The sequence below is a fragment of the Candidatus Acetothermia bacterium genome (assembly GCA_024653305.1).
In the GTDB taxonomy this organism is placed as follows: Bacteria; Bipolaricaulota; Bipolaricaulia; order Bipolaricaulales; family Bipolaricaulaceae; genus JACIWI01.
The window spans coordinates 8,011-63,503 of sequence record JANLFW010000005.1 but is presented as its reverse complement, the minus strand read 5'-3'; the positions used below and the strand labels follow the sequence as shown (position 1 = coordinate 63,503).

At 67.0% G+C, this 55,493-nt stretch carries 58 protein-coding genes and 1 tRNA gene (1 of these 59 running past the window's edge); 26 read left to right on the top strand and 33 right to left on the bottom strand.

The features are described 5' to 3' along the window. Positions 1–443: the 5' portion of a Fe-S cluster assembly ATPase SufC gene (sufC, locus tag NUV94_03135; protein ID MCR4391782.1), read on the bottom strand. 280 nt of this gene lie to the left of the window's left edge; only the first 443 of its 723 coding nucleotides appear in the window; the start codon lies at positions 441–443; the stop codon falls past the left edge of the window. 110 nt (positions 444–553) lie between these two features. On the opposite strand from sufC, the gene gatB reads away from it, so the two are divergent. Next, positions 554–1,957, top strand: a complete 1,404-nt coding sequence (gatB, locus tag NUV94_03130) for an Asp-tRNA(Asn)/Glu-tRNA(Gln) amidotransferase subunit GatB (protein ID MCR4391781.1) — start codon at positions 554–556, stop codon at positions 1,955–1,957. Here the strand turns inward: gatB and NUV94_03125 are convergent. From NUV94_03125 to NUV94_03110, 4 genes are read right to left on the bottom strand one after another with little or no spacing between them, the layout of a single operon-like run. Next, on the bottom strand, positions 1,954–2,892 hold the full coding sequence (locus NUV94_03125) for an ABC transporter substrate-binding protein (GenBank protein ID MCR4391780.1): 939 nt from the start codon (positions 2,890–2,892) through the stop codon (positions 1,954–1,956). The genes gatB and NUV94_03125 overlap by 4 nt on opposite strands. Before the next feature lie 2 nt (positions 2,893–2,894). Continuing rightward, positions 2,895–3,677 (bottom strand): ABC transporter permease, encoded by a 783-nt coding sequence (locus tag NUV94_03120; GenBank protein MCR4391779.1) that lies wholly within the window; start codon positions 3,675–3,677, stop codon positions 2,895–2,897. Then, positions 3,670–4,428, bottom strand: a complete 759-nt coding sequence (locus NUV94_03115; GenBank protein ID MCR4391778.1) for an ABC transporter ATP-binding protein — start codon at positions 4,426–4,428, stop codon at positions 3,670–3,672. The genes NUV94_03120 and NUV94_03115 overlap by 8 nt, the downstream gene beginning before the upstream one ends. A gap of 4 nt (positions 4,429–4,432) precedes the next feature. Next, positions 4,433–5,014, bottom strand: coding sequence for a thymidine kinase (locus NUV94_03110; protein MCR4391777.1), 582 nt, complete (start codon positions 5,012–5,014; stop codon positions 4,433–4,435). 195 nt (positions 5,015–5,209) lie between these two features. Here NUV94_03110 and NUV94_03105 point away from each other — a divergent pair, with 195 nt between their 5' ends. From NUV94_03105 to NUV94_03090, 4 genes are all read left to right on the top strand, one after another. Continuing rightward, the gene (locus tag NUV94_03105) at positions 5,210–5,968 is read left to right on the top strand and encodes a carbohydrate ABC transporter permease (protein MCR4391776.1); all 759 of its coding nucleotides are present in this window, start codon (positions 5,210–5,212) and stop codon (positions 5,966–5,968) included. 59 nt (positions 5,969–6,027) lie between these two features. After that, positions 6,028–7,251 carry an ABC transporter substrate-binding protein gene (locus tag NUV94_03100; protein MCR4391775.1) on the top strand — a complete coding sequence of 408 codons (1,224 nt, stop codon included), beginning with the start codon at positions 6,028–6,030 and terminating at the stop codon, positions 7,249–7,251. A gap of 72 nt (positions 7,252–7,323) precedes the next feature. Beyond that, positions 7,324–8,274: a sugar ABC transporter permease gene (locus tag NUV94_03095; protein ID MCR4391774.1), complete on the top strand. Its 951-nt coding sequence runs from the start codon at positions 7,324–7,326 to the stop codon at positions 8,272–8,274. A gap of 88 nt (positions 8,275–8,362) precedes the next feature. Continuing rightward, positions 8,363–9,106, top strand: coding sequence for a thermonuclease family protein (locus NUV94_03090; GenBank protein ID MCR4391773.1), 744 nt, complete (start codon positions 8,363–8,365; stop codon positions 9,104–9,106). Between the two features lie 31 nt (positions 9,107–9,137). Here NUV94_03090 and NUV94_03085 read toward each other — a convergent pair. Further along, positions 9,138–9,214 (bottom strand) — tRNA-Pro (locus tag NUV94_03085). A gap of 177 nt (positions 9,215–9,391) precedes the next feature. Here NUV94_03085 and NUV94_03080 point away from each other — a divergent pair. From NUV94_03080 to NUV94_03065, 4 genes are all read left to right on the top strand, one after another. Next, positions 9,392–10,177: a hypothetical protein gene (locus NUV94_03080; GenBank protein MCR4391772.1), complete on the top strand. Its 786-nt coding sequence runs from the start codon at positions 9,392–9,394 to the stop codon at positions 10,175–10,177. A gap of 29 nt (positions 10,178–10,206) precedes the next feature. Then, complete coding sequence (locus NUV94_03075) at positions 10,207–11,964, top strand: ABC transporter substrate-binding protein (protein MCR4391771.1); 1,758 nt, start codon at positions 10,207–10,209, stop codon at positions 11,962–11,964. Positions 11,965–12,035: 71 nt separating this feature from the next. After that, complete coding sequence (locus NUV94_03070; GenBank protein MCR4391770.1) at positions 12,036–13,025, top strand: ABC transporter permease; 990 nt, start codon at positions 12,036–12,038, stop codon at positions 13,023–13,025. After that, positions 13,018–14,133, top strand: a complete 1,116-nt coding sequence (locus NUV94_03065) for an ABC transporter permease (protein MCR4391769.1) — start codon at positions 13,018–13,020, stop codon at positions 14,131–14,133. Before NUV94_03070 ends, NUV94_03065 begins: the two co-directional genes overlap by 8 nt. On the opposite strand, the gene NUV94_03060 is transcribed toward NUV94_03065, so the two are convergent. Then, on the bottom strand, positions 14,120–15,817 hold the full coding sequence (locus NUV94_03060) for a DUF4912 domain-containing protein (GenBank protein ID MCR4391768.1): 1,698 nt from the start codon (positions 15,815–15,817) through the stop codon (positions 14,120–14,122). The two genes, NUV94_03065 and NUV94_03060, sit on opposite strands and share 14 nt — an antisense overlap. Positions 15,818–15,956: 139 nt before the next feature. Between NUV94_03060 and NUV94_03055 the strand changes: the two genes are divergently transcribed. Then, the gene (locus NUV94_03055; protein ID MCR4391767.1) at positions 15,957–16,955 is read left to right on the top strand and encodes a PIG-L family deacetylase; all 999 of its coding nucleotides are present in this window, start codon (positions 15,957–15,959) and stop codon (positions 16,953–16,955) included. On the opposite strand, the gene NUV94_03050 is transcribed toward NUV94_03055, so the two are convergent. Further along, the gene (locus tag NUV94_03050) at positions 16,924–18,615 is read right to left on the bottom strand and encodes a flippase-like domain-containing protein (GenBank protein ID MCR4391766.1); all 1,692 of its coding nucleotides are present in this window, start codon (positions 18,613–18,615) and stop codon (positions 16,924–16,926) included. The two genes, NUV94_03055 and NUV94_03050, sit on opposite strands and share 32 nt — an antisense overlap. A gap of 129 nt (positions 18,616–18,744) precedes the next feature. On the opposite strand from NUV94_03050, the gene gyrA reads away from it, so the two are divergent. The 10 genes from gyrA (at position 18,745) to NUV94_03000 (ending at position 30,096) form a co-directional block, all read left to right on the top strand. Beyond that, entirely contained in the window at positions 18,745–21,141 is a 2,397-nt protein-coding gene (gene gyrA / locus NUV94_03045; protein ID MCR4391765.1) for a DNA gyrase subunit A, read from the top strand. Positions 21,142–21,151: 10 nt separating this feature from the next. Further along, positions 21,152–22,354 (top strand): tyrosine--tRNA ligase, encoded by a 1,203-nt coding sequence (gene tyrS, locus NUV94_03040; GenBank protein MCR4391764.1) that lies wholly within the window; start codon positions 21,152–21,154, stop codon positions 22,352–22,354. 177 nt (positions 22,355–22,531) lie between these two features. Next, on the top strand, positions 22,532–23,074 hold the full coding sequence (locus NUV94_03035; GenBank protein ID MCR4391763.1) for a helix-turn-helix domain-containing protein: 543 nt from the start codon (positions 22,532–22,534) through the stop codon (positions 23,072–23,074). A 2-nt stretch (positions 23,075–23,076) separates the two neighbouring features. Then, complete coding sequence (locus tag NUV94_03030) at positions 23,077–23,724, top strand: aspartate/glutamate racemase family protein (protein MCR4391762.1); 648 nt, start codon at positions 23,077–23,079, stop codon at positions 23,722–23,724. A gap of 87 nt (positions 23,725–23,811) precedes the next feature. Beyond that, complete coding sequence (locus NUV94_03025) at positions 23,812–25,407, top strand: ABC transporter substrate-binding protein (GenBank protein ID MCR4391761.1); 1,596 nt, start codon at positions 23,812–23,814, stop codon at positions 25,405–25,407. 61 nt (positions 25,408–25,468) lie between these two features. Further along, positions 25,469–26,407: an ABC transporter permease gene (locus tag NUV94_03020; GenBank protein ID MCR4391760.1), complete on the top strand. Its 939-nt coding sequence runs from the start codon at positions 25,469–25,471 to the stop codon at positions 26,405–26,407. Between the two features lie 2 nt (positions 26,408–26,409). Next, positions 26,410–27,261, top strand: coding sequence for an ABC transporter permease (locus tag NUV94_03015; GenBank protein ID MCR4391759.1), 852 nt, complete (start codon positions 26,410–26,412; stop codon positions 27,259–27,261). Positions 27,262–27,270: 9 nt separating this feature from the next. Then, on the top strand, positions 27,271–28,533 hold the full coding sequence (locus NUV94_03010) for an ArgE/DapE family deacylase (GenBank protein MCR4391758.1): 1,263 nt from the start codon (positions 27,271–27,273) through the stop codon (positions 28,531–28,533). Beyond that, a complete protein-coding gene (locus NUV94_03005) occupies positions 28,523–29,437 on the top strand; it encodes a DUF1177 domain-containing protein (protein ID MCR4391757.1) in 915 nt (304 codons plus the stop codon). The genes NUV94_03010 and NUV94_03005 overlap by 11 nt, the downstream gene beginning before the upstream one ends. Then, a complete protein-coding gene (locus NUV94_03000; protein ID MCR4391756.1) occupies positions 29,434–30,096 on the top strand; it encodes an AroM family protein in 663 nt (220 codons plus the stop codon). Before NUV94_03005 ends, NUV94_03000 begins: the two co-directional genes overlap by 4 nt. Before the next feature lie 16 nt (positions 30,097–30,112). Here NUV94_03000 and NUV94_02995 read toward each other — a convergent pair whose 3' ends face one another. The 3 genes from NUV94_02995 to NUV94_02985 form a co-directional block, all read right to left on the bottom strand. Then, positions 30,113–31,177 (bottom strand): hypothetical protein, encoded by a 1,065-nt coding sequence (locus NUV94_02995; protein ID MCR4391755.1) that lies wholly within the window; start codon positions 31,175–31,177, stop codon positions 30,113–30,115. 11 nt (positions 31,178–31,188) lie between these two features. Then, entirely contained in the window at positions 31,189–32,241 is a 1,053-nt protein-coding gene (locus tag NUV94_02990; GenBank protein ID MCR4391754.1) for an aminopeptidase, read from the bottom strand. 159 nt (positions 32,242–32,400) lie between these two features. Next, positions 32,401–32,811: an aspartate/glutamate racemase family protein gene (locus NUV94_02985; GenBank protein MCR4391753.1), complete on the bottom strand. Its 411-nt coding sequence runs from the start codon at positions 32,809–32,811 to the stop codon at positions 32,401–32,403. 558 nt (positions 32,812–33,369) lie between these two features. Here NUV94_02985 and NUV94_02980 point away from each other — a divergent pair. Then, positions 33,370–34,083, top strand: coding sequence for a hypothetical protein (locus NUV94_02980; GenBank protein ID MCR4391752.1), 714 nt, complete (start codon positions 33,370–33,372; stop codon positions 34,081–34,083). A gap of 97 nt (positions 34,084–34,180) precedes the next feature. Here NUV94_02980 and NUV94_02975 read toward each other — a convergent pair whose 3' ends face one another. From NUV94_02975 to NUV94_02910, 14 genes are read right to left on the bottom strand one after another with little or no spacing between them, the layout of a single operon-like run. Further along, complete coding sequence (locus NUV94_02975; protein ID MCR4391751.1) at positions 34,181–34,573, bottom strand: 4Fe-4S binding protein; 393 nt, start codon at positions 34,571–34,573, stop codon at positions 34,181–34,183. Then, entirely contained in the window at positions 34,570–35,562 is a 993-nt protein-coding gene (locus NUV94_02970; GenBank protein ID MCR4391750.1) for an NADH-quinone oxidoreductase subunit H, read from the bottom strand. Before NUV94_02970 ends, NUV94_02975 begins: the two co-directional genes overlap by 4 nt. Positions 35,563–35,603: 41 nt before the next feature. Beyond that, positions 35,604–36,839 carry a nickel-dependent hydrogenase large subunit gene (locus NUV94_02965; GenBank protein ID MCR4391749.1) on the bottom strand — a complete coding sequence of 412 codons (1,236 nt, stop codon included), beginning with the start codon at positions 36,837–36,839 and terminating at the stop codon, positions 35,604–35,606. Then, on the bottom strand, positions 36,832–37,356 hold the full coding sequence (locus tag NUV94_02960) for an NADH-quinone oxidoreductase subunit C (GenBank protein ID MCR4391748.1): 525 nt from the start codon (positions 37,354–37,356) through the stop codon (positions 36,832–36,834). Before NUV94_02960 ends, NUV94_02965 begins: the two co-directional genes overlap by 8 nt. Continuing rightward, positions 37,353–37,787, bottom strand: a complete 435-nt coding sequence (locus tag NUV94_02955) for an NADH-quinone oxidoreductase subunit B family protein (GenBank protein MCR4391747.1) — start codon at positions 37,785–37,787, stop codon at positions 37,353–37,355. Before NUV94_02955 ends, NUV94_02960 begins: the two co-directional genes overlap by 4 nt. An 8-nt stretch (positions 37,788–37,795) precedes the next feature. After that, on the bottom strand, positions 37,796–38,119 hold the full coding sequence (locus NUV94_02950) for a hydrogenase (GenBank protein ID MCR4391746.1): 324 nt from the start codon (positions 38,117–38,119) through the stop codon (positions 37,796–37,798). A 1-nt stretch (position 38,120) separates the two neighbouring features. Continuing rightward, a complete protein-coding gene (locus tag NUV94_02945; protein MCR4391745.1) occupies positions 38,121–39,659 on the bottom strand; it encodes an NADH:ubiquinone oxidoreductase in 1,539 nt (512 codons plus the stop codon). Next, complete coding sequence (locus NUV94_02940; protein MCR4391744.1) at positions 39,656–40,003, bottom strand: cation:proton antiporter subunit C; 348 nt, start codon at positions 40,001–40,003, stop codon at positions 39,656–39,658. The genes NUV94_02945 and NUV94_02940 overlap by 4 nt, the downstream gene beginning before the upstream one ends. Next, positions 39,993–40,442 carry a sodium:proton antiporter gene (locus tag NUV94_02935; GenBank protein ID MCR4391743.1) on the bottom strand — a complete coding sequence of 150 codons (450 nt, stop codon included), beginning with the start codon at positions 40,440–40,442 and terminating at the stop codon, positions 39,993–39,995. Before NUV94_02935 ends, NUV94_02940 begins: the two co-directional genes overlap by 11 nt. Then, positions 40,439–40,705, bottom strand: a complete 267-nt coding sequence (locus tag NUV94_02930) for a hypothetical protein (GenBank protein MCR4391742.1) — start codon at positions 40,703–40,705, stop codon at positions 40,439–40,441. The genes NUV94_02935 and NUV94_02930 overlap by 4 nt, the downstream gene beginning before the upstream one ends. After that, a complete protein-coding gene (locus tag NUV94_02925; GenBank protein MCR4391741.1) occupies positions 40,702–40,953 on the bottom strand; it encodes a DUF4040 domain-containing protein in 252 nt (83 codons plus the stop codon). The genes NUV94_02930 and NUV94_02925 overlap by 4 nt, the downstream gene beginning before the upstream one ends. Continuing rightward, positions 40,950–41,285, bottom strand: a complete 336-nt coding sequence (gene mnhG / locus NUV94_02920) for a monovalent cation/H(+) antiporter subunit G (protein ID MCR4391740.1) — start codon at positions 41,283–41,285, stop codon at positions 40,950–40,952. The genes NUV94_02925 and mnhG overlap by 4 nt, the downstream gene beginning before the upstream one ends. Next, positions 41,282–41,548: a monovalent cation/H+ antiporter complex subunit F gene (locus NUV94_02915; GenBank protein ID MCR4391739.1), complete on the bottom strand. Its 267-nt coding sequence runs from the start codon at positions 41,546–41,548 to the stop codon at positions 41,282–41,284. Before NUV94_02915 ends, mnhG begins: the two co-directional genes overlap by 4 nt. Continuing rightward, positions 41,545–42,060: a Na+/H+ antiporter subunit E gene (locus tag NUV94_02910; protein MCR4391738.1), complete on the bottom strand. Its 516-nt coding sequence runs from the start codon at positions 42,058–42,060 to the stop codon at positions 41,545–41,547. The genes NUV94_02915 and NUV94_02910 overlap by 4 nt, the downstream gene beginning before the upstream one ends. 120 nt (positions 42,061–42,180) lie before the next feature. Here NUV94_02910 and hypB point away from each other — a divergent pair, with 120 nt between their 5' ends. Beyond that, on the top strand, positions 42,181–42,822 hold the full coding sequence (hypB, locus tag NUV94_02905; GenBank protein ID MCR4391737.1) for a hydrogenase nickel incorporation protein HypB: 642 nt from the start codon (positions 42,181–42,183) through the stop codon (positions 42,820–42,822). Beyond that, positions 42,823–43,227, top strand: a complete 405-nt coding sequence (locus NUV94_02900; GenBank protein MCR4391736.1) for a hydrogenase maturation nickel metallochaperone HypA — start codon at positions 42,823–42,825, stop codon at positions 43,225–43,227. A 31-nt stretch (positions 43,228–43,258) separates the two neighbouring features. Here the strand turns inward: NUV94_02900 and NUV94_02895 are convergent, their stop codons facing one another. The 7 genes from NUV94_02895 to alr form a co-directional block, all read right to left on the bottom strand. Further along, positions 43,259–43,588, bottom strand: a complete 330-nt coding sequence (locus tag NUV94_02895; protein ID MCR4391735.1) for a C40 family peptidase — start codon at positions 43,586–43,588, stop codon at positions 43,259–43,261. Positions 43,589–44,010: 422 nt separating this feature from the next. Next, entirely contained in the window at positions 44,011–45,273 is a 1,263-nt protein-coding gene (gene lysA, locus NUV94_02890; protein ID MCR4391734.1) for a diaminopimelate decarboxylase, read from the bottom strand. 9 nt (positions 45,274–45,282) lie between these two features. Further along, positions 45,283–46,125 (bottom strand): ABC transporter permease, encoded by an 843-nt coding sequence (locus tag NUV94_02885; GenBank protein MCR4391733.1) that lies wholly within the window; start codon positions 46,123–46,125, stop codon positions 45,283–45,285. Positions 46,126–46,131: 6 nt separating this feature from the next. Further along, positions 46,132–47,139 (bottom strand): ABC transporter permease, encoded by a 1,008-nt coding sequence (locus NUV94_02880; GenBank protein ID MCR4391732.1) that lies wholly within the window; start codon positions 47,137–47,139, stop codon positions 46,132–46,134. 66 nt (positions 47,140–47,205) lie between these two features. Continuing rightward, on the bottom strand, positions 47,206–48,789 hold the full coding sequence (locus NUV94_02875) for an ABC transporter substrate-binding protein (GenBank protein MCR4391731.1): 1,584 nt from the start codon (positions 48,787–48,789) through the stop codon (positions 47,206–47,208). Positions 48,790–48,842: 53 nt separating this feature from the next. Continuing rightward, a complete protein-coding gene (locus tag NUV94_02870; GenBank protein ID MCR4391730.1) occupies positions 48,843–49,982 on the bottom strand; it encodes a dipeptide epimerase in 1,140 nt (379 codons plus the stop codon). A gap of 171 nt (positions 49,983–50,153) precedes the next feature. Further along, positions 50,154–51,230, bottom strand: coding sequence for an alanine racemase (gene alr, locus NUV94_02865; protein ID MCR4391729.1), 1,077 nt, complete (start codon positions 51,228–51,230; stop codon positions 50,154–50,156). Between the two features lie 89 nt (positions 51,231–51,319). On the opposite strand from alr, the gene hypF reads away from it, so the two are divergent. From hypF to NUV94_02850, 3 genes are all read left to right on the top strand, one after another. After that, a complete protein-coding gene (gene hypF, locus NUV94_02860) occupies positions 51,320–53,554 on the top strand; it encodes a carbamoyltransferase HypF (GenBank protein ID MCR4391728.1) in 2,235 nt (744 codons plus the stop codon). A 10-nt stretch (positions 53,555–53,564) separates the two neighbouring features. Beyond that, positions 53,565–54,098 carry a TlpA family protein disulfide reductase gene (locus tag NUV94_02855; protein MCR4391727.1) on the top strand — a complete coding sequence of 178 codons (534 nt, stop codon included), beginning with the start codon at positions 53,565–53,567 and terminating at the stop codon, positions 54,096–54,098. 82 nt (positions 54,099–54,180) lie between these two features. Beyond that, a complete protein-coding gene (locus NUV94_02850) occupies positions 54,181–54,954 on the top strand; it encodes an MBL fold metallo-hydrolase (protein ID MCR4391726.1) in 774 nt (257 codons plus the stop codon). On the opposite strand, the gene NUV94_02845 is transcribed toward NUV94_02850, so the two are convergent. Further along, on the bottom strand, positions 54,951–55,493 hold a 543-nt coding region (locus NUV94_02845), incomplete at its 5' end, for a GGDEF domain-containing protein (GenBank protein ID MCR4391725.1). The two genes, NUV94_02850 and NUV94_02845, sit on opposite strands and share 4 nt — an antisense overlap.

The following is a 55,493-nucleotide window of genomic DNA, read 5'->3' as shown; positions in this document are numbered from 1 at the left end:
GCCCGCTTCTTCTCCCCGCCGGAAAAGCCCACGTTCAGCTCCCGATTGTCGAACCCGTCCATGCGCAGGCGGGCCAATGCTTGCGGGTACGCCTTCTGGAACTCGCAGAACCCGATGCACCGCTCCCCGCACGCCAGGCGCAGGAACTCCCGGAGCTTGACCCCATCCACCTCCGGCGGGTACTGGAACGCGAGGAGGAGCCCCTTCCGCGCCCGCTCGTGGGGAGGCAAGGCGAGGAGATCCTCCCCGTCGAGGAGGGCCCGCCCGCGGGTCACCCGGTAGGAGGGATGGCCGGCCAGCGCCATGGCCAGGGTGGACTTCCCCGACCCGTTGGGCCCCATCAGGGCGTGGACCTTGCCCGCCGAAAGCTCGAGGTCCACGCCGTGCAGGATGGGCTGGTCGGCCACGGACACGTGCAGATCTTCCACCGTCAGCACAGCCATACGGAGGAGGCTACCCCTGGGACCCCGTTTCCGCAAGAGGCGCAACCCTTCCCATCGCCGGTCGGGCCCGTTGGCCGGCCCCGGCCGGTCCGGTATACTCCCCACCGCCCGTGGAAACGGTCATCGGCCTTGAGATCCATGTCCAGCTCACCACCCGCACGAAGCTCTTCTGCGCGTGCCGGGCCGACTACTTCGCGGCCCCGCCCAACACCCTGACCTGTCCGGTGTGCCTGGGGCTGCCCGGGGCGCTTCCGGTGCTGAACCGCCGCGCGGTGGAGCTCGCGTTGCGGATTGCCCTCGCCCTGGACGCCGAGGTCCAGCCCCAGTCCCTGTTCGAGCGCAAGAACTACTTCTATCCCGACCTCCCCAAGGGCTACCAGATCACCCACCACGCGCACCCCCTGGCGTTGGGCGGGCGGTTCACGTTTGCCGTGGATGGGGAGCTCCACACCGTGCGGCTGCGCCAGGTGCACCTGGAGGAGGACGCGGGCAAGCTCATCCACATCCCGGACGGGGCACTGGTGGACCTCAACCGGTGCGGGGTGCCCCTGGTGGAGATCGTGACCGAACCCGACTTCCGGTCCCCGAAGGAGGCGCGGGCGTTCCTCATGGAGCTGCGGACCCTCCTCCGCCACCTCGGGGCGTCCACCGCGGACATGGAGAAGGGGGCCCTCCGCTGCGACACCAACCTGTCCCTGACCGAGAACGGGCGGACGGGCACCCGCAGCGAGATCAAGAACCTGAACTCTTTCCGGGCCGTGGAGCGGGCCCTCGCCGCCGCCGCGGCCCTCCACCGGGACCTCCTCGCCCGCGGGGAGGAGATCCACCAGGTGACGTTCGGCTGGGATGACCAGGAAGAAAAGCTGGTCCTCCAACGGACGAAGGAGGAGGCCCACGACTACCGGTACTTCCCCGACCCCGACCTCGTCCCCCTCGCGATCGGCCCGGAGTGGCTGGAGGCGGTGCGGGCGGGGATGCCCGAGCTCCCCCGGGCCCGGGCCGAACGATGGGCGCGGGCGTACGGGCTCCCCGCGCGGGATGCGGAGGTCCTCCTCGTCGAGCCGGCCCTCGCCGACTACTACGACGAGGTGGCCAAGTCCGTGCCCGACCCGCATGACGCGGCAGGGTGGGTCCTCTCGGAGCTCCGCCAGTTCTGGACCGGAGAGGAACCGCCGGTCCCTGCCCGTGACCTCGCCCTGCTCATCGGCCGGGTCCAGACGGGGGAGATCTCCCGGGCCAGCGCCAAGGCGGTCCTGGAGGAGGCGGCGACCTCCGGGAAACCGATTGCTGAGGTGCTCTCCGGCCGCGATCTTTCCCAGATGAAGGGCGAGCAGGACCTGCGCCGGCTGGCGGAGGAGGTCCTCGCCGCCCATCCCCAGGCCGTGGCCGACTTCCGCGCCGGGAAGGCTCAAGCCCTGGGGTTCCTGGTCGGGCAGGCGATGCGCAAGGCGGGCGGGCGGGCCGACGCCAAGAAGCTCACCGAGATCCTGCGCGCCCTCCTCGCCCCGGGCTAGGGCAGGAGTTCTCCGGTGTACAGCTCCTCGAGGGGGAATGCCCGCAGGATCAGACCGTTCGCGATCAGGTAATCCTGCATTGCCGCCCATCGTGGGGGGTCGCTGTGGCTGGCGCCGGTGGCATAGAGGGGAAGGGTGGTGGCGAACGAGCGGCGGGTGAGTTCCCCCTCGAGGTCGGGGAACGCGGCCACAAACGCGGCGAACGCCTCGTCCGGGTGTTCGCGGGCAAACGAGATCCCTTCTGCCAAAGCGGCGAGGAACGCCCGCACCGCCCCCGGCCGCTCCTGGAGGAGGGCGGGGTGGGCCACCACCACGAGCTCGTACGTGTCGGGAACCCCGTACTCCTCCTGAGGGAAGAACACGGGGGCGCGGCCGAGAAGCTCCACCGCGAGGAGCTCGTAGTTGCGGAACGCGCCGATGGCGTCCACACGGTGGGAAAGGAGGGCGAGCAGTGTGTTCATGCCCACATACACGAGCTCGTACTCACCAGGGCTTACCCCGACGGCGCCGAGCATCGTCCGCCACAGCACCGGCTCCAGGGGCTCGAGCGCGTACCCGATCCGACGGCCGCGCAGGTCGGAGAGCGCCTCCACGCCGTATTCCCTCAGGCTGAGGAGCCCTCCCAGGGCCCCGTCGATCAGGGCCCCGACGGCGACGAGCGGGAGCCCGGCCCCCTTGGCGATGAGGAAGTTGATCTGCGGGGTGAGGGCGAGGTCCACCGCCCGCGCCGCGGCGAGCTTGGCCGGATCGCTTGGATCGGCGGGGGGCACCAGGTCCACCTCCACCCCGGCCGCGGCGAACAACCCCAGCGCTTGGGCCGTGTACAGGGGGACATGGTTCGGGTTCGGGTAGAAGTCGAGCATCACCCGCACCGGGGCTCCGCCCGCGGCGACGGCGAACCACGCCACGGCCAACGTGCCCACAACCCCCCGCATCGTCATCGCCGAGGCCGAGTGTACGCCGCGCCGGCCCGGGCCCGCCACCTGAGGAGCCACCGCTCGGCCAGGGCCACCCCCGAGAACAGGCCCACTCCCAGCGACGTCAGGGCGAGGATCGCCGCGAACACCCGGTCCACCCGCAGGAGGGCGTTGGCCTGGATCATGAGATACCCCAGGCCGCGCCGGCCTCCGATCCACTCCCCGATGATCGCCCCGGCAAGGGCGAGCGTGGCCCCGACCTTGAGCCCGGACAGGAGGAACGGAAGGCTCGCCGGCAGCCGCACGAGGAGGAACACCTGGCGCTCCCGTGCTCCGAGGGACCGCAGGAGGTCCACCAGGTCCCCGCCCACCGCGCGGAGCCCGTCCATCACGTTGACGGCAATGGGAAAGAACGCGATCAGCGCGGCCACGATGACCTTGGGCCAGATCCCGTACCCAAACCACAGGACGAGCAAGGGGGCGATGGCGAACACCGGGACCACCTGGGACGCCACGATGAACGGGTACAAGGCCCGCCCCACCGGCGGCAGGTAGAAGCCGGCCAGGGCCACCCCCACTCCGGCCACCACCCCGAGAGCCAGCCCGAGCCCGACCTCGGCCATGGTCGCCGCCGCGTGGGAGAGGAGGAGCGGGAGGTCGGCGAAGAACGTGATGAGGATCCGGGTCGGCGGGGGCAGGATGTACGGGGGAACACCGGCCACCCGTACCCCGACCTCCCACAGGACGAGCACGAGGGCCAGGAGCACCGCGCTTCCAGCAAGTTCCGAAATCCGCTTACCCATCGCTCTCCAAGTGCGTCAAAACCTGGGCCTTGACCCCGGCCAACTCTCCTGAGGTGCGGTCGCGGGGGCGGGGAAGGTCCACGGGGAGCACCGCCACCACCCGCGCCGGCCGCGGCGAAAGCACGTAGATCCGGTCGGAGAGGAGGACCGCCTCCTCCACGTCGTGGGTCACGAACAGCACCGTCTTCCCCAGTGTCTCCCACACCTCGGCCAGCCATTCCTGCAGCGCGGCCCGGGTCAGGGCGTCCAGGGCCCCCAACGGCTCGTCGAGGAGGAGCACGTCGCGGTGGCTCATGAAGGTGCGGATCAGGGCGAGCCGTTGGCGCATCCCACCGGAGAGCTCGTGCGGGTAGGCCTCCTCGAACCCGGCCAGGCCGAACCGGTGGAACAGGTCCCGGGCCTCGGCGCGCGCCGCGGCCCGGGACCTCCCGTCCACCTCCGCGGCCAGGATCGCGTTCCCCAGGGCATCGCGCCACGGAAGCAACGTGTCGGCCTGCGGCATGTACGTCACCTTGCCCAATGGATCCACCGGCTGGCCGGCGAGGAGCACCTCCCCCTCGGCCGGCCGCAGGAGCCCGGCCGCCACCTTGAGGAGCGTGGTCTTCCCGCACCCGGACGGGCCGATGAGGGTGGCCCAGCCGCCCGGGGGCACGGCAAGGGAAACCCCGGCGAGGACCGGAAGCAGCCCCGCGAGGAGGGGATAGGCGAACGCTATGCCCCGGAGCTCCAGCGCCGGGACGTCCCGTTCCACTGCGCTAGCGGCGCGGAGGTACGAAGTGGTCCCGACACCGCGGCTCATAGGACTCCAGGCCTCCGATGAGGATCTCCGGGCCATCGGCGGCCGGGAGGCCTTCGACCAGCCGTTGGGAGCGGGTGGCCGGGGCGCCGCAGGCCGCGCACACCGCGGTGAGCTTCACCACCTCGTCCGCCAGGGCCAGGAGCTCCGGCATGGGCCCGAACGGCTCGCCGCGGAAGTTCAGGTCCAACCCCGCCACGATCACCCGCTTTCCCCGTGCCACCAGGAACTCGCACAGCGCGGGGAACTCGGGACCGAAGAAATGGGCCTCGTCGAACGCAAACACGTCCGTGATCCCAAAGTCCTGATCGGTGACCAGTTCCTGAAACCGCCTGGGGCAAACGGCTGTCGGGAGCCGGTGACAGGGAAGCGACCGGCCGTAGTGGGTGCCCACCTCCTCCGCCGCGTAGCGGGTGTCCAACTCCGGCTTGAGGACGAGCACCCGCTTCCGGGCGATCCGGGCCCGTTCCACCCGCCGGAGGAGCTCTTCCGTCTTCCCCGAGAACATACACCCCGTGATCACTTCCAACCTGCCTGGCATGGGGGAATGGTAGCGGTCGCGGCCCCACCCGACCAACGCCCTTGCAGGGGGAGGGGGCTCCGGGTAACGTAGAGATGGGCGCCCATGGTCAGGAAGCTCGGCGATCGCAACGCGGGAGGCCTTTCCGTGTATCGGGCGCGCCGGGCGGGATGGCAGCTTTCTTCGTATGCCCTGCTTACGGCTGGGGCAGCGATCATGATCCTGCCGTTTCTCTGGATGGTCTCCACCTCGTTCAAGGACCTCGTGGAGGCCCTCCGCATCCCCCCGGTGTGGATCCCAACCCAGTGGCGGTGGGAGAACTACCTTGAGGCGTGGAATGCAGCTCCCTTTGGCCGCTATTTCTTCAACTCCTTTTTCATCGCGATTACCACCACCGTGGGCGAGGTCATCACCACCATCCTCGCGGCCTACGCGTTTGCGAAGATGAACTTCCTCGGGAAGAACGTGGTGTTCACGATCCTCCTGGGTACGATGATGATCCCCGGCCAAATGCTGCTGGTGCCCAACTACGTCACGATCAGCCGCCTGGGCTGGTACGACACGTACTGGGCCCTCATCATCCCCTGGATCGTGTCCGTGTTCGGGATCTTCCTGTTGCGCCAGTTCTTCCGCACCATACCCGACGAGCTGTGGGATTCGGCGCGCATCGATGGCTGTTCCCGGCTCCGCTATCTCTGGCGGATCGTGGTGCCGCTCTCCCGGCCGGGGATCGCCACCGTGGCCCTGTTCAAGTTCGTGGGCTCGTGGAACGCGTTCTTGTGGGTGCTCATCATGACGAACAAGGTGGAGCTGCGAACCGTGCCCGTGGGGCTGCGGTACTTCCAGCAGGATGTGGGGACAGACTACCATCTGCTCATGGCCGCTTCGACGATGGCCATCGTGCCCATTCTGATCCTGTTCTTCCTGACCCAGCGCCAGTTCGTTCAAGGCATTGCCCGCACTGGGCTGAAGTGAGGGGAGGTGAGATTGGAACGCAAGCTTGGCTTATTCAATCCTCAGGAAGGAGGGATGCAATGCGGAAGGGTTACGCGTTGATCGTGTTGATGATGGTAGCGGGGCTTGTGGCGTGGGGTGGAGAGGTCAAGATCACGTTCTGGCACGCGATGGGGAAGGCGCACGCCCCTGCGCTCGAGGCGCTCACCCAGAAGTTCATGGCGGAGAACCCGGGGATCGTGGTCGAGCTCATCTACCAGGGCGGCTACGGGGCGCTGGAGCAGAAGCTTTATTCGGCGGTGGCTGCCGGCCAGCCCCCTACGGTGGCTCAGCAGTACGAGAACTGGACCACCCAGTTCCTCGACGCCCTTGTCCCACTCGAGGATTACCTGAGCGAGGCGCTCCTGGCCGACCTCGTCCCCGCCCTGCGGGAGGGGAACACGTTCCCCCAGACCGGGAAGCTCATGACCGTGCCGTTCAACAAGTCCATCGTCGTCCTGTACTACCGGCCGGACCTTGTGCCCACCCCGCCCACCACGTGGGAGGAGTTCCGGGAGCTCGTCATCGCCAACGCGGTGGATGAGAACCGGGACGGGGTTTTCGACCGGTACGGCACGGCGTTCCGCCCCCCGAACCCTGAGATCTTCCTGGGCTTCCTCGCTCAGACCGAGGGGTCGATCCTCTCTCCGGACTGGCAGGAGGTGACGATCAACGACGCCAAGGGTCTAGAGGCCGCGGAGTTCGTCGCCGAGCTCGCCAAGTACGCCCTCGTCCAGGGGGGGTACACCTCGGATGCCATCGCCAAGGGGATTTCCATCGCCATGTTCCTCGACACCTCGGCCGGTTATCCCTATAACCTCAGCGCGGCCAACACCGCTGGGGTCCCCCTGGCCGTGGCCCCCGTCCCTTGCCATAAAACTTGCGCCTCGATGATCCAGGGGACCAACCTCGGGGTGTTCGCCCTCAACCAGACCCCGGAGCAGATCGCAGCGGCGGCGAAGTACATCGAGTTCCTTCTCCGCCCGGAGAACACGGCGTTCTGGGCTCAGAGCACGGGGTACTTGCCAGTAACCCAGAGCGGCATCGCCTCTCCGGAGTGGCAGGCGTTCTGCCGGGACCATCCCGAGCGGGCGGTGATGACCTCCCAGTTCGCCCATGGGTTCTCCCAGCTCCTCCATCCCGCCTACGCTGGGATCCGCACCACGTTGATCAGCTACTACGAGCTCCTCCTCACCGGCCAGCTTTCGCCCAAGGCAGCCATGGACCAGCTCGCGGCCGAGATCGAAGCCCTGATCGCGGAGTGATGGGAAGGATGTGGGGGGAGGGCATACCCCTCCCCCCATGGGATCGAGCCCAAGGGGGTTGCCACGGCCAGGGTGAGGGTTCCGGAAGACTGGTGGCGCAAGGCCTTTTGGCGGGAAACGGCGGAGGCCTATCTCTACCTCCTTCCCGCCCTCGTGGTACTCGGGGTTTTCACGTTTTACCCGTTCTTCAATGCGTTCTACCTTTCCCTCCACGACGTGTACACGGTGAAGCGGGTCGGGGACACCGTCATCCCGTTCTACAAGGTGTACGCAGGGCTTGCGAACTACCGGATCCTGTTCGGCGACCGGTACTTCCTCAAGGCCATCTACCAGACGAGCCTTTACGTGGGGCTATCCGTGCCCATCACCCTGGTTCTGGCCCTGGCCTTGGCGAGCTTCCTCAACCAGGGGCTTCGGTTGCGGGCGTTCTACCGGTTGAGCTATTTCCTGCCCTATGTGACGCCGGTTGCGGCCATTGGTTTGGTTTGGAACTGGATCTTTGATTGGCGGAAGGGCCTCCTCAACTACTTCCTGGGGTATGTCGGGCTCACCCCCATCAACTGGTTGAACAACCCGCGCTACACCCTGTGGGCGCTCGTGATCATGAACGTGTGGCGGTTCGTAGGGTACCAGGCCGTGATCCTTCTTGCGGGGATGCAGGGGATCGACCGGATGTACTACGACGCCGCCAAGGTGGATGGAGCCTCGGGGTGGCGCGTGTGGCGTCACGTTACCCTTCCCCTCCTCACCCCCCAGATCTTCTTCGTGTTCATCATGGCCCTTATCGGATCGTTCAAGATCTACGAAGAGGTTGTGTTCCTGTTCAGCGGGACCTCTGGCCCCTTGCGGTCGGCGGAAACCATCGTGTACTACATCGTGACCCGCATGTTCCAGAGCGGCCCGCGGGGGGCATCCGGGTTTGGGCCGGCCTCCGCGGCGTCGGTGGTGCTGTTCGGCATCATCTTCGTGCTCACGCTGTTCCAGCTCTTGGTGACCCAACGGCGGGTGCACTACGAGCGGTGAGGGGTGAGCGGTGATGCGTGACCGGTTCTCTCATTGTTTTCCACTCCTCACTCGTCACCCTTCACTTACTATCCTGGCCTGGGCGGCAGTGGCCCTGGGACTGGCGGTCGGGGTGGGGGCCCAGCCTCCGCCCGGCGCGCCGGTGGTCCGGGTGAGCTACGTGGTGGACGGAGACACGGTTGTGCTGTCGGCACCTCGTGTCTACGTGCGGTACCTGGGGATCGATACCCCTGAGGAAGGGCAGCCCTTCTACTATCCGGCCAAACAGGTCAACCGCGATCTCGTGTGGCGGCGGGACGTGTACCTCGAGTTCGGACCCGAGCGCTACGACGCCTACGGGCGGCTGCTGGCGTACTTGTGGGTGGAAAAAGACGGGCAGTGGGTCCTGGTCAACGAGGAACTCCTGCGCCGGGGACTGGCCCGGCTTCTCGTGTTCTGGCCCAAGGAAGATCGACACTACGAGCGGCTCCGGCGCGCCCAGACCCTGGCCCAGGTGGAGAAGCGCGGGCTGTGGAGCGCATTCCCTGACCCGATGGACCTATCCGAGGTTGAGGGGAGGATCGTTGAGTGCATCTTGCAGGCGGTGACGGTGGGGTTCACCGTGGGGCGGGTCGAGGAGAGCGAGGATGGCTGGACCGTATGGGCCGCGGATAGCCGGTATGGGTTTCACGCCGTGGTGGCCCAGGAGGCCTCCTTATCCATCCCGTCTCCGCCCAAGCTCATCGGCCACAGGATAGCCGTCACCGGGCAACTGGAGTGGCCAGATTTCCAGGCCGGACCGCGGATCTGGGTCGGGTACCCCGAACAGCTACGGCTCCTGGGCGCTGGTTAGCCGGAAATTTGGACTGGGAACGGCCTTTGTCTGGTCGGAGCGACCGGATTTGAACCGGTGACCTCTGGCCCCCCATGCCAGCGCGCTGCCAGGCTGCGCTACGCTCCGTGCCCGGTGATACTACACCCCGACCCCCGGCCTGCCAACCCAAGTTGACATGGGGAGGGCGAATCACTAGAATAGACTTTGAAACTTCAATCTTGAGAAGGAGGTGAGGGACAGACGAAACGTACGGCTTGGTTGCGTCGGGGTAACCCATGGGTGGTTCAGGTAAGGAGGGGGTTGATGACGAAAGCAGTGGGGTGTTTGCTGGCATTGTTGGTCACGGTTCCCGTGCTGGCCGGGTACAGCGGCGCCGATCTCGAGCGGATCGCGGCCAAGGACGTCGTGCCCGAGATCCGCATGGCCGCCGGTTACGCCCTGGTCGGCTACTATGAGGCCACGAAGACGGAGGCCGAGCTCCTCGTCCTGATCGAGAAGGGGGAGTCGGAGGCCATCCGCATGGCCGCCGGGCTGGCGCTGGGCAAGCTTTGGATCGGTGCCGGGAAGACCAAGGTCTTCCTGCTGAACGAGATCACGGAGAACGCCTCCCCTCTGGTGCGGGGGGCGGCAGTGCCCGCGCTCCTCAACTTCCTCATCGCCAACAACGAGATCTCTCTCGAGTTCTTGTACACGAAGGGCGCCTCCGAGGAACTCCAGTACGCCGCGGCCAAGGCCTACTTCCAGAAGAAGCGCGCCAACTTTGACCGGGCCAAGCTCGAGGCCATCTGTAAGGACGACACGGCCTCGGCCGGGTACCGCAAGGCGGCGGCGGAGTTCCTCGCCGGCCACTACCTGTTCCCGCCGACGACCGCCCTGTCCCGGGCCGACCTGGAGAAGCAGGCCCTCGAGGGCGAGAACGAGTACCTCCGCTACGCGGCGGCCTGCGCCCTGTTGGACTTCCTCGTGTCCGACTCCGCGACCGACCTGCACAAGAAGGTCACGTCGTTCTTCTTCGACCCGAAGCCGAGCGCGGAGTACAAGTGGGCCTACGCCTGGACCCTGGGCGCCAAGTGGGCGGCGGACCTGTGAACGAGACCAGCCAGTAGGAGGTGGATGGGATGAAAAAGATCCTGTGGATTGGCTTGTTGGCAGCGGTGATGGCGGGGACAGCCATCGCCCAGGAGTACAAGGTGGTGCCCTTCGGCCAGGGGGATTGGGCGAACCTCGCCTCAGGGCAGTACGGGGGGTATCTCGTGGTCGGGTCCTTGGACAACCCGAAGACGTTCAACTACCACATCGCCCAGGAGACCTCGTCCACGGACATCTGTGGCATGTTCCACGCGGGCCTCACCGAGGTCAACCCGATCACCGATAAGGTGGAGCCGGGGCTCGCCAAGTCCTGGGACATCTCCGGGGACGGCCTCGCCATCACGTTCCACCTGCGTCAGGGGTTGAAGTGGTCCGACGGGGCGCCGTTCACCGCCGACGACGTGATCTTCACGTTCAAGGGCGTCATCTACAACGACGACGTGCGCACCGACTACCGCGACGTCCTCCCCGAGGGGATGACGGTGGAGAAGGTGGACGACTATACGGTCGTGTTCACCGTCCCCGAGCCGTTCCGGCCGTTCCTGCGCGAGATCGGCGGGGCCATCTATCCGGCCCACAAGCTCCAGGACCTGTCGCGGGTGTACAACCCCGACGCCGACCCTGAGGCGCTGAACCGGGTGTGGGGCGTGGACGCCAAGCCCGAGGACATCGTGGGCATGGGGCCGTTCATGCTCCAGGAGTTCATCCCGGATCAGCTTGTGGTCATCGTGCGCAACCCCAACTACTGGAAGGTGGATCCCAAGGGGAATCGGCTCCCCTACCTCGACGGCATCAAGTACGTGATCTCCTTCTCGCTGGACACGATCATGCTCAAGTTCCGGAACGGCGAGCTCGACGTGTACGCGCCGCGGCCGGAGGACCTGGCGACCCTGATCGCGGAGAAGACCCAGAAGGGGTTCGAGGTCCGCATCGATCCGACCAAACCGCTCACCGGCACCACCTGGATCGTGTTCAACCAGGACTGCCCCAACGAGACCCTCAAGACCTACTTCAGCATGCTCGACTTCCGCAAGGCCATGGCCCACTTGGTGGATAAGAAGTCCATCATCGACAACGTGTACCTGGGCCTGGGCGTGCCCCAGTGGAGCCCGGTGACCATGCTGTCCCCGTTCTACACGGAGGACGTGCCGAAGTACGAGTACGACCTGGCCACGGCCGCCGCGCTCCTGGACAAGATCGGCCTCGTGGACCGGAACGGTGATGGGTGGCGGGATCTGCCCGACGGGACCACGTTCGAGTTCGAGCTCCAGACCAACGCCGGGAACACGATCCGCGAGCAGATATGCCAGATCTTCGCGGCCGATGCCCGCAAGGTCGGGGTCAAGGTCAACTTCAACCCGATCTCGTTCAACGCCCTGGTGACCAAACTCCTCGGCGGCCAGTACGAGGCGGTGCTCCTCGGGCTCACCGGCAGCTCTGAGCCCCACGGCGGGGCCAACGTGTACACGTCCTGCGGTGGGCTCCACTTCTGGAAGTACTCGGACTGCGAGGACCCGACCCCGATTGCCAAGCGCATCGACGAGCTGTTTGCCCTCGGCGTGAAGACGTACGACTTCGACGAGGCCTACGGCTACTACGCGGAGTACCAGAGGCTGTTCGCCGAGAACCTCGACCTCATCTTCACGGTGAACATGGTGTTCCGCTATGCCCTCTACCGGAACCTCCAGAACACGGCGGAGTTCAGCCCGCTGGCGGGGGCGCTCGGGTTCGCCGAGTACCTGTGGAAGACGAACCCGAAGATGGTGGGCAACCGGGTCGTGCGCTGATCCCATTTCCCGGAAGAAGCGGAGGGGCGATCTTGCGGTCGCCCCTCTCTATCTCTATACTTCGCTTCACCATGGTCGGCTACATCGTCCGGCGCCTCCTGTACATGGTACCGGTGCTGGTTATCGTGTCCCTGATCAGCTTTTTCATCATCCAGCTCATGCCCGGCAACTTCACCACCGTGTTCAAACTCAACCCCCGGTTCAGCAAAGAAGAGATCGCGCGCCTCGAGGCCCGCTATGGTCTGGACAAGCCGTCCTACGTCCGTTACTGGAAATGGATCACCGGCATCATTACCCGGGGGGACTTCGGCTACTCCATGGAGACGCAACAGCCGGCGTTCGACGCCTTGTTCAAGGGGCGCATCGGCTGGACCCTCCTCACCTCGTTCGGGACCCTCGTCTTCACCTGGATCCTGGCCATCCCCATCGGCATCTACTCCGCGGTACGCCAGTACTCCATCGGGGACTACACGCTGACGTTCTTCGGGTTCCTGGGCTTGTCCATCCCTAACTTTTTCTTCGCCCTGGTGCTGATCTGGTTCCTGGTGTCGGTGCTGAACGTGGGGGCCAAGGGGCTTGGGGTGGGTGGACTGTTCGACGTGCAGTACGTCAATGCCCCGTGGAGCTGGGCGAAGTTCGTCAACTTCGTGTGGCACCTGTGGCCGGTGCTGGTGGTGGTGGGGACGGCGGGCATGGCCAGCCTCATCCGGTACATGCGGGGGCAGCTTTTGGACACGCTGTCCCAGCAGTACGTCCTCACCGCCCGAGCCAAGGGCCTTCAGGAACGGGTGGTGATCTGGAAGCACGCGGTGCGCAACGCCATCAACCCCCTCATCACCATGCTCGGCATGTCCCTGCCGGATCTGTTCGCCGGGGCGTTCTTCACCGCCATCATCCTGGGCCTTCCTACGGTGGAACGCGCGTTCTGGAACGCCCTCCAGCGCCAGGACGAGTACGTGATCATGTCCGGGCTCCTGTTCTTCGCGTTCCTCCTCCAGGTGGGGAACCTGCTGGGGGACATCCTGCTCGCGTGGGTGGACCCGCGGATCCGCTATGACTGAAGTCGAGAGAACGGAGCAAACCGAGGAAGAAACGGGCGTCAGCCTGTGGAAGCTCGCGTGGCACCGGTTCCGGCGGCACAAGGTGGGACGGGTCGGGGCCGCGGTCGTGGCCCTCCTCTTCCTGATCTTGATCTTCGCCGAGTTCATCGCCCCCTATTCCCACACCGAGCAGTACCGGTCCTTCACCTACGCTCCCCCCACCAAGATCCACATCTTCGACGAGAACGGCCGCCTCACCCGACCGTTCGTGTACCAGGTCACCCGACGCCTCGACACCGAAAGCTGGAAGTGGGAGTACGGCGAGGACCGAAGCGTGAAGCATCCAGTCCGGTTCTTCGTGCGCGGACACCCATACAAGCTGTTCGGCATCTTCCCCACGGACGTGCACCTGTTTGGGGTGGAGGAGCCGGGCAAGATCTTCCTGTTTGGAACGGATGAGATGGGCCGGGACCTCTTCTCTCGGGTGACCATGGGAAGTCGGGTGTCCCTGATCGTGGGGCCGTTTGTGGTGGCCATCTCGTTCCCGATCTCCCTCCTCCTTGGGGGGATCTCCGGCTTTTACGGGGGGGGGCTGGACATGCTCCTCCAGCGGGCGTTCGAGGTGGTCATGTCCATCCCCACCCTCCCGCTGTGGCTGGCGCTGGGGCTGGCCCTGCCCAAGGGGTGGTCCCCGACGATGCGGTTCTTCGGGATCGTGGCGATCATGTCCTTCATCGGCTGGGCGGCCCGGGCCCGCGTGGTGCGGGGCGTGGTGCTGTCCATCCGCTCCATGGACTTCACCGAGGCCGCCCGGGCCATCGGGGCCAACGACCTCCGGATCATCGTGCGCCATATCCTGCCCAACCTGACCTCGTACCTCATCGTCGCCGCGACGTTGACCATCCCCGGGGCGATCCTCGGGGAGAGCGGGTTGAGCTTCCTCGGCATCGGCATCAACGAGCCGATGGTAAGCTGGGGGCTCCTCCTCTCGAAGGCCAACAACGCCGCCACCATCCAGAACTTCCCGTGGCTCCTCATCCCTGGGCTGTTCATCACGATCACCGTGCTCGCGTTTAACTTCCTCGGCGATGCCCTGCGGGACGCGTTCGACCCGTTCAGGGTTGTCTGAGCCAGGCCCTGAGCTCCCTCTCCAGGTCGGGCAAGGTGACCCCGAGCGCCCCTTCGGCGGCGCGGAACGGGCTTGCCCCTGCGTCCAGGAGCGCCCACATCGCCCGCACGCCCTGCGGCCCGTAGCGCTCCGCGAGAAACCGCGCCAGCGCCCCGGCCTCGGCCTCGGCCACCTCAGGGGGGTAGGTCTCGAACAGGGGCTGGGCCAGGGACACCCACCGCCCGTCGGCCAGGATGCGGGCGGCCTCGGCCCGGAAGTCCCGGTCCGGGCAGGCGAGGTGGAGCACCACCCCCTCCACCAGCGTCCGATAGGCAGGAAGCCCCCACGGAGAGACGGCTTCCAATACCACCCGCACGGCGAGGCTGGGCAGCGCTTCCGCCCCGGCCGTCACCCACACCACGCCCCACGGCACGGTGGCTGCGGGCACGGCTGAAACCAGGTAGAACACGAGCTTGTCGGGGAGCCCCGCTTCCGCGATTTCCCAGAAGTCCATCGCTCGGGTCAGGGCCTCCTCCGCCGCGGCCAACCACCGCGCCCCGTCCTCCGCCGGGCCAACCAGGACCAGCCGACCATGGGTCAGGCGGCTCTCCCCACGGAGCGTGCCCACGGCCGCGCGCAGCTCCGGTTCCTGGACCTTCCTCCCCTCCCATGCTGTCCAGGCCCGCTCCGGGTTGCCCAGGGCGAGGTGGGCGAGTCCCAACGCCCACGAGACCTCCTCCCCGGAGAGAGCGTCCAGTGCGGCCAAGGCGCGTTCGGTCCTCCCGCTGTACAGGAGCGTCATCGCCCGGAGGTACGGCGCGTCAGGGATCTCGGCAAAGGATGCGGCCAGGTATGCGTCGAGCTCGGCGGTCATGGCCTCCGGGGACATCCCCAGGGCCGTCGCGGCCGCTGCCCAGGAGGGGGCCTGCCAAAACGCCTCCACCCCGCGGCGGCCAAACCGGTTGAGGGCCCATTCCCCCAGGGCCCCAGCCATCGCCTCCCATGTCCGTCCTCGTCCCTGGGAGCCCTGCCCGCGGGCGAGGATAAGGGCGCGGTAGGTCTCCAGCGAGGGGGCGACGCCTACCCAGGGTGCGTTCACCGTGAAGTACAGGCCTTCCCAGGGATCTTGGGGGAGGAGGCGGTCCGCCCTTTCCCACAGGATGGACCAAGGGACAGGTTCCCCCCACGCCGCCGCCTCCACCGCCCACGGATGGTCCGGGTGGTCCAGGTAGAGGGCAAGGCCTCGCCGGAACACGGCGTTGCCTGGACGTCCGAAGAGGAGGGAACACGCAAGCCTCCCCAGTGCACCCCCGAGCGGTTGACCCCTCACGTGGTCCACCACCGCCACGGAGGTTCGCTCCTCCTCCGTCCGAGCGGCGTACCCCAGGGGGAGTTCGGCGGTGCTGGCGTAGAGGTACACGTACACCGGGCCCCGGATCTCGGCGAGGCCGATCCCCAGCTTCCCCAGGACGTCCTGCCACGCCGCGTTCACCTCCGACGCCAGCGCCTCCGCTTCGCCAGCAAGCGCGCTTCCCTTCAGGTACCGCACCACCACCGGGCCGGACTGGACCTCGGCCACGGGGCTGCGGGCCCGCTTCAGGGCAGGGAACGCCCAAAACACGAGCGCCCCGATCACCAGGGCCACCACCGCCCCCAACGCCAAACCACCCATCACCCACAACATCCCTCTGCTACGGGCGATCATCCGTGTCCCCTCTCCTCATTCCGGGTTGCCACCGCAGCGCGGAGTGCTTGAATTCCCCCGTGTCCGGAGTATAAAGGAAGCAGGGCGTGGGGAGAGCCTTGGCCTGGCGGGAAAGCGAACGGGTGAAGTGAGGTTAAGGGTGCGTGCCCGGCGGTGGTGGGTTGGGGGGCTGGTCCTCGTGCCGTTCGCCCTGGGGTTCATCCCCGGGGTCCCTCATCCGTTTCTCAACCTGTTCCTGTGGTGGGTGCCCGTTCCCCCGCGGGTCGAACCGCCGGATCCCATCCCCGACGTGGAACGGGTGTTGGTGGTGGCCCCCCATCCCGACGACGAGGTGCTGGCGCTGGGGGGGACGATCGCCAACGTGGTGCGGGAGGGCCAGGAAGTGCTGATCGTGTTCCTGACCAATGGGGACGCCAATCGGGCCGCCAAGCGCCTGTTCACCCTGAACCCCCTTCACCGGGCGGTGGATTACCGGGCCCTGGGCTACCGCCGGCAGAAGGAGGCGGTGCGGGCGCTCTCGATCCTGGGGGTGCCCAAGAGCCGCCTGATCTTCCTCGGGTATCCGGACGGGGGACTGGCCACGATGTGGGCGAGTTGTTGGGACCGCGAGGTCCCCTACACCAGCCCCTACACCAAAGCTCATCACCCCTTCTACACCAACAGTTACCGCCCGGAAGCGGTGTACTGCGGGGAGGACCTGATGCTGGATCTCACGGAGATCATGGATCGGTTCCGTCCCACCGTCGTCTACCTCCCCCACCCCGATGACGCCCATCCCGACCACCAAGCTGCCCTGCGCTTCGCCGTGGCCGCCCTGGCCGCCCTGGAGTGGGAGGAGGAGCGCCCTGAGCTCCGCCTGTACCTGGTTCATGCCCCCCGTTGGCCCTTCCCCAGACGGTTGATCCCGGACCTTGAACTGGCGCCCCCGGCGCCGTTCGACGGCTGGCAATGGCAAAGCTGTCCGCTTCCGGAAGAGGTGGTGGAGTTGAAGCTGGCCGCCGTCCGGGCCTATAGCTCACAGCGCGTGACCAATGGGCGGTTCCTGGCCGGGTTCGTGCGGTCCAACGAGATCTACACACGGCTGCCAGGGCTGTCGCTGGCCCAGCTCACCGACGGGACGTACGGGCCAAACAGGTGATCACGTAGGGGCGGGACGAGTCCCGTTCCACGTGCTCGCGTACCACCACGAGCTCCTGCCGCTTGCGGAACGGGCGATGAAGGAGGTTGCTCGCTGGCCACGGGTTCACCAGCACCAGGAGGCCCTCGGGGGCGAGGAGCCGGCATAGCCGGTCCGCTACGGCTTCCAGCCGCCGGAGCGGCCCCAAGTAGTAGAGGACCTCGGCGCAGAACACGAGGTCGAACACCCCACCCGGTGCCTCCTGGGTGATGTCCAGGTGGAGGAAGCGGACGCCGGGGAGGCCCGCGCAACGGGCCCGGGCCCGCGCCAATGCCGCCGGCATGAAGTCCACCCCGACGATCTCCCTTCCCCACCCTTCCCGGGCCAGCCGGGCGGTGAACAGGCCCTCGCTGCAGCCTACTTCAAGGATCCGGCCGTACGGGGGTCGCGCCGGGTCCGCCCGCTGCGGCAGGATGGCCAGGGTGAGGTCGTACTTCCGTTGCTCGTACGCGCTCGTCTCGTACCCCCACGGGTCGGGCCGCCGATACAGTCGGGCGAAGAACCGAGGGAGCCAGCGGGGGCCGAGGACCCATCCGTAGAAGTACAGGCTCCCCAACTCCAGGGCTCCGCGCACCATGCCCAGCCAGGACCGAACCCGGCTCCGCCCGTGGCCCTCCCTCGTCCCCTTCACCGCGTACAGCAGCCCCTCCCGGGACAGGTAAACCAAGCCGGTCCCCACCACCAGGAGCTCCAGGAACCGGATGGTGAGGGAGAAGGCCACTCCCCCCTGGGCGGAGATCCCCACCAGGCTCAGGATGCCCACCCGCCCGCCCTCGGCCGTCCCCATCCCAGCCGGGGTCAGCCAAAGGAGGGTGGTGAGGATGGCGTTCAGGTTGAAGTACAGGGCGAGGTCGGCCAGGGAAAACCAGCGGCCTTCGGTGAAGTAGAAGAAGAGGAGAGGGCGCAGGTAGTTGCAGAGGAAGCTCAAAAGCTCCAGCACCAGGGCGAGGACGGTGTAGGGAAGGTACCGGCTGAACGCGGCGTGCACGTCGTCCTCCATCTCCCGCACCTTCTCCGCCCACTCCGTGGGCCGCCGCCACGCAGGCTTCAGCCGCCCCAAGGCCGCCACGATCCGGCTCAGCCAGTGGTAGTTCCTGGCAAAGCTGAGAACCCCTAGGGCCACGGCCGCGGACACCACGCCCAGCCCGGCGGCCACCTTGACCTTGGTCATCAGGCCCAAGACTGGGACGGTGAGGGCAACCGCCCCACCCAACACGGCGAACGTCACCAGGCACAGCCCGGCCAGGAGCCGGTCCAGGAGGAGGGTGGCGTAGATGGTGGTGAGCGGCCGTCCGGTCTTGCGGGAGGTGAGCCAAGCCCGCACTGGCTCCCCGCCCAGGTGCGCCACCGGGGTCAGGTAGGACACGGCGAACCCGGCCATGCTCACCCCAGCCACGGCCCGCCACGGGAGGCGTACCCCAAACGCCCATAGCAACACCCCCCAGCTTGCGGCCCACAACGCGGTGGCGAGGAGGTCGCCCGCCAACATCGCTAGGAACCCTAAGGGTTCGAGGGCCTGCATCTGGCGCCACACCGCGCCCGGCCCTACCAGGACGAGGATCGCGGCGAACAAACCCAATCCGACGGGCACAAGCGCAACCGCGATCCACCCCCGGCCCATGGCCCTTAAGCGTACCCCGAACGCCCGGCTGCGGTCTAACCCGGGCACCAGTCCCCAGGTGAAACGGGCACCAGCCGGAAAAGCTTGCGCCCGCCCCTTCCCTTTCGTAAGATTTAAGGGTTTTCCAGTATGGAACGTGTAGAGATTGCCTACATCGAAGACGAGATGGAGCAGTCGTATATCGACTACGCCGTCTCGGTGATCCGCGGCCGGGCCATCCCCGACGTGCGGGACGGGCTCAAGCCCGTGCAGCGCCGGATCCTTTACGGTATGCGGGAGCTCGGCCTCACCCCGGGCAAACCCCACAAGAAATCGGCCCGCATCGTGGGTGAGGTGATGGGTAAGTTCCACCCCCACGGGGACATGGCTGTATACGAGGCCATGGTGGGCCTGGCCCAAAGTTTCTCCACCCGCTACCCCCTGGTCGACGGGCAGGGGAACTTCGGGTCGGTGGACGGGGACGAGCCGGCGGCGATGCGGTATACCGAGGCCCGCTTGAGCCCGATTGCCGTCGAGTTCTTGGAGGAGCTTACCGAGGATACGGTCGACTTCCTCCCCAACTTCGACGGCTCCCTGGAGGAACCGGAGGTCCTGCCGGTACGGTTCCCCCACCTCCTCGCCAACGGGGCGTGGGGGATCTCGGTGGGGATGACCACCCAGATCCCCCCACACAACCTGAGGGAGCTCATCCAGGCCACCCTGTACCTCATGGACCACCCGGATGCGGGCGCCGACGAGCTCCTCCCCCTCATCCCCGGGCCGGACTTTCCCACCGGCGGGCTCATTGTCGGTCGGGACGGGATCCGGGAGGCGTACCGCACCGGGGAAGGACGCCTCACCGTGCGGGCCCGCGCGTTCGTCGAGGACGAACGGATCGTGATCACCGAGATCCCTTACCAGGTGCGCAAGTCCACCATCCTCGAGTCCATCGCCGCCAAGGTCCGGGCCGGGGAGCTGGAGGGGATTGCCGACCTCCGGGACGAGTCGGACCGGGAGGGGCTGCGGGTGGTGATCGAGCTCAAGCGGGGCACGGATGGGGAACGGCTCCTGCACCGCCTGTACAAGCTCACCCCGCTTGAGCGCACGTTCGCTTGCCACTTCTTGGTGATCCAAGATGGAAGCCCCCGTACCCTGTCCCTGCCCAAGCTCCTCCGGGTGTTCCTCGACTTCCGCCGGGCCACGGTGCGGCGGCGGACGGAGCACCGGCTGCGGGTGGCCCGGGAACGGGCCCATATCCTGGAAGGGTTCAAGCTGGCCATCGCGCACTTGGATCAGGTCATCGAGATCGTGCGCTCCGCGGCCGAGCCGGCCGAGGCCGAGGCCCTCCTCGCCGCGGAGCTCGGCCTCTCCGCCAAGCAGGCGGAGGCGGTGATCAAGATGCGGCTGAGCCAGCTCACCAAGCTGGAACGGCGCAAGGTGGAGGACGAACTCGAGGAACTGCGCGGGAAGATCGCCGAGCACGAGGCGGTGCTGGCCGATCCGGTCCGGCTGGACGGCTTGATCCGCGAGGAGCTCAAGGCCATCGCCGAGCGGTACGGGGACGGGCGGCGGACGACGATCACCGCCGGTGACGCGGTGGGCGAATCGTCTGAGCTGGAGATTCCCCTGCAGGACGTGATCCTGTGCGTGACCCACAAGGGGTACGTGAACGCCACTGAGTGCGAGGCGTACCGGGCCCAGGGCCGGGGCGGCAAGGGCGTGATCGGCATCCGCACCAAAGAGGGAGACTTTCTACGGACGATGGTGGCCGGAAATACGCACCAGGACCTCCTCGTGTTCACCGACCGCGGGCGGGTGTTCAAGCTGCCCATGAGCTGCCTGGACCTTGGCCAGCGGGACTCGGTAGGCAAGAACCTGCGGCACTTCCTGGAGATGGACGTGGGCGAGGAGATCCGCGCGGTGCTGCCGGTGGGCGACTACACCCACGGATACGCCCTCCTCGCCACCCGCCACGGGATCGTCAACCGCAATGCGCTTTCCGACTACGCCAACGCCCATGCGAAAGGGATCCTGGCCCACTCCATCCCCGAGGAGGACCGGCTGGTGGACGTGCTCATCACCCATGGTGGGGGGGAGGTGGTGCTGGCCACCTCCGGCGGCCATGTGATCCGGTTCGCCGAGGAGGAGGTTCGGGTGACCCGGCGGCCGTCGAGAGGGGTGATCGGGATCCGCCTCGCCTCCGGGGACAAGGTGGTGGGCTTGGTTGGGCTCCCACGAGATTGCCAGGGGAAGCGACTGCTCTTGGTGACCGAGGGCGGGCATGGCAAGCGCGTGGACCTTTCGGATCTTCCAGCCCAAGGCCGGGGCGGCCGGGGCGTGATCGGGATCAAGCTGGACGACCAGGTGGGGCCGCTCGTTGCGGTGATCCTGGTGGCCGAGGACGACGAGGTGGCCCTGTCCACCGCCGGCGGAAAGGTGATCCGGTTCCCGGCAGCCCAGGTGAGCACGTTCTCCCGGTACGCGCGTGGGGTGCGGCTGATCCAGGTGGAACCTGGGGACCGGGTGGTGTCGGCGGTGGTGGTGTGAAGGAGCGACGATGGGCGTTCGCCCGGAAGTAGAACGACAACTGGCTCTGATCGAGCACAACGTGGAGACCCTCCTCCTGCGGGAGGAGTTGGCGGCCAAGCTCGAGCGGTCGCTGCGCCAGGGCCAGCCCCTGCGGATCAAGCTCGGCATCGATCCGTCGGCCCCACATCTTACCCTCGGCCATGCGGTGGTGCTCCGCAAGCTCCGCGTGTTCCAGGACCTCGGTCACACCGCGGTGCTGGTGGTGGGGGACTTCACCCGCCGGATCGGCGATCCGTCCGGCAAGTCCAAGACGCGCGAGCCGATGGCGCCTGAGGAGATCGAACGCAACATGCACACGTACCGGGAGCAGGCGTTCCGCATCCTGGACCCGAAGCGGGCTGAGGTGCGGTACAACTCAGAATGGCTGGAGAAACTCACCCTGGCCCAGGTGCTCGGCCTCACCGCGCGGTACACCGTGGCCCGGATGCTGGAGCGGGAGGACTTCCAGCGCCGGTTCCACGAAGGGTCGGCGATCACGATCATGGAGTTCCTGTATCCCCTGGCCCAGGCCTACGATTCGGTGGCGGTGCGGGCGGACGTGGAGCTCGGGGGCTCGGACCAGCGGTTCAACCTCCTCATCGGCCGCGACATCCAGGAAGCGTATGGTCAAGAGCCCCAGGTGATCCTGACCATGCCCCTCCTCCTCGGCACGGACGGGGTGTTTGCGATGTCCCAGTCCCGGGGGAACTACATCGGGATCGCCGAGCCGCCCGAGGAGCAGTTCGGGAAGGTGATGTCGCTTCCGGATGAGCTCATGCCCCAGTACTACCGGCTCCTCACTGACACCCCGTGGGAAGAGGTCCAAACTCTTCACCCGAAAGAGGCGAAGAAACGCCTGGCGTTCACGTTGGTCGCCCAATTCCACGACGAGGAAGCGGCCCGCCAGGCTCAGGCCCACTTCGAGCGGGTGTTCGAGGAGGAGAAGCCTCCCGAGGAGATGCCGGAGGTGCGGGTGGGGAAGCTCTTGGACGCGGACGGGGCGGTGGGGATCGTGGAGCTGCTCGTGGCGTCGGGGCTAGCTTCATCGCGGTCGGAGGCGCGCCGACTGGTGGAGCAGGGGGGCGTGCAGCTGGATGGGGTCAAGGTGGGGTCCCCGCAAGATCGGGTGGAGGTGCGGACGGGGATGGTGCTACGGGTAGGCCGCCGCCGCTTCGCCCGCTTGCTTGTCTGACGGATTCGCTGTCTGAGGGTGCCGGCCCCTGCTCGTGCCCCATTTCCTCCGGTGGATGGCCCCGGGCCCGTCGTTCTGGACTAACAATCAAGCCATGCCGTAGAAGGAATTGGCATTCAGGCGATCTTTGAGCGCTGACTTGACGCTCAGGAAAGATCGGCCTGTACTGGGGTAGGCATGCCGGGTGACCTTGGTCAGCGGTTGCGGGAGTTGCGGTTGCAGAAGGGGTTGACCTTGCAGGAGCTCGCGGCGAAGATTGGGAAGTCCGAGAGCTACCTGAGCAAGCTCGAGCACGGGAAGATCAATCCCTCCCTGACTTCCCTAAAGAAGATCGCCGACGCTTTGGGACGGCCCGTTGTCCACCTGTTCGAGGACGACCTGGCCGCGGTTCAAACCGTCCTCGCCGATGGACAGCGGCGCCGCATCATCGTGTCGCCTCACCTTGAATACGAGATCCTTTCGGCGCCCAACGCCCAGGTGGCCCTGTTCAAGGTTCGCCTCAAGAAGGGGGGAAGCAGCGGGGCCCAGGCCTACATCCATGAGGGCATTGAATGTGGGTTGATCCTGTCTGGAAAGGTCCGCATCGTGGTTGGGGACAAGGCCTACGTGCTCACGGCCGGCCAGAGCATCACGTTCCGCAGCGAGCAGCCCCACCGGTTCGAAAACGCCGGCGATGAGGAAGCAGTGGGGATCTGGGCGGTCAGCCCGCCCACGTTCTGACGATGGCCAAGACCAGAGTGGGGCTGATCCGCGTCGTTAGCAACTTGGATCATGAACAGGCGCAGATCCATGGCCGCATCCTGGAGCAGGCGTTCCCAACGCTTGCCGTGCTCACCCAGACGATCGACGGCTTCCCGGGCGGCCTCTACAACAGGACGTTGGAGCAGCAGGCAGTCCCCGAGATCCTTCGGGTGGGCCGAGCGTTGGCTGCGCGCGTGGACGTGGTGGCCGTGAGTTGTGCCGCCGACCCCGGCGTGGACGAGCTGCGGGAGGCATTGTCCATCCCCGTGGTTGGGGCCGGTTCCTGCCTCGGGCTCGTCGGCCGGGCGTTGGGGACGAAGGTGGGCATCCTCACCATCACCCCGTACGTGCCTCAGGCCATCGTGCGGGCCTTCCATGGGTGCGAGGTGCCATGGAGGCAGGTGGAGGGGGTCTACCGGACCACTGATCTGCCGGGGGCCATGGACGCCATGGTCCAGGCGGCCGCCGGGCTCGTCGACCAGGGCTGCCGCGCGATCGGCCTCGCCTGCACCGGGTTCAGCACGGTGGGGGCGGCGGCGGCCCTGCGGCAGGCCCTTCCAGTGGTGGTGTTGGACCCTGTAGTGGCCATGGGGGCAGCGATCACGTGCGTCCTAAGCGGGAGGGGGTGAGAGTCCAGTTGAACCTCTTCGCGGGAAGTTAGGGGTGGAGAAGCAAGGCCGAATGGGGTTAGTTTTATGACATAAGGGGAGGACCAAATGCAAAAGGGTATAGTGCTGTTAGTACTGATGGGCATCCTCGGGGTCGCACTGGGTGTCACCGCGCAGACCCAGAAGGCGATGGTCACTGCGTTTCAGGAAGAGCCTGATTTTCTAGATCCACACCGGACCACCCGGTTCCACTCCCTGGTGGTCCTCAGCTACGTGGTGGAACCATTGTTGGATATGGATCCGAACTTCCAGCCCGTGCCTCTATTGGTTCGCTCGTTCGAGTGGTCCGAGGACAAGCTGACCTTGGTATTCCACCTGAAGCAGGGTATCCTGTTCCACACCGGACAAGAGATGACCTCCCGGGACGTCAAGGCGTCTTATGAGCGGTACTTCCGGTTGTCCCCGCTGGAGAACTACCTCGGCCCCAAGTACAGTGGGGTCACGGAGATCCAGACCCCAGATCCTTACACGGTGATCTTTAAATTCGCTACCCCTAAACCGCTGGCCCTGTACCACATCGCTGATGCTCATGCGAGCATCATGCCTGCGGATTGGTTGGCCACGATGTCCGATGAGGAGGTAGGGGTGAAGGGCCTGGTAGGCACTGGCCCCTACCGGTTTGACCGCTGGATCCGCGGGGATCGGATCGTCATGAAGCGGTTCGACGCGTACAACCACGCCCCCGACTACATCTCCAACCGTGGCCCAGCACACGCTGAAGAGCTCGTCATGCGCATCATCCCTGAGGCTGCGACACGGCTTGCGGAGATCTTGGCCGGGAACATCGATTACACGTTCGACGTCCCCCTCATGGGCTATCAACAGCTGGTTGCGAACCCCAATCTTCAGGTTTACATGGCTCCCACGTACAGCGTGCAATACCTTGTTTGCAATATGAAGCGCGAGCTGTTTAACGATCGCCGTATTCGCCTCGCCGTTGCTCATGCGATAAACAAAGAGGAGATCGTCAAGGGGGCCTGGTTTGGCATCGCGTTCCCGCTCTACGGCCTTGTCGGGCCAGGGACCACCGGCTATTGGAAGGGGGTCGAGGAGATCGCCTACGCGTATGATCCCGAGAAGTCCGTGGCCTACCTCGAACAGGCCGGGTGGACAGCGGTCGACCGCGACGGCGTGCGGATGAAGGATGGAAAACGCCTTGAGCTCACGCTGATCTCCTTCTCCAACGTCGACCAATGGCGGCGGGCGGCGGAGGTCGTGCAGGCTCAGTTGGCCAAGGTGGGGATCAAGGTCAACCTTGCCCTGGCTGAGGTCGGGGCCACTTATGACCGTGCGCGGGCTGCCGACTACGACCTCGGCATCTTCCGCAACACGTGGTGGATGGGGGAGCCGTACCTCACGTTCCTCACCCACTCGGTGAACATCGGCTCCAGCAACTTCGGGCAGTGGAAGAACGACGCCATCGATGCCCTCCTCGATCTATCCTCCAACGCCCTCGATGATGCGCTCCGCCGGGACGCGTTCATCCAGGCTCAAGCCATTGTGGTGGAGTCGGCGGTGTGGGTCCCGCTGGCGGTCAACGTGAACGTGGTTGCTGCCCGCCGCGACGTGGGCGGGCTCGATGAGCTGTTCTCCCACCCGTGGCAACCACCGCTGATGCGGGCCTTGGTGTTGTACAAGCGCTAGGGGAAGGAAGGGGGAAAGGCCCGGAGGCCGGGGCCACCCCGGCCTCCGGGCTTGCCTAGGGATGGGAGCCTACCTTGTTCGCCGTCTGTTGATGCTGGTCCCCACTCTCATCGGGGTCACGGCCATTGTCTTCTCCCTGATGCATGTAAGTGGGGATCCGATCCGCCTGCTCTTCGGTCCCAACGTGTCCGAGGAGAAGGTCTTGGAGAAGAGGGCCGAACTTGGCTTGGACAACCCCATCCCCGTCCAATACTGGAACTGGTTGACCCGGGTCGTTCAGGGCGATCTTGGGCTGTCCATCCACGTCCAAGATCGCGTAGCAACCTTGATCCTGGCCCGTATTGGCCCGACGTTGGAGCTGACCATCCTCGCCCTGATCCTCACCGTAGTGATCGCGATCCCCATCGGGATCATCTCCGCCATGCGCCCCTATACCATCGTTGACAATGTCAGCCGGTTCGTCGCTCTGTTTTGGGTTTCCATGCCTTACTTTTGGCTGGGGATCATGTTGATGATGGTATTTGGCTTGAGGTTGCGGCTTCTCCCCATTTCCGGGAGGGGGGGACCACTGTGGACCTTTGCCGGACTGAGATCCGCACTTCTCCCTGTCTTGACCCTGGGGCTCCCCCCTATTGCCCTGTTCACCCGGTTGACCCGATCGGCGATGCTCGAGGTTGTCAATGAAGAATACATCCGGACGGCACGGAGCAAGGGGGTGCACGAAATCATCGTTGTGGTTCGCCACGGCCTTCGCAACGCGCTGATACCCGTGGTCACATTGCTTGGGCTGCGCTTGCCTTGGCTATTCGGAGGAGCGGTGATTACAGAAACGGTTTTTGCCTGGCCGGGCATGGGGAGGCTCCTTGTCAACGCGGTGATGGAACGAGACTACCCAGTGGTCCAGGGCATTGTCCTCGTGATCGCCCTGTTGACGGTCCTGGCCAACCTCGTTGTGGACTTCGCGTACACGCTCATTGACCCACGGATCCGCTACGGTTAGACATGAAACAGTTCTTTTCGTCGCGGGCAGTTCGCAGGTTCACGCGTAACCACCTCGCCCTGGTCGGGCTTTTTTTCGTGGCCGCGGTGGGGCTTACGGCACTGCTTGCCGACGTGATCGCCCCGTACGACCCTCTGGCCATGGACTTCGATGCTTTGCTGTCCCCGCCATCGGCGACGCACCCCATGGGCACCGATGTGCTTGGCCGTGACCTTTTAAGTCGGGTGCTGTACGGGAGTCGCTATGCGCTTCTTATCGGGATGGGTGTGGTTGTTCTTCAAATGGTGTTGGGAGGAATCCTTGGGCTGGTGGCCGGGTTCGTGGGGGGGGTTGTTGATAGCCTGATCATGCGGGCGGTGGACATCGTGTGGTCCATCCCGGGGTTGGTGCTTGCCCTTGCCCTGGCTGGAGCGTTGGGCGGTGGGATTGGGGTGATGATCATAGCCATCGCTGTAACTGGGTGGGGACAATTCACCCGGCTCCTTCGGGGACAGGTGCTCTCTTTGCGTGAGTTGGACTACGTGACGGCGGCCTACGCTTTGGGTGCTTCCCGAACACGAATATTGTTTCGTCACGTCTTGCCCAACGCCCTTGGTCCGGTGGTCGTGTACACTACGCTGGAAATGCCGGCGGCCATCCTCTCCTCAGCGGCGCTGAGCTTCCTTGGGGTAGGGGCCCAGCCCCCGATCCCGGAATGGGGGGCGTTGATCGCCGACGGACGTGGGCTCATCGGCTTCGCGTGGTGGGTTTCCACATTCCCCGGGCTTGCGATCATGATCACCGCCTTGGGGTTCAACTTCGTCGGCGACGGGCTGCGGGACGTCCTGGACCCCAGGTTCGAACGGCGCATTTGAGGAGGGACCATGACCAGGCGTGAGGCGATCAAACGCTGGGACTGTGAGCGAGAGGTGACGACGGTCTGCTCCAAGCTCATTCGTTTCCCCAGCGAGAACCCGCCTTGTGACGTGACGGAGATCGCCGCGTACATCCTGGAGCGCCTGCATCGCGCGGGGATCCCCGCCCGCCAGCTTTCCGCCGCGCCGGGGATGACGAGCGTGGTCGGGGAGCTCGACTTCGGCCCCGGCCCGTGCCTCGTCGTGAACGGGCACATGGATGTCGTCCCAGCCGGCGACCGCGAGCGGTGGGCGTTCGACCCGTTTGGCGGGGAGGTGCGCGAGGGGTACGTCCTCGGGCGGGGGGCGAGCGACATGAAGGGGGGCTTGGCCGCCCTCCTCGTGGCCCTCAGCAAGGCCGTGCGGTGGGACAGCCTGCGGGGCAAGGTCCTGTTCATGGCCGTCCCCGACGAGGAAACCGGGGGTTGGTACGGGACACGTTGGCTCCTTGAACAAGGGTTCACGGGGGATGCGTGCCTCATCGCCGAACCCTCGGGGATCAATCCGACCATCGGCCAAAAGGGGGCCCTATGGTTGCGGGCCATGACCCGAGGGGTCCCTGTCCACGGCAGCCTATCGCCCCTTGTTGGTGAAAACGCGATCTTGCGCATGACACAGGTCATCGAAGCAGTCTATTCCCTGTGGGGAAGGCCGTGGACCATTCCCCCAGAACCCCGTCGTTTGATTTCCGAAACTCAGGCCATCCTTCGGGAGGAAGGTCTTGAGGTTCAGGCTGAAGTTTTAGACCATGTCACGGTGAACGTGGGGCGGATTTCCGGTGGGGATAAGGTGAACATCGTTGCCAGCCGATGTGAGGCCGAGTTCGATTTGCGGGTGCCCGTCGGGGTCCCTGTGGGGGTTGTGCTCGACCTCCTCCGGCAATTGGTGGAAGAGCGAGCTGGTTCCGGGGTGGAGGTCACCCCTCTTCGCGACCCGATCGAGGCGAATTACACCCCACCCACGCATCCTTTCGTTCAGCTCGTGCTTAGAATCATCCGTGAGGTCGCTGGGGACACGTCCCGGCCGGTCTTACAGTGGGCATCGAGCGACGCCCGATTCTTCCGGCGCCACGGGATCCCGACACTCCAGTTCGGTCCTGCAGATCTGCAAGGAATCCATGGATACGATGAGCGGGTGGCGGTGGCGCAGCTTGTTCAGGCCGCGAGAGTGTATGCGTTGCTCATCCACGACTATCTTTCGCAGGGCGATGGAGGTGGCTTCCGTGCTGCGTGAGGTCATGGAAGCGATGGAGGTTTTGGAGAGTCCCCATGCGTCGGGGGACGACGTGGCGGCGTGGCTCCGGCGATGGGGGGCGGAGGAGGTGCAGGTGGTGCGGGTGAACGGCGAGGCTGGGAGCACCGACTTCGTCAAGGTCCGTATCCCTGGGCATGGCCGTGGGCCCACGCTGGGGGTGATCGGGCGGTTGGGCGGGGTCGGGGCCCGTCCGAGTCGGCTGGGGCTTGTGTCCGATGCCGACGGGGCCATCGTCGCCCTAGCCTGCGCGGCCAAGCTGGTACGGATGGCCAGCTCCGGCGACGTTCTGCCCGGGGACGTGCTCGTGGCCACCCACATCTGTCCCAACGCCCCCATCATCCCCCACGAGCCCACCCCGTTCATGGATGCCCCGGTGGACATGGTCACCATGAACCGATACGAGGTCGATTCGGCCATGGACGCCATTCTGTCCGTCGATGCCACCAAGGGCAACTGGGTCATCAACCGCCGCGGGTTCGCGATCAGCCCCACCGTCAAAGAAGGGTACATCCTGCGGACCAGCGAGGACCTTCTGGAGATCATGCGCTATGTCACAGGGGAACCGCCGGTGGTCTTCCCCATCACCACCCAGGACATCACCCCCTACGGGAACGGAATCCATCACCTAAACAGCATTCTCCAGCCCGCCACTGCCACCGCCGCCCCCGTGGTGGGGGTAGCGACCACCGCGGCGATCCCCGTGCCTGGGTGCGCTACCGGGGCCAACCACCCCCTCGACCTGGAGCTGGCCGCTCGGTTCTGCGTGGAAGTGGCCAAGGCGTTCACCTCCCGCGAGTGTCGGTTCTACGACCCGGAGGAGTTCTCGCGGCTGCTCGCGTTGTATGGGCCGCTATCGCACCTTCAAACGTTGGGCAAGGCATGAAACGGATCGCCCTCGTGACGATCGGACAGGCGCCCCGGGACGACGTGGTGCCCGAAATCCGTGGCCATCTGCCCCCGGAGGTGGAGGTCGTGCAAGCCGGGGCGTTGGACGGCCTCACCGTGGACGAGATTGCCGCCCATCCCCCGCTTGGGGAGGAGAGCACCCTGGTCACCCGCCTTTCCGACGGCCGAGAGGTCACGGTACACCGGGAGTTCGTCCATCACCGCCTGGAGGAAGCGATCCGCGCTGTGGAAAAAGACGTGGTGCTGATCGGGATCCTGTGTTCCGGGACCTTTCCCCCCTTACGGGCCCGGGTTCCCGTGGTCGTGCCCCATGTTCTCGTGAGATCGTACGTGTCAGCCCTTGCCCTCCCTGGGCCGCTTGGGATCCTGGTCCCTTCGCCGCGGCAGGTGGCCCCGACGGTGGAGGAGGTTCGGGGGTGGGGGGTGGAGGCGATCGGAGCGTCGGTCTCCCCGTATACGGGTAGGGCCCGCCTGGGCGCGGTTGCCCGGGGGCTGGCCGAGCGCGGAGCGACGGCGTTCCTCCTCCACTGCTTCGGGTACAGCGAACGGATGAAAGGCGAGGTACGGGCGGCCACCGGAGCCCCCGTGCTCCTCGTTCGCTCCATGCTCGCCCGGGCCCTGGCCGAGCTGGTCTAGGGGCGGGGGAGCCCGCCTAGCAGCCGGGGACGCCCAGGTTCCGGCAGGCCTCCACCACCTCCGGGTGCACGTACCGGCCGTCCACCTCGAGCGGTTCCCCGTCCAGGTAAATGGACGGGCAGAGGACCACTCCGTCGGTGTGCGATGCCGCCTGCCAGGTGAGCCCGCCGATCTGTGCTCCCTGGGTGCCGATGCCCATCTCGATGCACCCGAACACGCGCTCGTCCTCCACGATCCGCCCGGTGGGGCGGGTCACCCCAGGGTTGAACCCCAGAGAGTAGTGGGCGATGCGATACATGTTGGGGTCGGCGAAGGAATCGAGCCACCGCTTGAACACCTGCGCCTCTGCCCCACCCCGCACGGCGACGATCACCCCCTGGTGGACCTCCAGCTCCACCGGGGAGGCAAGCCGGCCCAGCTCTGTCGGCGGCCACAGGGCGCCGTCGAACACAAGCATGCCCTCGATCGTGGACTCCACCGGACACCAGGAGATCTGCCCGCCGAGCATGATCGGCTCGCCCGGGGTGTCGGCGAGCTTGCCCGCGTGCCGCACCCGCCGGCCGCGGTTGTGGGCCACGAGGTCAGTGCCCGCGGGGCTGGTGACCCGCACCTCATCGGCCCTGGCCACGATGCGCTGCAGGGCCTCCCCTAGGGCGAGCATCTTCGGGTAGTCCACGCGGCCGATGCACCGCACGAGCATGTCCACGTCCATACCGGTGAGGCAAATGTACCGGCACCCGCCGGCGAGGGCTGCCCGGTGAGCGGCGGTGTGCAGAAGGTAAGCCACAGCCAGCTCGATCCACACCTGGGCCCGCGCCGCCGCCCCGGCCACCGGGGGCGGGGGCTCCAGCACCGGGGCCGGGCTTGTGGGGTAGACCACCAGGGTGGGGACGGCCCGAGCCGCGTAGGCGGCCTGGGCGACCAGCTCCGCCACCCGCCGGTCACCCATCGTGTCCACGGTGATCAGCACGTTCTCGCCCGGACGAACGAGCATCACCTCCTCCACCAGCTTGCGCGCCGCCCCGGCCGCCTCGAACGCGAGGTACCGATCGGTCGGTTCCACACCCAGCGCGAGCTCCATCTCCCCCCTTATCAGCCGAACGTCCACCGCCCCTCGTCCATGACCGTCTGCCCATCGAGGAGCAATGTGGCCCGGGGGACGACGAGGTCGGCGTGATAGTCGGCCACGTTGACCCCGCCCATGTGTGCGTTGTCCCCAATGGCCACGTGCACGGTGCCCTTGATCTTCTCCGCCTCCAGGGTGATGTCCGTGCGCCGCGCGTTGGGGTTCGTCCCCACCCCCAGCTCGGCCAGGTGGCGCCGGGCCCGCTCTTCTGCGGTGGGTCGACGGCCTCCCAGGCCCAGCAAGCCCCGTAGGCGTTCCCCCACCTCCCCGCCGCCGTCCACGGCGACCACCGCGCCGCCGGAGAACACCAGGCGCATCGGCTCGACGAGGCGGTGATGCCAACCCGGCTCCACGACCAGCACCCCCTCCGCCGTCCCCTCCACCGGGGCGATGTACGCCTCGCCCCCGGGCAGGTTCCCCCACATGCCGGGGCGAAGGTACAGACCGTCGTCCACCCGCCCCTCCCGCCCCTCCAGGCTGAATTCGAGGTCCGTACCCGCGGGAGACCGGACCGTGGCCACGCGGGCACCGGTGAGGCAGGCGGCGATCCGCGCCGTCTCCTGCGCGATGCGGCGGTAGTCCACGGCCAACGGACCGTCCGGGTAGAACATCTCCGGCAGGAAGCGGGGCATGCTCGCCACCCGTGCCCCCGCCCGGCATGCGCCCTCTCGGGCGTGGGTATGGCTGAGGGAAAAGGAGGTGATGGCCACCACCACGTTCGCTTCCCGCAGCCTTGCTGCCACCTCATCGCCGGGCTCGCTCCCCGAGCGTCCGGTGGCCGGGTAGGCCAGGAAACCCACCGCACAGGCCGGCAGCTCTTCGGCGGCGATCTCCGCCACCCGGCGAGCCAACGCCGCCCGCCGGAACGCCTCCTCAAGCTGCGATACAGGCCACTCTCCCCACTGCTCGGGCGTCGGCACGTCAGTTACCACGAGCACGGACTCCCCGGCCTGGACTCCGAGGTTCACGCGCAGCATGCCCACCACTCCCGGACGGATGGTCTCCGCGTCGATCTCCATTGGTCTGCCTCCCGTGCTTGTGTTCAGCGCCAGATCTTGGGCGGGGGAGGAGGATAGGCGGCTTTGCTGTGAGCGATGCCCATCTTTACGTACGCCTCGGCCAGCTTCACCGCCGCCACCGCTGGTACGACCACCGGAATCCCCAGTCCCCGTCGCAGCTCATCCGCCACCCCCAGCAGTGACCCGCAGCCTAGGATCACGACCTGAGCCCCACGGGCGACAAGCTCCCGCCCTCCGGTCGCCCAGGAGGAAGGCGACCACCTCAGCAGCCTCGCCTAGCCCGACGACGGGGATGGAGACCGCCTCCCGAGCCCCGTCCACCGCGGGGTTGCCGAAGCAGTACACGATTACCCCGTCGGCGCCCGCCCGCTCGGCGGCGGCCACGGCCTCGATCACGTAAGGCGCGACCAGCGCCTCGTCGTACGTGCACTCGATGGACTCCGGGCCGTGGGCGAGGTGGACCACGTTCACCGCCGTGTCCCGATCGGCGGCGGCCTGGCACAGCTGGCGCACGCCTTCGTTCCAGCGATCGGTGGACACGGGGACGATGACGTGCAGCTCTATGGACATCGAATCGAGTTTACCCCAAGCGCAGGCAACGGCCAAGGGCGCGCCTCGACCAGCGTTCAAAGGGCAAGGGCGAGGCGTGGGGGGATCGCCCCCTGGCCGAGGAGTGTTCCGCAGTGTACCTGGGCGGCACCTTTCTCTTCCGGGGCGTGCACAAGGTGCGGATCTTCGTCCCCGACGAGCTGCCGCGGCGAAAGGCGGCATGGGGGCCAGAAGCCCCCGCAGGCCGTGGTCGACAAACCTGTTGGCGCTCGGCGGAAGGGGCGAAGCAGCTGGCGAGCCGTCTCGGAAGGAGGTCCCGGCAAACACCGAAACGCGTGGAGGGCGGCCATGCCGCATAGATAGACTGGATGGGAGCCATCCCTCTCCCCTACGGGGGCGCATCGAGGGCCTAGCCCCCGGGCGCTGGCACCTGCGCGTCTACCCACGGGGGGAGCTCCTCTGGGATGCCCGGCACGAGGTCGTGGCTCCATAGCATCTCCACGCTTCCTTCACCCTGAATACACACCCCATCCTTACCGTTTTACGGGAGTTCTGTACGGACTGAAGGGGGGATTGCCGATGACGAAAAAGGCGTGGATCGCGGTGGGCTTGGCCGGGGTGGTGGCCGTGGGGGGGTTGGCGTCCGTTGCCGGGGGTGGCCGGCTCGGGACGTGCGGGGAAGGGATCGGGGCGTTGGTGGTGATCAACGCACTGGAGCTCTCCCAGGACCAAATGAAGGCCCTCGTCGCGCTCACCCAGGAGCTCATGCCCCTGCGCGACGAGATCCTGGCGGGGAAAGACGTGCTCAAGGAGAAGCTGATCGCGTTCCAGGGCACCCCGGAGGAGCTCAAGGGATTGCTGCAGGAGTTTTTGGCCTGGGAAAGGGAGCTGGTGCAGGCGTTTGCCGACAAGGCGCTGGACGGGATTAAGGGGATCCTCACCGTCCGCCAGTGGGAGCGCCTGCGCGATGGCCTGGGGCTCCTCTCCGAGGGCGGGCTTCGGTTGCGGCCGTTCCTCCAGCAGTTCCGGGAGCGACAGCAGACGATGCCGATGACGCCTATGTCTCCGCTCCGCCCGATGGTGCAGCCGTGGCCGCAGGGGCGGCACCCGTTCCCGCAGCAACCGGCGTGCCCGATGACGCGGCAGCAGCGGCCGATGACGATGCAGCGCGGCCCAATGGGGATGATGGGCACGCCCGGGGCCGAGGGCCGGATGTTCCTGCCGTGGCTCATCGTCCACCTCCCGGACCTCCAGGAAGCCCTGGAGGCCAAGTTGAGCCAGGCGGGTTCCTGAACTGACCCACCCCACCCGCCGCGAAAACGGCGGCCCAGTGCGGGGAGCGGGGTTCCCAGCCCTGCTCCCCGCCATTCTTGGGGAGAGCGGCGGAGGGCTACTCGACGGTCAGGGAATCCGCCGACCGGTCGGGGTCGGCAAGCAAGAACGCATGGCTCAGGGCCAGGGCGCCCACCGGGCACGCGTCCACGCACTGGGCGCAGAACGTGCACCGGGCCACGTGCATGCGGATCTTCTTCACCTCGGGACGGAACTGGATCACCTTGGCCGGGCACACCCGGATGCACAGCTGGCATCCGATGCACTTGTCGTGGTCGTAGGCGATCCGCCCCCGGAACCGGGGCGGCACCGGGACCGGTGGCACGAGCTTGGCCTTGCCCGACCGGATCTTTTCCAGGAACCTGGTCACCGACTTGGGCATGTACTTGGCCGGGAACCGGTTGGTCGCCGGGCGCGTGAAGAGCTGGCTGAACAGGGTCTTCAGGATCATCCCATCACCGCCTTGTCCAGCACGAGCAGCACCAACCCGACCACGGCCCCCGCCGTGATCTGAAGCCAGAACCCGCGGACCACCTGATCCACCTTGAACCGGGCCATCGCCACCCGCACCGTGGTCGCCGCGGCGAACATCACCACGAACGCCTTGACGAGGAAGAACGCGACGTCGAGCACCTGCCCGCCCACGCCCTTGACCCCGAGCGGCGCGGCGATCCCGTACGGGATGAACAAGGCCACCACCAGCGCCGCCATCGCCACCGTCTTCACCGCGTCGGCGAGGTAGAACAGGGCGAGGTAGGTCCCGGAGTACTCCACCATCAGCCCCCCGGCGATTTCCGTCTCCGCCTCGGGGATGTCGAACGGGATTTTGGAGAGCTCAGCCGGGGTCACCACCAACAGGCATCCGAGGAGGATGGCCAGCCCGAACACCCCGAGCGGCCCCACCGCTGTCCACAACGGGTTCGCGGAGATGGTGGCCAGCGAGAACGCCGGTCCCACCTCCAGGGCCCTGAGCCGCCACACCACCCCGACGAGCGCCACCGCGAGCGGGAACTCATAGGACATGAGCATCACGATCTCCCGCTGCCCGCCCACCGTGGCCAGGGGCGATCCGGACGCGAACCCGCCCAGGGCCATCGCCAACGCCGGCACCGCCAGGAGGTACAGGACCAGCACCGCGTCCCCGTACCCGCGGAGGATCGGGGGGAACGGCCCCAAGGGGAGGTAGAGGAGGGTGGTGAACGAGGCCACGGCCGCCAGGAACGGCATCGCCCGGAACAGCCACCCCACCGCGTCCCGCGGGACCACCGTCTCCTTCATCAGGAGCTTCCCGAGGTCGAGGAACGGCTGCCGGAGCGGAGGGCCGACTCTGGCCTGCATCCGGGCGGCGAGCTTGCGATCGAGGCCCTTGTAGACCAGGCCCACCACGCCGCTGCCGACCATCACCGCTGCCGCCTGCCAGACGAGATGCCAGCCGCTCATCCATCACCCCCGTGACGCGTGACGAGCCCTAGAAACACACATCACCCATTCCCCGTCAGTATCCTCTGGGTCTTCGCCCGCGACAGCCGAAGGAGCTCTTCCATGGCCATCCCAGTCTCATCCTCGCCCCGCACGATGTGCACGCGGTCCATGCAGCAGATGCAGGGGTCGATCGAGGCGGCGATGATCGGGATGTCCGCGATCTCCTGGCCCTCGAACATCGGCTTCCAGCTCATCAAGTTCGAATAGGTGGGGGCCTTGACCTTCCACACCACCGGCTCCTCGACCCCCGCCTCCAGGCGCACGTAGTGGATGACCTCCCCCCGCGGCGCCTCGTGCCAGCCCAGGCCTTCCCCTTGGGCCTTCTTGAGGTGGGCAAGGAGAGCCGGGATCTTGGGGAATGAGGTGATCTCCCCGTCCGGCATCTCCAGGAGCGCCCGCTCGATCAGGCCCAAGGACTGCCCGACCTCGAGGAGCCGAACCACGATCTTGTCGTACACATCCCCGCGGGGCACAAGGCCCCAGTCGCGGGGGGTGATCGCCTTGACCCCGAGCTCGCCGTAGGCGAGGTACGGCCGGTCCTGGCGCACATCCTTGGCTAGGCCCGACGCGCGGGCGGTGGGGCCGACCGCACACAGGGCATCGGCCTCCTCTGGTTCCAGTACCCCCACCCCGCGGGTGCGGGCTTCCACCGACGGGTCGCGTAGGAACGTGTCCAAAAGCTCGTCCAAAAGCCCCCGGTAGTAGCGGATCGTGCCCTGGACCTTGGGGTACTGGTCCGGGGCGATGTCCCGCCGCACCCCGCCGTAGATGGGGATCGCGTAGTCGATGCGGTTCCCGGTGAGCTCCTCCAGGATGTCGAGGACCTTCTCCCGCACCTTCCAGGTGAGGTGGAGGAGGGTGTCGAACCCGAGCTCGTGGGCGGCCACCCCTGCCCACAGGAGGTGGGAGTGGATGCGCTCGAGCTCCGAGATGATCACCCGGATGTACTGGGAGCGGGGTGGAACCTCGATCCCCGCTGCCTGCTCCACGGCTTGGGTGAGGGCGATCGGGTGAGCGACGGAGCAGATACCGCAGATCCGCTCCGCGAGATACAGGACCTGGATCAGATTGCGGCGCATCCCCATGTACTCGATCCCGCGGTGGGCAAACCCGGTGCGGATGTCCACCCCGACGATCCGCTCCCCTTCGACCTGGAACGAGAGCCGGACCGGCTCCTTGAGCGCGGGGTGGATCGGCCCGATCGGGATGCGGAACGTGTTCTCGGCCTCAGCCATCCTTGCCCTCCCATTCCACCATGCGCCGGAGGAACCGCCCCATCTCCGGTTCGTCCTTCCGCCACGGGTGCACCGGAAGATCATCGGGGAGGAACACGTGACGGCTGTCGGGGATGCCCACGAACTCGACCCCAAGGAACTCGATCTTCTCCCGTTCGGTCGTCTCCGCCCCGGGGATAAGATGACAGATGGAAGGGACTCTCGCATCGTCCTTGGGCACCGCGAGGCGGAGCGTGACCATGACCTCGCCCCCCTCGGTGCCGTAGCCGACGGCGATGTGGTAGAGGAGCTCGATCCTCTCTCCTGCGTCCTGCCCGGAGATGACGGACATGTGCACGGGGCCGAGGGCCTTGAGGGCCGCCACCGCGGGGACGATCGCGTCTCGGTCGATCTCCGCCCAGATCTCCTTGAGCTCGACGGGGGCCTTGACGCCGACTCGGCGCACGCGGACCTCCGTGTGCGCCAGGCCCTCGCCCAGGGCGGCCTTGAGCACGTTCAGAACTTGATCAACGTTCATACCTTCTCCCCCGCGCTCAGGCGCTCCAGCTTGGCCACCGCCTTGATGACGCCGTCGATGATCGCCTCCGGCCGGGGCGGGCACCCGGGCACGTACACGTCCACCGGGATCACCTGGTCCACCGGGCCGACCACGTTGTAGGACTCGTAGAACACGCCGGACGTGGATCCACACCCGCCGACCACGACCACCACCTTGGGATCGGGGGTCTGGGCGTACACCCGCTTCAGGCGCCCGGCCATCATCCGCGTCACCGGCCCGGTGACGAGGAGCACGTCAGCGTGGCGTGGGGACCCCACGAGCTTGATCCCAAAACGCTCGACGTCGTAACGCGGGGTGAGGGCAGCCACGATCTCGATGTCGCAGCCGTTGCACGAGCCGGTGGCGACATGGAAGGCCCACAGCGCCCGCTTGAACGAGGAAAGCCCCATCTCCCCTCCTACACCATCGCGACGAGCAACGCCACCGCCAACACCACCACGAACCACGCCACGTAATCCCCTACGAACCCGGAATGGAACGCGCGCAATCGCTCCACGTACGGACGCAATCCTTCCACAAATCCCCAGTAGAGGTGCTGGCCGCCGACGCGCGCCCCGGACGGGGCCGCCTCACCGGACAGGAACGGGAGCTCCTGCTCGGTGTCCCGCTTCCAGTCGCGGCGGCCGCGGGACCAGAGGAGCCCCATGAGGAGCAGCACCCCGGCCGCCGCCGCCAGCCACACAAGCGGGCTCCAGTAGCCTTCCCCGGTGACAAGCCTCATCCTATCCTCCCAGCACTGCCGCCAGGTACAGCTCCCGCCCCCGCCACAGCGCCTCCGCCGCCGGGGCCACGAGGTGGCGGACGAAGAAGTCCGGGGCGAGCCCCAGCGCAAGCACGGCCAGGGCGAGGACGCCCATGGCCAAGACCATCCCGAAGGGCTCCGGCTCCGAGGGCTTCCCGCGAGGCCCGAGGAACGCCCCCTGGAACGCGCGGATGAACACAGCGAGGAGCAGGATCGACGCCAAGGTCGCCAGCGCGGTCAGGATCGGCGACAGCCGGAAGCTGGACTCGTAGATCATGAACTTGGAGGCGAACCCGTTCAGGGGCGGGATCCCGGCCAGGGCCAGAGCCCCAAGCAAGAAGGACCCCGCCGTCCACTTGAGATCGTGGCCGAGACCGCCGAGGCCTCGCAGGTCGCGGGCGCCGGCGGCCCGCTCCACCGCCCCCACGCATAAGAACAGAAGGCCGATCGCCGCAGCGTCGTTGAGCATGTGGAAGATGCCGCCCTGCATGGCCACGAGACCGTACTCCGGTCGGGCCCCGATCACGGTGAACCCGACCCCGACCCCGAGGAGCATGTATCCGATCTGCGACACCGCCCCATAGGCGACCAGTCGCCCAAGATCGGTCTGGATCACCGCCATCAGCGCCGCCACCACCAGCGTCACCGTCCCCAAGCCCGTCACCAGCCACCCCACCGCCGGGTTGGTGATGCCGCCGAACAGGGTGAACAGGATCCGCAGGAGGCCGTAGAGCGAGACTTGGGTGTTGGCCACGAGGAGGATCACCGCCTGGGCCGGGGCCTCACCATAGGCGTCCGGGGCCCACATGTGGGCCGGCACCGCCCCGACCTTCATGAGAAGCCCGCCGAGGAGGAGCCCGAGCGCGATCCGGTCCGGGAGCGACCCTTGGATCCGGGAGGAGAGGTACGCGAGGTTCAAGGCCCCGTGCTCGCCATAGAGGACGGCGACCGCCAGGAGCACGAGGAGCCCGCCCGCGGTGTACATGACCATCGTCTTGAACGCGGCTTCCACCCCCCGCGCCTCCCACGTCCGGTACCCGATGAGCCCGCAGGCGGCAATGCTCGTGACCTCGAAGAACACGAAGAAGTTAAAGAGATCCCCGGTGAGCACCATCCCCAACATCCCCGCCCACAGAAGCAGCCCCAGGGTGAGGGCGAGGGTCTTCCCCTGCTCCTCCGTGAGGAACCGCCAGGCGTAGATGAACGAAAGGGGCGCCACCAGCGCGGAGATGAGGGCCATGAACGCCCCCATGCCATCCACCACGAGCATGATCCGGATCGGAAAGCCCCCCGGCGCGAGCGTCTCCCCGGGCGAGGACGCCCCGAGCGTGTACACCTGGATCCCCCCGGTGAACACCTGCACGGCCAGGAGCACCACCATCGCCGCGGTGAACGCCCCCACCAAGAAAAGCCAGAGCTCCCCCAGACGGCGATGAAGCTTGGCCCACAGGGGGAGGGCAAACCCGCCCAGAAGCGGCACGGCGATGGCGAGGATCGAGGCGTGGGGGGCGAGGTTCATCCGCGGAGTTCCCGTACCTTGCGCGCGTCCAGCGTCCCGCGGTGGCGCCAGATCACGACCACGAACGCGAGCGTGAGGGCCGTGGTGGCGAGGCCGATCACGATGCTCGTTAGGGTCAATGCCTGGGGCGTAGGCAGCACCATGCGCACGCCGGGTGGGGCATAGGTATAGATCGGGACCGCCCCACGTTGGACGTACCCCAGCGCCACCAGGAACAGGTTGACCCCGTTTTCGATCAAGGTCAGCCCGATCACGAGCTTGATCAGGTTCCGCTTGGTAAGAAGGGTCCACAGCCCGAGGGCCACAAACACCATGCACACCACGAACGGGAGGTTACCGATCATCCTCGCCTCCGAACAGCCCGAACAGCACCACTACCGAGCCCAGCCCGGCGATCACCTTGAGGCCCACCGCCCAGTTCATGAGGGGGAGGGTGCCCGCGGTGTTGAGGTACCCTGGGTTCGGCCCGGGCGGCACGGACTGGCCGAACAACCCACCTACCCCGGCGAGCACGTTGGCGAAGAACGTGAACGGGATGCCGATCAACCCAAGGACGACGAACGCCACCCCGCCCAGGCTCTCCAACGCGGACAGGAGATCCTTGTACTTCTTGAGCGAAGCTTCGCCGAACGCCACCAACACCAGGGCCAGGGCCGAAGCCACCACCGCCCCGCCCTGGAACCCCCCGCCCGGGGTGAGGTGCCCGTGCATGATCACGTACCCCCCGAACGCGAACACCATCGGCAGGAGGATCCTGGCGATCGTGCGCACGACGACGCTCATCGCCGCACCTTCCTCAAGATCAACGCCACCCCGACCACGGCGCAGAACAGCACCGTGGCCTCGCCCAAGGTGTCGTAGCCTCGATAGTCGAACACGACCGCGGTGACCACGTTGTTCGCCGCCACCTCGGCCTGGGTGTAATCGATGAAGTACTGGTCCATCTCGAACGCCTTCGGGGCCCCGAACGGGCGCATCCCGGTCCCGAGAAGCACAAGGAACCCGGTCACCACCAGGAACGCCGCCAGGACGAGCCACCGCTTCATTCCTCCTCCTTGCGCCGCGTCTTGCGGATGGCGAGGATGAAGATCGCCGTGGTCAGGGCGGCCCCGATCCCGGCCTCGGCGATGGCCACGTCCGGTGCCTGGAGGAGGTAGAACTCCAAGCTGAGGAGCAGGCTCGTCCCCCCGAGGGCCAAGGCCGCCGCCAACAGGTCCTTGAACCACACTGCGAACACCGACCCAATCACGATCAGAACCAAGGTCATCACCTGCAGGACGGCCCATACCGTCATCGCCTTTCCTCCAACCGGTCGACGACCGCCCGGAACGGCTTGATCCCCGCGCGGTGGGCGGCCCGGGCCAGGGCGTGGGACCCGGTGGGGTTGGTGAGGAGGAGGAAGACGAGTGCCAGGAACGCGCGCACGGCCATCGTCCCGCCGATCCCCCCGCCCTGGGCGAACCCGTACACCGCCACCCCCAGGAGAGAGAAGATGGACCCGAACGTGGTGCACTTCGTGGCCCCGTGGACCCGGGTGTACACATCCGGGAACCGAAGCAGGGCCACCGCGCCCAGGCCGTTGAACACGGCCCCGATGGCGAGGAACGCGTAGATGAGGGCGTTCACTTGAGGCCCCCCTCGAGGTAGCGGGCGATGTAGAGCGTGCTCACAAACGAGAGCAGGGCGTACACCAGGGCCACATCCATCAGCACCACCTGGCCGAACGCGGCCCCGAGGAGGATCATCGTCGCCACGACCAGGGTGTTGATCGTGTCCAGGGCCACCGCCCGGTCGGCGGCGGTGGGGCCGATCCCGAGCCGCACCATGGACGCCAGGATGAACCCAAGGAGCACCGCTGCCGCCACGCCAAACGGGAGTGCCACGATCATTCGGCGATCCTTCGTGCCCACTTCGGGAACGATCCGCACACGCGTTCCGGGGTGGGGGACTCGTCGGTCACGTTGATCCAGTGCACGTAGAAATCGCCCGAGTCGTCGTCGATGTCCACGGTGAGGGTGCCCGGAGTGAGGGTGATGGAGTTGGCGAGGAGCGTCCGGCCGAAGTCGGTATGGAGGTTGGGGTTGAACCGGACGATCCCCGGACGGATGCGACCGGTGATCACCCGCCATGCCACGTCCAGGTTGGCCTTGGCCATCGCCCACAGGAACGGGCCGATGAGGTAGAGCAAGAACAGGATCCAGCGCTGGGGTTGGAGCAGCCGCCAGCCGCCCTGCGCCCACAGGAAGGCCCCGGTGGCGAGGGCGGTCACCGCCGCGAGGACGGCCCCGGCAATGAGCTCATCGGGGGCCCACAGGCCGAGGGAGCCGGTGAACGTGGCGAGCAAAAGATAGACGGCGAACGCGAAAATCCCCGTCGCCGTCCACTCCGCAACCCTGCGCATGCCGGCCGAACTATAGCACAGCCCCGGCTCGCCTTGCAAGCGTGGACGGCCCAGGAGTCCGGTTTCCTAGGCGCTCGAGTGGTTGTCGTCCGGCAACGGGAGGGGTATGATCGCCCCGCCGTGCACGACACACTTGGGTTTGGCGATGTGCTGAAGCGCCAGTTCGAGCTGGCGGAGCGTAACTATGAACTGCTCAAGGACCGGGGGATCCGGGCGATCAACGTCATGGGGGCGATCGGCTCCGGGAAGACCCTCCTCATCATCCGCATGGCCGAGCGGCTGAAGGCGAAGGGGCTCAAGGTGGGGGCGATCGCCGGCGACGTGGCGGGCGACGACGATTACCAGCGGTTCAAGGCGGCCGGGCTCCCGGCGATGAGCATCAACACCGGGGACGACTGCCACTTGGATGCCCACCGGGTAGGCCACGCCCTGACGGATTTCCCCCTCTCCGGGGTGAACGTGCTGTTCATCGAGAACGTCGGGAACCTGGTGTGCCCGGCCGATTTCCCCTTGGGCACGGAGGGCGACCTCGTGGTGATCTCGGTAACCGAGGGCGACGACATGGTGCGCAAGCACCCCAAGATTTTCGCCCAGACCGACGTGGTGGCGGTGAACAAGATCGACCTGGCGGAGATCGTCGGCGTGGATCCCCAGAAGCTGGTGGCCGACTACCGCAGGCTCAATCCCCATGGACGGGCGGTGCTCACCGACGCCAAGAGCGGGCGCGGGGTGGAGGAGCTCCTGGCGGCGCTCGGCCTCTGAATGCACGAGTACTCCCTGGCCCAGGCCCTGTTGGAGGGGCTCTTGGCCCACCTGCGGGAACACCCGGCTCCCGGCTCCATCGCGGCGGTGCACGTGCGCCAAGGGGAACTCTTGGTCCTGTCCACGGAGGCCCTCCGGGAGGCGTGGCGTATCTTGACCGAGGGGACCGTGGTGGCGGGCTCGGACCTCGTGGTGGAGCGGGTGCCCGCCAAAGTGCGGTGCCCCGGATGTGGCTACTTGGGCCCGGTCCGGTACCTGGCCGAAGAGGGGTGGCACTTCGCCGTGCCCGTGCTCGCCTGCCCTCGGTGCGGAGGGCGTGCCGAGGTCGTCGAAGGCCGCGACCTGGCCATCGTCGGGCTTTCGGTCGACGACGCCACACCTCCTAGACCGGGCGTAGCGGCCTAGATGCGGACGGAGAGGATACCCTGCTCTTGGATCAAACCACCCGTCCCGCCCATAGGAACTTCGCTCGTAGCTCCTGCGCGTAAGGTCCCTGTGGGGGATCCAGAACCGTAATCGTCACCTGCCCCTCTCGCCCGCTCGCGTGGATGATCCGGCCATCGCCCAGCCAGATCCCCACATGGCTGCGGAAGAACACGAGGTCGCCTGGCTCCAGGTCGTGAAGGGCGGTCACGCGGATCCCACACTCTTGTTGGTCCTTGGAATCCCGAGGGAGCCAGCGGTTGAACACGAAGTGAACGAGGCGTTGGACGAACCCGGAGCAGTCAAAACCGAACGGGGAAGTCCCGCCCCACAAGTAAGGCACTCCCACCAGCTCTTGGGCTAGCGCCAGAAGATCATGCCTCGTGCCCACCCAAGTGGCCGGTTTCACCGCGTCCTTCGGTACCCACCCAACTTCGCCTGTGGGCCACATCACCTGAACCTTCTCGGCAGCGGCCGTGCCAGCAAAACGGGTGTCCAACGCCATTCGACCGATGGTCTTCCCTGATGCGATCTCCCGCACTACTGCTACGGAGGCACAAACCTTCCACTGGGAGCCGGGCAACGGCCCCGAGACGGTTTGGGGCTCTCTGATCCAGCCCACATGGCCGTCAGGGCCGCGGACTCTGCTCCACTGCGGTCCCGTCTCCAACCCTTCGCACTGCGAGAACAGGAGGAGTTGGGACACGCGTTCGGCTCGGTCGTCCGGCTCCGCCCGAAGATCAGCCAAGGTGGAGGCCACCCACCTCAGGCCAGGCACTCCGGCACCTCCTCCCCCCGCCACAAATCCGCTGGAGTCTCTCTACTCCGTACCAGATGAACTTCCCCTTCCACAACCAGCACCTCGGCTGCCCGCGGTCGGGAGTTGTACTGGGAGGCCATGGCGAATCCGTACGCCCCGACATCCAGCACGGCCAGCACATCCCCCGGTGCCACCGGCGGCAGAGGGCATTCTCGGGCGAGGACGTCTGCATTCTCGCAGAGGGGGCCCACTACGGTCACGGTCTGAGTCCCTTCGTGTCGGGTCCTAACGGGCACGATCCGGTGGTGTGTTCCGTAGAGGCTGGGGCGAATGAGGTCGCTCATCCCCGCGTCCACCACCACGAACGCCCGCCCGTGCACGCGCTTTCGGTAGAGCACCTTGGTGAGGAGGATCCCAGCGCTGCCTACCAGCGCCCGCCCCGGTTCGAACAGGAGCGTTAGGTCATCGAAGCTGTGGCCCCGTAGGGCACCGCCAAGTTCGCTCACAGGAAAAGCCGTTTCCCCGTCCTCGTACGGGATGGCGAACCCGCCCCCGAGATCCAGGAACGTTGGAAAGAAACCGCGTTCTCGTGCGGCCTTCACCGGGGACATCAGCTGATCCAAGGCCTGCATGTAGGGGTTGACCTCACGAACCTGCGATCCCAAGTGGACGTGAAACCCGACGAGTGTCAGCTCACGCACCGTGACGAGTTTATCAAGGGCCGTAGCGATGGAGACGATGTCCAGACCGAATTTGCTCCCTTCCTGGCCGGTGGCGAGGTAAGGGTGGGTGTGGGGATCAAGGGAGGGGTGGACGCGCAGCGCCACGTTCGCCTTCCGGTTCAAGCACATGGCTAGACGAGCGAGAAGATCGAGTTCCTCCAGAGACTCCACCACGATCGCCCTCAGCCCCTCATGCACTGCACCGCGGAGTTCCTCTTCGGTCTTGCCCACTCCGGAGAACAGGATCTTGCCCGGGGGAAAGCGCGCCCGGAGAGCCCGGGTTAACTCCCCTCCCGACACCACCTCTGCTCCGAGGCCTTCGCGCGAGAGCAAACGCAGGACCGCCCCATTGGGATTGGCTTTCACCGCATAGCACAGCTCCACAGGCAGCCCAGCCAGCGCGGTTCGTAACCTGGAGAGGTTCTCCAGGATCCCTCGTGTACTGTAGAGGTAGCATGGTGTGCCGAACCAGTTGGCGACCTCCGTAAGGGGGATCCCCTCTGTCCATAGCACTCCGCCCACGACCTCAAGCCAGCTGGGGCCCATGGACAAAGATCAGCGCATACGGGGATCAAGGATGTCCCGGATTCCGTCCCCGATGAGGTTGAACCCGAGCACGGTGATCATGATCGCGAGCCCTGGGAACGTGGACACCCACCATGCATGGGGCATGAAGTTGCGGCCGTCGCTGACCATGAGGCCCCACTCCGGGCTGGGGGGTTGGGCACCAAACCCCAGGAACCCCAGCCCGGCGGCGGTGAGGATGATCCCCCCCATGCTGAGTGTGCCCTGGATGATCACCGGGCTCATGGCCATGGGGAGGATGTGTACGAACAGGATTCGCAGCGGACCCGCCCCTACGGCCCGGGCAGCTTCGATGAAGTCCTCCTCCCGCACCGCGATGGCCCGGCTGCGCGCCAGACGGGCGAACACCGTCCACGCCCCGAACGAGATGGCGATCACCACGTTGGTGAGGTTCGGCCCTAGGGCGGCCGCCACAGCCATGGCTAGGATTAGTTGGGGAAAAGCCATGAAAACGTCGGTGATCCTCATCAGTAGGTTATCCCAAAACCCGCCCACGTATCCAGCCACGATGCCCACCGCCGTGCCCAGGGTGCCCGCGATGAGGAGGATGAGGAGCGCGATCCACAAGGAGATCCTGGTCCCATAGAGCATACGGCTGAACACGTCCCGGCCGAGCCCATCGGTGCCCATCAAGTTGGTCCTGCTCGGGGGAAGCAGCTTCTGAGTGGGGTTGGTGGCGTAGGGGTTGAACGGGGCGATGTACGGGGCAAGCAGCGCCAGCAGCAGGAGCGCAACGATGATCACCGTGCCCGTAAGCGACAGTGGATTGCGCAAGAGCTGCCGCCCCACGTCGCCCCAGGTCAGTCCCCTCATCGTCGGTCACACGTACCGGATCTTGGGGTTGAGGTACGCGTACAGGAGGTCCACGGCCAGGTTGCACACCGCGTAGAGGAGGGCCATGAACAGGGCCACCCCGACGACGGCGTTGAAGTCGATGGACAGAAACGAGTGCGTCGCGTACCGGCCCAGCCCTGGCCAGGCGAACACGGTTTCCGTAAGCACCGCCCCCTCCAGGAGGCTGGCCACCCGGATCCCGATCACCGTGATGACCGGCAGGAGGGCGTTCTTGAAGGCGTGCTTAATGACGACTACGCCCTCCCGCAGGCCCTTCATCCGCGCCGTCTTGATGTATTCCTCCCGAAGCACCTCGAGCATGCTCGAGCGGGTGATGCGGGTGATGGAAGCGGTGGAGAGCCACCCCAAAGTGAACGCCGGCATGATCAGATGAAGGAGGTAACTCCCCAAGGCCGTCCAATCTCGAGCGAGGAAGCAATCCAGGCTAAGGAACCCCGTGACGCGCGGGGGGCGTGGGAAGTAATAAGGGAGCTGGCCCGGACCAGGCAGCCACCCCAGGGTGTGGTAGAAAATCAACAGCAAAAGGAGCCCAAGCCAGAAGGCGGGCATGGAAAGCCCCACGATGGCGAACACCCGCGACGCGTGGTCCACCGCCTGGCCGCTGCGCACCGCGGACACCACCCCTAGAGCGATCCCCATCACCACGCCGATGAACAGGGCTGCCAAGGCGAGCTCTAACGTATTGGGGAAGTAGTAAAGGATGTCCTGCAAGACCGGCCGCCGTGTGCGCAGTGACACCCCGAGGTCCCTCCGCAGGAGCCCGGCGATGTACCGGACATACTGGACGTGCATGGGCCTGTCCAGGCCCCAACGCTCCTTCTCCCGCTCAATGGCCTCCGGGGGTGCCTGGGGGCCGAGGATCGCACCTACCGGGTCAGCGGGGATCACGCGGGCCACGAAAAACGTGATCGTCGTCACCCCCCACAGGACGAGGACCATCCATACCAACCGGCGTACGACGTAACCAACCATGCTGGTCTGGGTTGGGCCTTAAGGATCAAGGGGCCTGGGGGGCAAAGGCCCCCAGGCCCCTTTACCTCAGCCCGTCTTCGCGACCGGCCAGAACTCGGTGAAGCTCAGCATCGGGTTCAGCTTAAGCCCCTGGACCACGGCCCGGGTGACCACCTGGTTGAGGGGGTAGTAGAGGATCACGTACGGACCTTTGTGCAGGAGCCGCTGCTGGATCTCCTCGTACATGGCCCGCCGTTTCTCGGGGTCCAACTCCTGGGCTGCTTCCTCGACACGCTGGGTGGTCTCGCAGTCCACGTACATGTTCCGCCACGCCAGCTGTCGCACCGGGGCTTCGGGCCCAGTGGTACAACAGTGGGCGAACGGTTTGGCCAGGCTATCGGGGTCAGCGTAGTCCACACCCCACCCGGCCACGAGCATCTGGTGCTTCTGCGCCCGGTAGATCTCGTAGAACTGGGCGGACACCATCTGGGTGATGTTCACCTTGATCCCGATCTGGGCGAGGTCGGCCTGGACTTGGGTGGCGATGGCTACCCGCCGCGGGTGCGTGCTGGAGAGCATCTCCACCTCGAACCCTTCCGCGTATCCCGCCTGGGCCAGGAGGGCCTTGGCTTTCTCCAAGTCCTTGTGGAAGGGGGTTTCCGGGAGATGCCCGAACATCCCAGCGGGGATGATCGTCTGGCCGTAGATGGCTGCGCCTTTCTGGATCCCGTAAATGATCGCGTCGTAATCCACCGCCCACCGGATGGCCTCACGCACGAGTTCGTTGTCGAACGGAGGTTTTCCGGCGTTCACCGCGAGGTACTCGATGCCCCACCCCGGCCCCTCCACCACCGTGAACCCGGGGAGGCCCCGGTACAGGTCCACCAGCTCCGGCAGGAGGTCCCAAGCGATGTCGACGTCGCCCTTGTCGAGGGCGAGCTTCTGGGCCGCCGGCTCAGGGATGTCGACGATGATGATGCGCTTCACCCCAGCCGGCCCGGCCCAGTACCCGTCGAACCGGTCGAGGATGATGCGCTCATTGGGTGACCACTCCACGAGGATGAACGGCCCAGACCCGGCATCGTTGGTTTTGAGCCACTCGTTGGCCCACGGATCGACCTCCGTAGCGTGGGCCTGCACCAACTCACGGTCGAGGATAGAACAGATCCCCTGAAAGCCGATCACCGAAGCGATGATGAGCTCCGCTACCGGCTCCTTCGTGGTGATGGCCACCGTGTGATCGTCGACCTTCGCGATCATGTCTTTGCTCGGCACGTATTGGGAGAGGATCCAAATCGGGGCGAAATTGAGACTCAGCGAGCGATGGAACGAGTACACCACATCGTCGGCGGTGACCTCTCGGCCGGAATGGAACTTAGCCCCTCTGCGGAGGTGGAAGGTCCAGGTCAACCCGTCTGAGGAGACCTCCCAGCTTACGGCAAGCCCCGGCCTAGCCACCACTTCACCCTCTTCGATGACGATGTTGACCAAGGCATCGTAGTACTGCTCGATGACGAGATCGGTGAACACCTCGTACGCCCGTGCCGGGTCCAGGTCCACGATGATGTCCGTGCGGGCCCCGATGATGAGGGTGTCCCGTGGAGGCACCGCCCACCCCACCAGCCCGCCTGCGAGCAATGCCAAAAAAATCAACTCCGCGACTTTCTTCAATGGAAACACCTCCTTAACCATCTGCCCCTGAAGGGCACTACCAAATGGGCCCTCTACGCCACGGTCTTGTCCCTTCTCCCACCTCCTTCTCCTAAGCGGTAGGTCTTCACGGGGACGAGCCACTCCTCCTGGAGACGTCGAACCCCAAACCCCGGGGCCTCGGGATCGGTCAATACCTGATGGCCGGCCTCGATGTGCGACCCGCCTTCGGCCACGAGCTGGGTCTCCGGCCGCTCCCCGATGTCCAGATCGCGGAAGATCACGTTGCTCTCGGCGATGGCGAAGTGCACCGCCGCTGTGGCCGACAGGTTCGACTCCACCATCCCCCCGATCATGTTGGGGATCCCCGCCGCCCCACAGATGGCCGCGATCTCCCGAGCCCGCCATAGCCCCCCCGCCTTCATGAGCTTGATGTTCACGTAATCGGCGGCCTCCGCCCGTACCACCCGCAACGCATCGGCGGGGGTGTGCACAGCCTCGTCGGCCATCACCGGGATCGGGGACCGGCGGCGCACCCACGCCAACCCCTCGATGTCCTCCGCGGCCACCGGTTGCTCCACGAACTGGACGTCGTATTCGGCCATCCTGGTCAGAGCCCATACCGCCTCCGGACGCGTCCAGCCCTGGTTGGCATCAATGCGGATGGTCACCGCATCCCCTACCGCGTCCCGGATCGCCTGCACTCGGGCAACGTCCACCTGAGGATCCTCGCCCACCTTCACCTTGATCGTGCGGAAGCCCGCGGCCACGAGGGCCTTGGCCTCAGCGGCCATGGCCTCCGGGGCGTCGATCCCCACTGTGAAATCGGTGTCCACAGGCTCGGCGCGGCTTCCTCCCAACAGGCGCCACACCGGCTCCCCGGTGATGTGCCCGACCAGATCGTGGAGGGCTATGTCCACCGCGGCCTTGGCCGGGGCGTGGCCGTGAAGGGCCCGGTCCATCTTGTCCATAAGGTACCGCAGTCGCCGGGGGTCCTCCCCGAGGATCGTGGGGATCAACACGTCCAGGGCGGCGAGCACCGTATCCGAGGTGGCGCTCAAGATGAGGGGGCTTGGCGAGGCCTCACCCCACCCCACATTGCCAGCACTGTCCACGAGACGGACGACGATCTCTTCCTTCTCTTTCGTGTACCCGATGGCTATCCGGAATGGCTTCTCCAGCTTAAAGCGAAACCGGAACACGCTTGCCTCCACAAGGCATGATCGACCCACACGTTCAACATAGCGCGAAGCGCGGTCAAAGTCAAGAACGAGCCTGGGGCGCTAGGGAATCCCTCTGCCTGAGGAGGGCTCCCGGAGGTTGGCGAGGGCCCGGTCCACCACCTGGCCATCGTCGGGCTTTCGGTCGACGACGGACGGGGACCCCTACCCCGTCCAGCGGCGGCGGGCGGAGAGGAGGACCGGGACCAGAACCGGGCAGATCCAGCCCTGATGGCCGCTGATCCCGGGACCGAACAGGAGGGCGCGGTCGCCGCGACGAACCCCAGTGAGCGCGGTCACATCGGCGGCCACGGTGTCCATCCCCAGTTTCCCCACGAGCTCCGCCGGCCGCTCCCGGATCACCACCCGCTTGAGCTCCGGCCGCAGGCCGTCCCCGTACCCGGCGGCGAGGATCGCCACCCGCGCCGGCTCCGGGGTCACGTAGGTCCGGCTGTACCCCACCGGCCACCCCCGGGGCAGGTCGCGCACCGCGGCCACCTCCGTCCACGCCCGGGCGGCCGGGGTAAGGGAAACCGGGAAGGGGACCGGTCCGTCGGGGTACCCGTAGGCCGCGGTCCCTACCCGCACCATGTTCAGCGGGGGCGCGGTGGCCTCGTCGAACGCCAGGGCCGCCGCGGAGTTGGCGAGGTGGCGCCACGGGATCGGCAGGTTCCGGTGGCCCCACTCCGCGAGGAGGTTGCGGAACCACCACACCTGGGCCCGCGTGAACAGGAGGTCGTCCTGGGTGCGGCCGTTGGCTGAGGAGAGGTGGGAGTAGATGCCGGTCACCTCCACCCGCTTGGGGTTCAGGACCGCGAGGGCGCGGTCCACCTCCTCCGGGAGAAGCCCGAACCGGCCCATTCCGGTGTCCACCTCGATGTGGACGAGGGCTGGCCGCCCAGCCCGGGACGCCGCGGCCTCGATCTCGGGGATCATCCCGACGTCCCCGAGGGGGATGTGGAACCCCTCCCGCACGGCCTGGACGAGCGCGAGTCCCACCGGAGGGGTCATGATGAACACCGGCTCCGTGAACCCGGCCCGGCGCAGGGCGCGGGCCTCGGTCACGTAGGCCACGCCGAACCAGTCCGCGATCCCCTGGGCGGCGCGAGCTACCGGGAGGAGGCCGTGGCCGTAGGCGTCCTCCTTGACCACCAGCATCATTGCCACCCGGTGGGGCAGCCACTCCCGTAGCCGCTCCAGGTTCCCCCGCAGGGCGCGCCTGTCCACCTCGGCGTGGACCATGGTGGCCTATTCCACGCCCACCTCCCCTCCCTGCCAACCACCTCCGTCCCCGGGGGATGGGACAACCGCCGGTATAATTCCGGTCCGCGATGGCATCGGTGCGCAAGAGGATCCACGTTGCGGGTACCGTCCAAGGGGTGGGGTTCCGCCCGTTCGTGTACCGCATCGCCCTCCGCCATGGCCTCTCCGGGCACGTGCGCAACCTAGGGGATGCGGGGGTGGAGATCGAGGCCGAGGGCCCCCCGGAGGCGATGGCCGGGTTCCTCCTCTCGTTGCGGGAGGAGGCGCCGCCCCTGGCGGAGGTGGCCTCCCTCGCCGTGGAGGACCTGCCCCCGTTGGGGACGAGGGACTTTCGCATCCTCCCGTCCCGGGATGGGGGTGAGGGAACGGGGATGATCCCCCCGGATGTCGCCACCTGCCCGTCGTGCCTCGCGGACATCGACGCCCCCGAGAGCCGCTACCACGGGTATTGGGCCACAAGCTGCACCGACTGCGGGCCACGGTTCACGGTGGTGGAGGCCCTCCCCTACGATCGGCCCCGCACCTCCATGCGCGACTTCCCGATGTGCGCGGACTGCGCAAAGGAGTACACCGACCCCCTGGACCGCCGCCACCACGCCCAGACCATCGCCTGCCCCCGCTGTGGGCCGCGCCTGGTCTACGTGGAAGGAGCGAGGGAAGTGCCGGGGGACCCTCTGGAGCTGGCGGTGGAGGCGCTCAAGGCCGGGAAGATCGTGGCCATCAAGGGCCTCGGCGGGACCCACCTCGCCTGCGACGCGACGAGGGAGGAGATGGTGGCCGAGCTCCGCCGCAGGCTCGGACGGCCCGGGCAGCCGTTCGCCCTCTTGAGCCGCGCGGACCTGGTGGAGCGGTTCGCCGAGCCGAGCGAGGAGGAGTGGGCGCTCCTCCGCTCCCCGCGGCGACCGATCGTGGTCCTCCCCCACCGGCCGGGGTACCTCGCCCCGTCGGTCGCCCCGGGTCTCCACACGGTGGGGACGATGCTCCCCTACACCGGTCTCCACCACCTGCTCCTTCGAGAGCTTTCGTTCCCGGTGGTGATGACGAGCGCCAACTTCCCCGGCCGGCCGATGCTCATCGAAAACGAGCGGATCCGCGCCGAGCTCTCCGAGGTGGCCGACGCCTTTCTCCTCCACAACCGGCGCATCGTCGCCCGCTGTGACGATTCGGTGGTGCGGGTGAGCGGCGGCGCCCCGGCCTTCCTCCGTCGCTCCCGGGGGTGGGTGCCCGAGCCGATCCCCCTCGACCTCGGCGCGGAGCCTCTCCTCGCCCTGGGGGGCGACCTCAACGTGACCTGCGCCATCTACCACCGGGGCAAGGTGTACCTCTCCCAGCACATCGGGAACACCGAGTACCTGGACACCCTGGAGTTCCTGCGGGATGCGCTCGGTCACCTCCTGCGCCTGGTGGGGGCTCCCTTCCCCAGGCGGATCGCGTGCGACCTCCACCCCGGGTTTGCCACGGGCCGCCTCGCCCGCGAGCTCGGGGAGGCGATCCCGGTCCAGCACCACGTGGCCCACGTCGCCGGCCTCGCCGCGGAGTGGGGCGTCTCGGAGGTGGTGGGGCTGGCCCTCGACGGGTACGGGTACGGAGAGGACGGTCAGGCGTGGGGCGGGGAGGTCATCGTCTGGCGGGATGGGCGCAGTCGGCGCGCTGGGTCGCTCGCCCCTGTCCCCATGCCGGGCGGGGACCTCGCCACCCTCCGGCCGGGGCGGATGGCGGCGAGCTACCTCCTCACCGCGGGCCACGACCCCCAGGAGTCCGGGCTCTCCCCCCGGGAGCTGGCGGCGGTGCGGCTCCAGATCGAGCGCCGGGTGAACTGCCCCCTCACCACGAGCGCGGGCCGGTTCCTGGACGCGGTGGCGGCCTGGCTTGGGACCTCACGGGAAAGGACGTACGAGGGGGAGCCGGCGATGCGGCTCGAAGCCGCCGCGGCCCGGGGCAGGGCCCTTCCACTGGAGCCCCTGATTCGCAGCGGGGACGGAAGGCCCATCCTCGACACGGTGGCCATCTTCCGCAGGTTGCATGAGCTAAGGGAGGAGGGGGCAAGGCCGGAGGACTTGGCGGCCACGGCCCAGGATGCCCTGGGGCGGGGGCTGGCCCGCCTGGCGGCCGCGGTGGCCCGGGAGGAGGGAATCCCCGCGGTGGGCCTCACCGGGGGCGTTGCCGTCAACGACGCCATCGCCCGTGCCGTGCGGGCGGAGGTGGAGAAGGCCGGGCTGCGGTTCCTCGCCCACCGGAAGGTTCCGCCCGGGGACGGGGGCCTCTCGTTCGGCCAGCTCGCGGTGGCCGCCTGGCTCCGGTAACCTTGCGGCCATGGACGCCCGGTGGCTCGCCCTAGGGCTCGCCATCTTGCTGGTGGCGGCCTTTCTGTTCCAGCCCCAAGAAGGCCGTCTCGGGGAGGGCACGTTTCCCATCGTCGGTCGACCGGCCCCGGAGTTCGCCCTCGCCGGCCTCGGGGGCGGGTTCAACTTTGCCGCCCAGAGGCGCGGCCGCCCCATGGTCCTCGCGTTTTGGACCACCTGGTGCGGGGCGTGCAAGCACGACCTGGCGATCCTGGAGGGGTTCCATCGGCGGTACGGAGACCGCGTGGTGGTGGTCGGCATCTGCCCGGAACGGTGGGGGGAGGTGCCGGAGATCGCCGCCCGTTACGGGATCACGTTCCCCATCCTGTTCGACCCCGGGGCCGGGGTGACCCGGGCCTACCAGCTCTCGGAGAACCTGCGCTACCCGTTCACCGTGTTCGTGGACGCCCGCGGCGAGGTGAGCGGGGTGTGGGCCGTGTCCCTGCGCGACCTGGATTTCCTCCTCGACCTCCTCGGCAAGGCCGGGATTTCCCTTCCCCGGTAGAATCCCGCGCCGCGGTTTGTTCCCCACATCGGGGGACACATTGCCTGTGCTTTGGTCGGGCCCTGCCGTAGCCTCCCTTGCCATGGGGTACGTGAAGTTCCTGGGGACGGCGGGGGCCCGGTTCGTGGTCGCCCGGCAGCTCAGGTCCTCCGCGGGCACGTGGATCGAGCTTGGGGGGACCCAGCTCCTCCTCGATCCTGGACCGGGCACCCTCCTCCGGGCCCGCAAAAGCCGTCCGGCCCTCGACCCTAGCGAGCTTTCTGCGATCCTCCTTTCCCACAAGCACCTCGACCACTCCACCGACGTGAACATCCTGATCGAGGCCATGGCCGATGCCGGCCGCAAACGGCGCGGGGCCCTCCTCGCCCCGGCCGATGCCCTGGAAGGGGAGGATCCGGTGGTCCTCCGCTACGTCCGCCAGTTTCTGGAGCGCATCGAACTCTGGGAGGAGGACGGGACGTACGCGGTGGACGAGGTGGCGATCCGATCGATCCGGCACCACCACGGTCAGGTGGAAACCTACGGTCTTCTCGTGGATTCCCCGGAGGGGCGGATCGGGTTCGTGACCGACGCCAAGTTCACCCCCGACCTCCCCGGCCGGTACAGGGGCTGCCAGCTCCTCGTCCTGAACGTGGTGCGGCGGGAGTGGAGCCCGGACGTGGACCACCTCTCCCTCCCCGAGGCGGTGGAGATCATCCAGGAGGTCCGCCCAAACCTCGCCGTGCTCACCCACTTCGGGATGACCATGCTCCGGGGGAAGCCCTGGGAGCTCGCGGCGGAGCTCGCGGAGAAGCTCGGGATCAAGGTGGTCGCCGCCGCGGATGGCCTCACCGTGGAGGCCGGGGAGTGGCGCTAGTCCCGGTGCCGCCGCTTCATCGTGTACAGCATCTCGTCCGCCCGCCGGAGGAGGTCCTCCACCGAGGCCGCGGGCGCTTCCCCGGGATGCCACACCGCTGCCCCCAGGCTGAGGGTGGCCCGGGGTTCCTCAGGCATCTCCACCAGGGCCTGGGTGATGCGGGCCATCGCCTCCTCCGCCCCTGCCTCGTCCGTCTCCGGCAGGACCACCACGAACTCCTCGCCCCCGTAGCGCACCACGTAATCCGAGGCGCGCACCGTGGATTGGAGCACCCTGGCCACCCGCTGGAGCGCCTGGTCGCCCGCGACGTGGCCGTACCGGTCGTTGATGGCCTTGAAGGAGTCCACGTCCCCCATGACGAGGGCCAACGGCCGCCCGTAGCGGCGGGCCCGCTCCAGCTCCTGGGCGAGCACCTCGGACAGGAACCGGCGGTTGTAGAGGCCGGTGAGGGGGTCGCGGATCGCCTGCTCCCTCAGCTCCGCCGCGAGCCTGAGGTGGGCGATGGCCTCCCGCACGTGGCCGGCCAGGATCTCGGTGAA

Bases quoted from the DNA above. Each gene is read 5' to 3' on its own strand.
- NUV94_02885 (MCR4391733.1), bottom strand. From the start codon at position 46,125: ATGAGGGGACTGACCTGGGGCGACGTGGGGCGGCAGCTCTTGCGCAAT.
- NUV94_03015 (MCR4391759.1), top strand. From the start codon at position 26,410: ATGAAACAGTTCTTTTCGTCGCGGGCAGTTCGCAGGTTCACGCGTAAC.
- NUV94_03060 (MCR4391768.1), bottom strand. From the start codon at position 15,817: ATGATCGCCCGTAGCAGAGGGATGTTGTGGGTGATGGGTGGTTTGGCG.
- NUV94_02850 (MCR4391726.1), top strand. From the start codon at position 54,181: ATGGGGTACGTGAAGTTCCTGGGGACGGCGGGGGCCCGGTTCGTGGTC.
- NUV94_02970 (MCR4391750.1), bottom strand. From the start codon at position 35,562: ATGAGCGGCTGGCATCTCGTCTGGCAGGCGGCAGCGGTGATGGTCGGC.
- NUV94_03065 (MCR4391769.1), top strand. From the start codon at position 13,018: ATGACTGAAGTCGAGAGAACGGAGCAAACCGAGGAAGAAACGGGCGTC.
- NUV94_03080 (MCR4391772.1), top strand. From the start codon at position 9,392: ATGACGAAAGCAGTGGGGTGTTTGCTGGCATTGTTGGTCACGGTTCCC.
- NUV94_02940 (MCR4391744.1), bottom strand. From the start codon at position 40,003: ATGATCGGTAACCTCCCGTTCGTGGTGTGCATGGTGTTTGTGGCCCTC.
- NUV94_02955 (MCR4391747.1), bottom strand. From the start codon at position 37,787: ATGGGGCTTTCCTCGTTCAAGCGGGCGCTGTGGGCCTTCCATGTCGCC.
- tyrS (MCR4391764.1), top strand. From the start codon at position 21,152: ATGGGCGTTCGCCCGGAAGTAGAACGACAACTGGCTCTGATCGAGCAC.
- NUV94_02915 (MCR4391739.1), bottom strand. From the start codon at position 41,548: ATGATCGTGGCACTCCCGTTTGGCGTGGCGGCAGCGGTGCTCCTTGGG.
- NUV94_03035 (MCR4391763.1), top strand. From the start codon at position 22,532: ATGCCGGGTGACCTTGGTCAGCGGTTGCGGGAGTTGCGGTTGCAGAAG.
- NUV94_03125 (MCR4391780.1), bottom strand. From the start codon at position 2,892: ATGCGGGGGGTTGTGGGCACGTTGGCCGTGGCGTGGTTCGCCGTCGCC.
- NUV94_02910 (MCR4391738.1), bottom strand. From the start codon at position 42,060: ATGCGCAGGGTTGCGGAGTGGACGGCGACGGGGATTTTCGCGTTCGCC.
- NUV94_02930 (MCR4391742.1), bottom strand. From the start codon at position 40,705: ATGAAGCGGTGGCTCGTCCTGGCGGCGTTCCTGGTGGTGACCGGGTTC.
- NUV94_03030 (MCR4391762.1), top strand. From the start codon at position 23,077: ATGGCCAAGACCAGAGTGGGGCTGATCCGCGTCGTTAGCAACTTGGAT.
- hypF (MCR4391728.1), top strand. From the start codon at position 51,320: ATGGCATCGGTGCGCAAGAGGATCCACGTTGCGGGTACCGTCCAAGGG.
- lysA (MCR4391734.1), bottom strand. From the start codon at position 45,273: ATGGGCCCCAGCTGGCTTGAGGTCGTGGGCGGAGTGCTATGGACAGAG.
- NUV94_02995 (MCR4391755.1), bottom strand. From the start codon at position 31,177: ATGGAGCTCGCGCTGGGTGTGGAACCGACCGATCGGTACCTCGCGTTC.
- NUV94_02935 (MCR4391743.1), bottom strand. From the start codon at position 40,442: ATGAGCGTCGTCGTGCGCACGATCGCCAGGATCCTCCTGCCGATGGTG.
- NUV94_02880 (MCR4391732.1), bottom strand. From the start codon at position 47,139: ATGGTTGGTTACGTCGTACGCCGGTTGGTATGGATGGTCCTCGTCCTG.
- gyrA (MCR4391765.1), top strand. From the start codon at position 18,745: ATGGAACGTGTAGAGATTGCCTACATCGAAGACGAGATGGAGCAGTCG.
- NUV94_03000 (MCR4391756.1), top strand. From the start codon at position 29,434: ATGAAACGGATCGCCCTCGTGACGATCGGACAGGCGCCCCGGGACGAC.
- NUV94_02985 (MCR4391753.1), bottom strand. From the start codon at position 32,811: ATGTCCATAGAGCTGCACGTCATCGTCCCCGTGTCCACCGATCGCTGG.
- NUV94_02900 (MCR4391736.1), top strand. From the start codon at position 42,823: ATGCACGAGTACTCCCTGGCCCAGGCCCTGTTGGAGGGGCTCTTGGCC.
- NUV94_02965 (MCR4391749.1), bottom strand. From the start codon at position 36,839: ATGGCTGAGGCCGAGAACACGTTCCGCATCCCGATCGGGCCGATCCAC.
- alr (MCR4391729.1), bottom strand. From the start codon at position 51,230: ATGGTCCACGCCGAGGTGGACAGGCGCGCCCTGCGGGGGAACCTGGAG.
- NUV94_02925 (MCR4391741.1), bottom strand. From the start codon at position 40,953: ATGACGGTATGGGCCGTCCTGCAGGTGATGACCTTGGTTCTGATCGTG.
- NUV94_03020 (MCR4391760.1), top strand. From the start codon at position 25,469: ATGGGAGCCTACCTTGTTCGCCGTCTGTTGATGCTGGTCCCCACTCTC.
- NUV94_03010 (MCR4391758.1), top strand. From the start codon at position 27,271: ATGACCAGGCGTGAGGCGATCAAACGCTGGGACTGTGAGCGAGAGGTG.
- NUV94_02855 (MCR4391727.1), top strand. From the start codon at position 53,565: ATGGACGCCCGGTGGCTCGCCCTAGGGCTCGCCATCTTGCTGGTGGCG.
- NUV94_02980 (MCR4391752.1), top strand. From the start codon at position 33,370: ATGACGAAAAAGGCGTGGATCGCGGTGGGCTTGGCCGGGGTGGTGGCC.
- NUV94_02960 (MCR4391748.1), bottom strand. From the start codon at position 37,356: ATGAACGTTGATCAAGTTCTGAACGTGCTCAAGGCCGCCCTGGGCGAG.
- NUV94_03070 (MCR4391770.1), top strand. From the start codon at position 12,036: ATGGTCGGCTACATCGTCCGGCGCCTCCTGTACATGGTACCGGTGCTG.
- NUV94_03050 (MCR4391766.1), bottom strand. From the start codon at position 18,615: ATGGGCCGGGGGTGGATCGCGGTTGCGCTTGTGCCCGTCGGATTGGGT.
- NUV94_03075 (MCR4391771.1), top strand. From the start codon at position 10,207: ATGAAAAAGATCCTGTGGATTGGCTTGTTGGCAGCGGTGATGGCGGGG.
- NUV94_02975 (MCR4391751.1), bottom strand. From the start codon at position 34,573: ATGATCCTGAAGACCCTGTTCAGCCAGCTCTTCACGCGCCCGGCGACC.
- NUV94_02990 (MCR4391754.1), bottom strand. From the start codon at position 32,241: ATGGAGATCGACGCGGAGACCATCCGTCCGGGAGTGGTGGGCATGCTG.
- NUV94_02945 (MCR4391745.1), bottom strand. From the start codon at position 39,659: ATGAACCTCGCCCCCCACGCCTCGATCCTCGCCATCGCCGTGCCGCTT.
- NUV94_03025 (MCR4391761.1), top strand. From the start codon at position 23,812: ATGCAAAAGGGTATAGTGCTGTTAGTACTGATGGGCATCCTCGGGGTC.
- NUV94_03110 (MCR4391777.1), bottom strand. From the start codon at position 5,014: ATGCCAGGCAGGTTGGAAGTGATCACGGGGTGTATGTTCTCGGGGAAG.
- NUV94_03100 (MCR4391775.1), top strand. From the start codon at position 6,028: ATGCGGAAGGGTTACGCGTTGATCGTGTTGATGATGGTAGCGGGGCTT.
- NUV94_03105 (MCR4391776.1), top strand. From the start codon at position 5,210: ATGATCCTGCCGTTTCTCTGGATGGTCTCCACCTCGTTCAAGGACCTC.
- NUV94_02950 (MCR4391746.1), bottom strand. From the start codon at position 38,119: ATGAGGCTTGTCACCGGGGAAGGCTACTGGAGCCCGCTTGTGTGGCTG.
- NUV94_03120 (MCR4391779.1), bottom strand. From the start codon at position 3,677: ATGGGTAAGCGGATTTCGGAACTTGCTGGAAGCGCGGTGCTCCTGGCC.